Origin of the sequence: Caballeronia sp. AZ7_KS35 (genome assembly GCF_023631045.1) — a bacterium.
In the GTDB taxonomy this organism is placed as follows: Bacteria; Pseudomonadota; Gammaproteobacteria; order Burkholderiales; family Burkholderiaceae; genus Caballeronia; species Caballeronia zhejiangensis.
In genome coordinates this window covers 227,495-285,165 of record NZ_JALQDV010000038.1, presented here as the reverse complement: position 1 = coordinate 285,165, position 57,671 = coordinate 227,495, and the positions used below count along the sequence as shown (strand labels likewise).

General features: G+C 63.1%; 52 protein-coding genes and 1 pseudogene (2 of these 53 running past the window's edge). 30 read left to right on the top strand and 23 right to left on the bottom strand.

From position 1 onward, the window contains the following. Positions 1-420: the end of a hypothetical protein gene (locus NCT05_RS24020; RefSeq protein ID WP_250503326.1), read on the top strand. Its footprint begins 582 nt before the window's first position; 420 of the gene's 1,002 nt are visible here — the last part of the coding sequence; its start codon lies beyond the left edge, outside the window; the stop codon is at positions 418-420. Between the two features lie 16 nt (positions 421-436). Here NCT05_RS24020 and NCT05_RS24015 read toward each other — a convergent pair whose 3' ends face one another. From NCT05_RS24015 to NCT05_RS23975, 9 genes are all read right to left on the bottom strand, one after another. Then, positions 437-889 (bottom strand): Imm50 family immunity protein, encoded by a 453-nt coding sequence (locus tag NCT05_RS24015; RefSeq protein WP_250436771.1) that lies wholly within the window; start codon positions 887-889, stop codon positions 437-439. 19 nt (positions 890-908) lie between these two features. Further along, positions 909-1,859 (bottom strand): hypothetical protein, encoded by a 951-nt coding sequence (locus NCT05_RS24010; RefSeq protein WP_250503325.1) that lies wholly within the window; start codon positions 1,857-1,859, stop codon positions 909-911. A gap of 157 nt (positions 1,860-2,016) precedes the next feature. Next, positions 2,017-2,598, bottom strand: coding sequence for a PqiC family protein (locus NCT05_RS24005; protein ID WP_250503334.1), 582 nt, complete (start codon positions 2,596-2,598; stop codon positions 2,017-2,019). Then, positions 2,598-4,187 carry a PqiB family protein gene (locus NCT05_RS24000; protein WP_008348480.1) on the bottom strand — a complete coding sequence of 530 codons (1,590 nt, stop codon included), beginning with the start codon at positions 4,185-4,187 and terminating at the stop codon, positions 2,598-2,600. Before NCT05_RS24000 ends, NCT05_RS24005 begins: the two co-directional genes overlap by 1 nt. Further along, positions 4,184-5,470, bottom strand: coding sequence for a paraquat-inducible protein A (locus NCT05_RS23995; RefSeq protein ID WP_008348479.1), 1,287 nt, complete (start codon positions 5,468-5,470; stop codon positions 4,184-4,186). The genes NCT05_RS24000 and NCT05_RS23995 overlap by 4 nt, the downstream gene beginning before the upstream one ends. After that, positions 5,467-6,957, bottom strand: coding sequence for an efflux transporter outer membrane subunit (locus tag NCT05_RS23990; RefSeq protein ID WP_250503324.1), 1,491 nt, complete (start codon positions 6,955-6,957; stop codon positions 5,467-5,469). The genes NCT05_RS23995 and NCT05_RS23990 overlap by 4 nt, the downstream gene beginning before the upstream one ends. A gap of 1 nt (position 6,958) precedes the next feature. Further along, positions 6,959-10,171, bottom strand: a complete 3,213-nt coding sequence (locus tag NCT05_RS23985; RefSeq protein ID WP_008348476.1) for an efflux RND transporter permease subunit — start codon at positions 10,169-10,171, stop codon at positions 6,959-6,961. Between the two features lie 43 nt (positions 10,172-10,214). Next, entirely contained in the window at positions 10,215-11,477 is a 1,263-nt protein-coding gene (locus tag NCT05_RS23980; protein ID WP_008348475.1) for an efflux RND transporter periplasmic adaptor subunit, read from the bottom strand. Positions 11,478-12,013: 536 nt separating this feature from the next. Further along, complete coding sequence (locus NCT05_RS23975) at positions 12,014-13,423, bottom strand: aminotransferase-like domain-containing protein (protein WP_175981168.1); 1,410 nt, start codon at positions 13,421-13,423, stop codon at positions 12,014-12,016. Between the two features lie 280 nt (positions 13,424-13,703). Between NCT05_RS23975 and NCT05_RS23970 the strand changes: the two genes are divergently transcribed. From NCT05_RS23970 to NCT05_RS23935, 8 genes are all read left to right on the top strand, one after another. Further along, complete coding sequence (locus NCT05_RS23970) at positions 13,704-15,131, top strand: amino acid permease (protein WP_008348471.1); 1,428 nt, start codon at positions 13,704-13,706, stop codon at positions 15,129-15,131. Continuing rightward, positions 15,131-16,363, top strand: a complete 1,233-nt coding sequence (locus NCT05_RS23965; protein WP_250503333.1) for an NAD(P)/FAD-dependent oxidoreductase — start codon at positions 15,131-15,133, stop codon at positions 16,361-16,363. Before NCT05_RS23970 ends, NCT05_RS23965 begins: the two co-directional genes overlap by 1 nt. An 11-nt stretch (positions 16,364-16,374) precedes the next feature. Continuing rightward, positions 16,375-17,526 carry a branched-chain amino acid ABC transporter substrate-binding protein gene (locus tag NCT05_RS23960; RefSeq protein WP_250459892.1) on the top strand — a complete coding sequence of 384 codons (1,152 nt, stop codon included), beginning with the start codon at positions 16,375-16,377 and terminating at the stop codon, positions 17,524-17,526. After that, complete coding sequence (locus NCT05_RS23955; RefSeq protein ID WP_250503323.1) at positions 17,523-18,902, top strand: ethanolamine ammonia-lyase subunit EutB; 1,380 nt, start codon at positions 17,523-17,525, stop codon at positions 18,900-18,902. Before NCT05_RS23960 ends, NCT05_RS23955 begins: the two co-directional genes overlap by 4 nt. Next, the gene (eutC, locus tag NCT05_RS23950; RefSeq protein ID WP_250503322.1) at positions 18,902-19,669 is read left to right on the top strand and encodes an ethanolamine ammonia-lyase subunit EutC; all 768 of its coding nucleotides are present in this window, start codon (positions 18,902-18,904) and stop codon (positions 19,667-19,669) included. Before NCT05_RS23955 ends, eutC begins: the two co-directional genes overlap by 1 nt. Positions 19,670-19,796: 127 nt before the next feature. Continuing rightward, positions 19,797-20,102, top strand: coding sequence for a DUF485 domain-containing protein (locus tag NCT05_RS23945; RefSeq protein ID WP_008348462.1), 306 nt, complete (start codon positions 19,797-19,799; stop codon positions 20,100-20,102). Then, entirely contained in the window at positions 20,099-21,760 is a 1,662-nt protein-coding gene (locus NCT05_RS23940) for a cation acetate symporter (protein ID WP_008348460.1), read from the top strand. The genes NCT05_RS23945 and NCT05_RS23940 overlap by 4 nt, the downstream gene beginning before the upstream one ends. Positions 21,761-21,891: 131 nt before the next feature. After that, entirely contained in the window at positions 21,892-23,349 is a 1,458-nt protein-coding gene (locus tag NCT05_RS23935; protein ID WP_008348458.1) for an NAD-dependent succinate-semialdehyde dehydrogenase, read from the top strand. A 13-nt stretch (positions 23,350-23,362) separates the two neighbouring features. Here the strand turns inward: NCT05_RS23935 and NCT05_RS23930 are convergent, their stop codons facing one another. The 3 genes and pseudogenes from NCT05_RS23930 to NCT05_RS23920 all read right to left on the bottom strand — a co-directional run. Then, the gene (locus NCT05_RS23930) at positions 23,363-23,809 is read right to left on the bottom strand and encodes a universal stress protein (protein WP_008348456.1); all 447 of its coding nucleotides are present in this window, start codon (positions 23,807-23,809) and stop codon (positions 23,363-23,365) included. A 242-nt stretch (positions 23,810-24,051) separates the two neighbouring features. Further along, on the bottom strand, positions 24,052-26,793 hold the full coding sequence (locus tag NCT05_RS23925) for an MGH1-like glycoside hydrolase domain-containing protein (protein WP_033536231.1): 2,742 nt from the start codon (positions 26,791-26,793) through the stop codon (positions 24,052-24,054). 99 nt (positions 26,794-26,892) lie between these two features. Continuing rightward, positions 26,893-27,726: pseudogene (locus NCT05_RS23920) on the bottom strand (cation:dicarboxylate symporter family transporter); the annotation flags it as partial. A 7-nt stretch (positions 27,727-27,733) separates the two neighbouring features. On the opposite strand from NCT05_RS23920, the gene NCT05_RS23915 reads away from it, so the two are divergent. Together NCT05_RS23915 and NCT05_RS23910 are read left to right on the top strand one after the other, a co-directional pair. Beyond that, a complete protein-coding gene (locus tag NCT05_RS23915; RefSeq protein ID WP_250436752.1) occupies positions 27,734-28,174 on the top strand; it encodes a GntR family transcriptional regulator in 441 nt (146 codons plus the stop codon). 305 nt (positions 28,175-28,479) lie between these two features. Next, on the top strand, positions 28,480-29,415 hold the full coding sequence (locus tag NCT05_RS23910; RefSeq protein ID WP_250503321.1) for a LysR substrate-binding domain-containing protein: 936 nt from the start codon (positions 28,480-28,482) through the stop codon (positions 29,413-29,415). Here NCT05_RS23910 and NCT05_RS23905 read toward each other — a convergent pair. From NCT05_RS23905 to NCT05_RS23895, 3 genes are read right to left on the bottom strand one after another with little or no spacing between them, the layout of a single operon-like run. Beyond that, positions 29,412-30,590, bottom strand: coding sequence for a CaiB/BaiF CoA transferase family protein (locus tag NCT05_RS23905; protein ID WP_250503320.1), 1,179 nt, complete (start codon positions 30,588-30,590; stop codon positions 29,412-29,414). The genes NCT05_RS23910 and NCT05_RS23905 overlap by 4 nt on opposite strands. 12 nt (positions 30,591-30,602) lie before the next feature. Beyond that, entirely contained in the window at positions 30,603-31,766 is a 1,164-nt protein-coding gene (locus NCT05_RS23900; protein ID WP_250441058.1) for an acyl-CoA dehydrogenase family protein, read from the bottom strand. Positions 31,767-31,793: 27 nt separating this feature from the next. Continuing rightward, positions 31,794-32,609 carry an HTD2 family dehydratase gene (locus NCT05_RS23895; protein WP_175981154.1) on the bottom strand — a complete coding sequence of 272 codons (816 nt, stop codon included), beginning with the start codon at positions 32,607-32,609 and terminating at the stop codon, positions 31,794-31,796. Between the two features lie 213 nt (positions 32,610-32,822). On the opposite strand from NCT05_RS23895, the gene NCT05_RS23890 reads away from it, so the two are divergent. Further along, positions 32,823-33,689 carry an NmrA family NAD(P)-binding protein gene (locus tag NCT05_RS23890; protein ID WP_250503319.1) on the top strand — a complete coding sequence of 289 codons (867 nt, stop codon included), beginning with the start codon at positions 32,823-32,825 and terminating at the stop codon, positions 33,687-33,689. Here NCT05_RS23890 and NCT05_RS23885 read toward each other — a convergent pair. Continuing rightward, on the bottom strand, positions 33,680-34,801 hold the full coding sequence (locus NCT05_RS23885; RefSeq protein ID WP_175981151.1) for an MBL fold metallo-hydrolase: 1,122 nt from the start codon (positions 34,799-34,801) through the stop codon (positions 33,680-33,682). The genes NCT05_RS23890 and NCT05_RS23885 overlap by 10 nt on opposite strands. 95 nt (positions 34,802-34,896) lie before the next feature. Here NCT05_RS23885 and NCT05_RS23880 point away from each other — a divergent pair, with 95 nt between their 5' ends. From NCT05_RS23880 to NCT05_RS23870, 3 genes are all read left to right on the top strand, one after another. Further along, the gene (locus tag NCT05_RS23880; RefSeq protein WP_250436737.1) at positions 34,897-35,541 is read left to right on the top strand and encodes a TetR/AcrR family transcriptional regulator; all 645 of its coding nucleotides are present in this window, start codon (positions 34,897-34,899) and stop codon (positions 35,539-35,541) included. A gap of 164 nt (positions 35,542-35,705) precedes the next feature. Next, complete coding sequence (locus tag NCT05_RS23875; RefSeq protein ID WP_250436735.1) at positions 35,706-35,972, top strand: hypothetical protein; 267 nt, start codon at positions 35,706-35,708, stop codon at positions 35,970-35,972. Between the two features lie 117 nt (positions 35,973-36,089). Then, a complete protein-coding gene (locus tag NCT05_RS23870) occupies positions 36,090-36,650 on the top strand; it encodes a ProQ/FinO family protein (RefSeq protein WP_175981146.1) in 561 nt (186 codons plus the stop codon). Between the two features lie 171 nt (positions 36,651-36,821). On the opposite strand, the gene NCT05_RS23865 is transcribed toward NCT05_RS23870, so the two are convergent. After that, on the bottom strand, positions 36,822-37,976 hold the full coding sequence (locus NCT05_RS23865; protein WP_250503332.1) for a porin: 1,155 nt from the start codon (positions 37,974-37,976) through the stop codon (positions 36,822-36,824). Positions 37,977-38,460: 484 nt separating this feature from the next. On the opposite strand from NCT05_RS23865, the gene NCT05_RS23860 reads away from it, so the two are divergent. The 4 genes from NCT05_RS23860 (at position 38,461) to NCT05_RS23845 (ending at position 40,912) form a co-directional block, all read left to right on the top strand. After that, a complete protein-coding gene (locus tag NCT05_RS23860; protein WP_250436732.1) occupies positions 38,461-39,078 on the top strand; it encodes a hypothetical protein in 618 nt (205 codons plus the stop codon). A gap of 38 nt (positions 39,079-39,116) precedes the next feature. Then, positions 39,117-39,398 (top strand): hypothetical protein, encoded by a 282-nt coding sequence (locus NCT05_RS23855; RefSeq protein WP_250503318.1) that lies wholly within the window; start codon positions 39,117-39,119, stop codon positions 39,396-39,398. 87 nt (positions 39,399-39,485) lie between these two features. Beyond that, positions 39,486-40,346, top strand: a complete 861-nt coding sequence (locus NCT05_RS23850; RefSeq protein ID WP_008348423.1) for an oxidoreductase — start codon at positions 39,486-39,488, stop codon at positions 40,344-40,346. Positions 40,347-40,348: 2 nt separating this feature from the next. After that, positions 40,349-40,912, top strand: coding sequence for a M48 family metalloprotease (locus NCT05_RS23845; protein ID WP_033536229.1), 564 nt, complete (start codon positions 40,349-40,351; stop codon positions 40,910-40,912). Positions 40,913-41,167: 255 nt separating this feature from the next. On the opposite strand, the gene NCT05_RS23840 is transcribed toward NCT05_RS23845, so the two are convergent. After that, a complete protein-coding gene (locus NCT05_RS23840; protein WP_033536228.1) occupies positions 41,168-41,347 on the bottom strand; it encodes a hypothetical protein in 180 nt (59 codons plus the stop codon). Between the two features lie 281 nt (positions 41,348-41,628). Here NCT05_RS23840 and NCT05_RS23835 point away from each other — a divergent pair, with 281 nt between their 5' ends. From NCT05_RS23835 to NCT05_RS23820, 4 genes are read left to right on the top strand one after another with little or no spacing between them, the layout of a single operon-like run. After that, on the top strand, positions 41,629-42,408 hold the full coding sequence (locus NCT05_RS23835; RefSeq protein WP_034473154.1) for an acetoacetate decarboxylase: 780 nt from the start codon (positions 41,629-41,631) through the stop codon (positions 42,406-42,408). A 21-nt stretch (positions 42,409-42,429) separates the two neighbouring features. Continuing rightward, positions 42,430-43,212 (top strand): 3-hydroxybutyrate dehydrogenase, encoded by a 783-nt coding sequence (locus tag NCT05_RS23830; RefSeq protein ID WP_008348415.1) that lies wholly within the window; start codon positions 42,430-42,432, stop codon positions 43,210-43,212. A 15-nt stretch (positions 43,213-43,227) separates the two neighbouring features. Then, on the top strand, positions 43,228-44,484 hold the full coding sequence (locus tag NCT05_RS23825) for a DUF3734 domain-containing protein (RefSeq protein ID WP_250459914.1): 1,257 nt from the start codon (positions 43,228-43,230) through the stop codon (positions 44,482-44,484). Positions 44,485-44,543: 59 nt separating this feature from the next. Continuing rightward, positions 44,544-44,924, top strand: coding sequence for a VOC family protein (locus NCT05_RS23820; RefSeq protein ID WP_250503317.1), 381 nt, complete (start codon positions 44,544-44,546; stop codon positions 44,922-44,924). A gap of 4 nt (positions 44,925-44,928) precedes the next feature. On the opposite strand, the gene NCT05_RS23815 is transcribed toward NCT05_RS23820, so the two are convergent. Further along, complete coding sequence (locus tag NCT05_RS23815; protein ID WP_034473156.1) at positions 44,929-45,864, bottom strand: LysR family transcriptional regulator; 936 nt, start codon at positions 45,862-45,864, stop codon at positions 44,929-44,931. Positions 45,865-46,033: 169 nt separating this feature from the next. On the opposite strand from NCT05_RS23815, the gene NCT05_RS23810 reads away from it, so the two are divergent. From NCT05_RS23810 to NCT05_RS23785, 6 genes are all read left to right on the top strand, one after another. Next, the gene (locus NCT05_RS23810; RefSeq protein ID WP_284504370.1) at positions 46,034-47,401 is read left to right on the top strand and encodes a M20 family metallopeptidase; all 1,368 of its coding nucleotides are present in this window, start codon (positions 46,034-46,036) and stop codon (positions 47,399-47,401) included. 26 nt (positions 47,402-47,427) lie between these two features. Continuing rightward, complete coding sequence (locus NCT05_RS23805) at positions 47,428-48,705, top strand: MFS transporter (RefSeq protein WP_033536226.1); 1,278 nt, start codon at positions 47,428-47,430, stop codon at positions 48,703-48,705. A 234-nt stretch (positions 48,706-48,939) separates the two neighbouring features. Next, on the top strand, positions 48,940-49,248 hold the full coding sequence (locus tag NCT05_RS23800; protein WP_008348405.1) for a DUF4148 domain-containing protein: 309 nt from the start codon (positions 48,940-48,942) through the stop codon (positions 49,246-49,248). 270 nt (positions 49,249-49,518) lie between these two features. Then, positions 49,519-51,219, top strand: coding sequence for a DNA-binding protein (locus NCT05_RS23795; protein ID WP_250503315.1), 1,701 nt, complete (start codon positions 49,519-49,521; stop codon positions 51,217-51,219). 13 nt (positions 51,220-51,232) lie between these two features. Continuing rightward, on the top strand, positions 51,233-51,628 hold the full coding sequence (locus NCT05_RS23790; protein WP_008348401.1) for an SRPBCC family protein: 396 nt from the start codon (positions 51,233-51,235) through the stop codon (positions 51,626-51,628). A gap of 80 nt (positions 51,629-51,708) precedes the next feature. Next, entirely contained in the window at positions 51,709-52,944 is a 1,236-nt protein-coding gene (locus NCT05_RS23785) for an NYN domain-containing protein (RefSeq protein ID WP_250503314.1), read from the top strand. 12 nt (positions 52,945-52,956) lie between these two features. Here the strand turns inward: NCT05_RS23785 and NCT05_RS23780 are convergent, their stop codons facing one another. The 3 genes from NCT05_RS23780 to NCT05_RS23770 all read right to left on the bottom strand — a co-directional run bounded on the left by NCT05_RS23780 (position 52,957) and on the right by NCT05_RS23770 (position 55,679). Beyond that, positions 52,957-54,369, bottom strand: a complete 1,413-nt coding sequence (locus NCT05_RS23780; RefSeq protein WP_033536287.1) for an HdeD family acid-resistance protein — start codon at positions 54,367-54,369, stop codon at positions 52,957-52,959. A 151-nt stretch (positions 54,370-54,520) separates the two neighbouring features. Further along, positions 54,521-55,303: an alpha/beta hydrolase gene (locus NCT05_RS23775; RefSeq protein ID WP_175981129.1), complete on the bottom strand. Its 783-nt coding sequence runs from the start codon at positions 55,301-55,303 to the stop codon at positions 54,521-54,523. A 28-nt stretch (positions 55,304-55,331) separates the two neighbouring features. Continuing rightward, complete coding sequence (locus tag NCT05_RS23770; protein WP_250503313.1) at positions 55,332-55,679, bottom strand: DUF4148 domain-containing protein; 348 nt, start codon at positions 55,677-55,679, stop codon at positions 55,332-55,334. Between the two features lie 398 nt (positions 55,680-56,077). Here NCT05_RS23770 and NCT05_RS23765 point away from each other — a divergent pair, with 398 nt between their 5' ends. Beyond that, a complete protein-coding gene (locus NCT05_RS23765) occupies positions 56,078-56,455 on the top strand; it encodes a DUF3331 domain-containing protein (RefSeq protein ID WP_008348391.1) in 378 nt (125 codons plus the stop codon). 15 nt (positions 56,456-56,470) lie between these two features. Here the strand turns inward: NCT05_RS23765 and NCT05_RS23760 are convergent, their stop codons facing one another. Next, on the bottom strand, positions 56,471-57,671 hold the 3' portion of the coding sequence (locus tag NCT05_RS23760; RefSeq protein WP_250503312.1) for an ABC transporter substrate-binding protein. The gene runs 425 nt beyond the window's last position; 1,201 of the gene's 1,626 nt are visible here — the last part of the coding sequence; its start codon lies off the right edge, out of view — the gene reads right to left on this strand; its stop codon occupies positions 56,471-56,473.

Here is a 57,671-nt window from a genome sequence, read left to right as displayed (position 1 = left end):
CTGACCGCGCGCATGCAGATGCTCGGCCGGCGCGGCGCGGGCATGAGCGGCCTGATTGCATCGACGGATCTGGCCGGCGACGCCACGCGGCTGCAGCGCGATTTCGAGGAGAACGAAGCCGCGCTCTCGGCACTCGGCTCGCTCGCCGATTCCATCGAGATGCAGCTTCAGACCATCGTCGAATTGCTCGCCGAGCCGGCGGCGCTGATTTCCGTCACGCACCGCGAGCTGTGTCTGAATCAGATGAACCTGCTGATGGAAACGCGCTGCGACGAGCCGCACGCCGACATCGCGATTGAGCTTGCGCACTTGCCGACGCAGCCGCCGCAGACGCGCGCGGTGGAGATCGTGCGGATCGCGCGGCGCGATGTGCCGCCCGCGGGCGCGGCGTTCGATGAGGCGGCGAAGCTGGTGCTGTGAGGGGCGCAAGCCATGCTCAACGATGATATGGCTCGATCGATTCGACGATGACTTCGCGACACGTCAGCACGATGTCAAGGCCGATATTGGGGTTGAGATCGAACTTGACCAGACCATTCGATTCATCACTCAAGGTGATGTCTCTGATCCACGCCTCTCCGAGCATCGAGTTAATGTCGATGTTTGCGGCTTTTATTTCCAACAGTTTGATCGTTACCCGATAGTCGTCGGCACCGTCGGCATGGCGCGGACCGTATCGGTTATGAAGAATTGCAAGCGTAAGGTCGACCAGATCACGCTCGCAACCGGGCATCAGTGGCTCGCCGTTGTCATTCGTGTTCGACGATCTCGTTCGCTGCATGAAGAACGATTGCACTGCTGCATCGTGGAACGATGGATATTTCCCCAAGGCTTCGACAAGCAAAAAGCCATTTTTTGCCAACTCCCAGCCAAATGTTTTTTCATTCATATTCATCCTTTTCAGAAAGCTAGCGCCGGGGTATTGGCGACATCGGCAAATGGGCGGGATCACGCGATCCGTTATGGAAATTATGCCCATGCGCGTCGCCGTGGCTTTCGTGATACTGCGCGCTCAGATTTCCATTGGCATCGAAGAAGTCGGTATCGAGGCCATTCGGATTGAGGCGAAAGCCTCCCGGTTCATTTCCCGACATCTTCACGCCGCGCGCCGCGACTTCGAAACTTTCGCCGTTCATCGCATCCGGCTGATAGTCGAACGGCGGCGCGTCACCGAGCAAAGATCTGCCGGCGTTCGAATCATCGAGGCGTTCGAGCATCGAGTCGCTGCCGCTGTCGGCACGCGAGGCGCCTCGCGCAATACCGGCAATTGCACCGTCCGCCGCTTCGATGACGCTCATCCAGTTCAAGCCGCTGTCGTCATCGCTCGCGCTCGACGGAACGTCACGCACGGCACTCAGGCTTGCGCGATTTGCGACGGCTTTCAGCGACGGCCATTCTCCGTTGGCTCGTTTGAGGGCCGCGAATTCGCGCCAACCGAGAACCTCGCGCATGGCGTGCGCTCCGCTGCCCGCAGCCGACCAGCTCTGTGGCGCGTAATACCTGAAAACGCGCTGTCCACCGTGCCAATTGCGCGCAATCACAGGAATAAGCTGGCGCTCTCGGGCAGCACGACGCAGAACGCGCGTAATGCCAGCGCCGTCAACTGGCCTGTCCCAGGTTGAAACCCGCAGCGTTCGGATGATGAAGTCCACATACTCGCGAAAGTCGTGACGCGAGAGCGCGTCGCGCCGGTCGATCCGTACTCTGAACAGGCGGTCGAAGTCCTTTCGGTCTTGCTCGATCTGCTCTTGCTGTTCTTTTCTCTTTTGCTTGCGCACGTCGAACGGCAAACGCCAAGTGCGATCGACTTCCTGCACTTCGCGAGCCGGCATCAACGCGCAATGCCAGCCGCCGGTCAACGGGACGTAAAGCGCATTGCAGGAGTAGCCCCATTCGGGAAACGGCATGTCGCCTCCGTATTTCAGCAGGACTGCTGATCCTAGCGGCAGGCAGACTCGACTTTCCGGACGCGTCTCGAAAATAGCGGCGAGCGGCGGTTGCGATTACTTCAAGGAATCATTTCACACTACCCCCGATCGCCCCCGCAATATCCCTGCTCACGCTCGCGAGCGCGCGGCTGTGCGCGGCCACGAGCGCATCCCAGCCGCTTCCGCTGACCGGCTCGCGCACGAGCGAACGGCCGGTCAGCGCGTTGTCGTCGCCGAAGCGGCGCACGGACCAGTGCGCGTCGATCGCGACGGCATCGCCGGGAACGGATTCGAACTGCTGGATATCGACGCGCACGCGCCACGCGTTCGCATCCGCGATCGCGCGCGATGCAGGCGCGACCTGATCCGATGCGAGCAGCAGCGCGAGATCGCCCGCGATGGCATCCGCGATGCTGCTCTTGAGCGGCTCGCCCCAGCGCGCGTATTCGTTCAACGTGACTTCGTTGTCGGTGCTGCGCGTGACGATCTGCGGCCGGTCGACGAGATCGGGCACCGTCACCGGTCCGACGATCACCGGCCTCGATGCGACACGCGCGGTCGCCGCGGTCAGCGACGGATCGGCGCTCAAGCGATAAAAGCTCGCGCTCGGCGAGGCGCATCCGGCGAGCATCGCCATCGAAAGAACGAGAGAGACGAGTACGGGCCGCATCACTTCTTGTCCTCCGGCTTGCCGCGCAGCAACGCTTCCGGATGCTGCTGCAGATAATCCGCGAGACTGCGGAACGAGACCGCCGTGCGCGTCAGTTCGCGGATCGCTTCGGCCGTGTCCTGCTGCAGCCCGGAATCCGGCATCAGCGTGGAATGCGCGGCATCGAGCGCGGCGCGCGCCGCGGCGAGCGTCGTCGCGGCCTGCGGCACGACTTCCGTGTTGAGGCCCTGCATCAGCCGAGTAGTGCTGTCGAGCGTCTGCCGCGCGCTCGCGGTCAGCTCCTCGATCGGCAGCTTGTCGATGCGCGTCATGATGCGGTTGACCGAATCCTGCAACGAGTCGAGGCCGCTTGGCGTCGTCGGCATTTCGGGCGGCGTGCGGCTCCAGTCGATGCTCGCTTTCTTCGCAGCCGGGAAGAAGTCGATCGACACATATAACTGGCCCGTCAGCAGGCTCCCGGTGCGCAACTGCCCGCGCATGCCGCGCGCGACGAGCACGTCCGCGAGTTCCTTGCGGTCGTTCGTGAGGCGGCCGCCCTTCGGCACGTTGGCGAAGCGCGACGTGAAACGCTCCGGATACAGATTCACCTCGACCGGTATGCTGATGCGCTTCGTCACCGGATCGAAGCGCGTATAAATCGCCGACACCTCGCCGATCTGAATGCCGCGGAATTCGACCGGCGCGCCGACCGCGAGGCCGCGCACGGAACCATCGAACGCGAAGACATATTTATCGACGATGCTTTCGCGCACGCGCAGCGCATCGGCGCGTGTCGGATGCAGCGTGAACACGGTGTCGCGCGGCGCTTCCGCCCAACTGAGCGACACGGCGGGCGTCTCGAACGCGAGTCCGCCGATGAGGATCGACACGAGCGACTGCGTGTTGACCTTGAGCCCGTCGGTGCCGAGCGTCACGTCGATGCCGCCCGCCTGCCAGAAGCGCGAATCGGCGTTCACGTAACGGTCGTAGGGCGCGTTGACGAATACGTGCAGCGTGACGCCGCTGCCGTCCTTGTCGAGTTCGAACGCCGTCACCTGGCCCACTTGCAGACGGCGAAAATAAATCGGCGTGCCGACATCGACCGAGCCGAGATCGGTCGCCTTCAGGATGAACTGCCGCCCCGGCACGTCGCTCGCGAAGATCGGCGGCGTTTCGAGGCCAGTGTAATCGCGCCGGTCCTGCTTCGAGCGGCCGATGTCCATGCCGATATACGCGCCCGACAGCAGCGTACTGATGCCCGACACCGAGCCGCCCGCCACGCGCGGCCGCACGACCCAGAAGCGCGTGTCGTCGACGAGCATGTTGGTCGCGTCGCGCGTCAGCTCGGCCGTCGCGATCACGCGCGTGTAATCCTTCGACAGCGCGACCGTCTTGACGAGGCCGATGTCGACGTTCTTGAACTTGATCTTCGTCTTGCCGGCTTCGAGGCCTTCGCCGGTCTTGAAGCTGATGGTGACGGTCGGCCCTTTCTCCAGCACGGCCTGCGCCGCGAGCCAGATGCCGATCGCCACGGCGACCAGCGGCACGATCCAGACCCACGGAATGCGCCAGCGCCTCTTCGGCACGACTTCGGCATCGGGCGTGTTCATCGCGTACCTTCCCGAGTCGGCGAGAAATCCCAGATCAGGCGCGGATCGAACGACATCGCCGCGAACATCGTCAGCACGACGACCGCGCCGAACGCGATCGCCGCCGGCCCGGCCTCGATCGTCGCCATCGCGCTGAACTGCACGAGCGCGACGAGCACGGCGATCACGTAGATATCGAGCATCGACCAGCGTCCCACGAATTCGACGATACGGTAGACGCGCGCGCGAAACGCGCTCTGCTGCGTCATGCGCAGATTCGCGCTCGTGGCGAGATAACCGATGGCGAGAATCTTCAGCATCGGCACGGCGATGCTCGCGATGAACACGAGCACCGCGAGCGGCGGCGAGCCGGACGTCCACAGATACGCGACGCCGCTCATGATCGTGTCTTTCTGCGCGCCGAAGAGCGAGCTCGTGTTCATCACCGGCAGGATGTTCGCCGGGATATACAGGATCGCCGCCGAAATCAGATACGCCCAGGTTCGCGAAAGGCTCGCGGGCTTGCGCAGATGCAAATGCGCGCCGCAGCGCGGACAGCACAGATGGCCGCGGTGCTGCATGCCGCGCGTGGAAAGGCCGCAATCGTGACATACGCAGATGCCGCTTTCCGCCGCCGTGCGCCCTTTGAGCGGCGTGTCGGCGGGCATGCCGGGCGGCGCGCCTTCGACGCGCTGCCACATGGCGCGTTCATCGAACGACGATGACGCCGCGACGAGCAGCAGCATCAGCGCGGCGAGCGACCACAGCGCCGGCCCCGTCACCACCGATGCGATATGCGCGAGCTTCACGACCGCGACGAGCAAGCCGAGCATCAGCACTTCGGTCATGCCCCAGTTGCGCGCGACGCGCAGCAGGCGATACACGGTGTCGGCGCGCCACGGCCGGCGCTCCAGATAAAGCGGCAGCAGCAGCCACACCATGCCGAGCGCCTGCACGGCGGGCATCAGGATCGTCGTGAAGAAGATGAGGGCGGCGAGCGGCCACATGCCGTCGCGATAGAGCACGCGCACGGCGCCGAAGAGCGTCGTCTCGACGAGATCGCCGTTCACCGCGAGACCGACGATCGGAAACGCGTTCGAGATCAGCCACAGCACGCAGGCGGCGAGCGCGTACGCGAGCGCGCGATCGAAGCCGCGCCCGCGGCGCCGGTACAGCACGGCGCGGCAGCGGCAGCAGCGCAGCGTGCCGCCGGGCGGCACGTCGCACTCGCGCTGCATCAGATCGCATTCGTGACACGCGATCAGCGGCCGCGCGTCGCGATCCTCCGATGTGACCGTGTTCATTGCACCGTCTGCGAAGCGGGCTGGCCCGGTTTGGGCGAATCGGCGGAAGGCGTGGCCGACTGCTGTTGCGTCGTCATCTTGTCGGCTGCGACGACCCAGCCGCCGCCCATCACCTTGTAGAGCGTGACGAACGACACGAGCGCGGCGGCCTGCGTCTGCGTCGCCGACAACTGCGCGTTGAAGAGGCTGCGCTCGGCGTCGAGCACTTCGATGTAACTCGTATAACCGCCTTCGTAGCGCGCCCGCGCAAGGCGCGAGTAGGTCGCGAGCGCCGTGACCTGGCGGCCCTGCACTTCGAGCTGTTCGTGCAGTTTCTGCGAGGCGATGAGCGCGTCGTCGACTTCCTGGAACGCGACCTGGATCGCCTTCTGATACGTGAGCAGCGCCGCCTGCTGCTGCGCTTTGGCGGACTGCACCTGACCCGAGATGTTGCCCGCCGTGAAGATCGGCTGCGTGACCTGTCCCGCGAACGACCAGATGCGCGACGGCCCCGTGAACAGCGACGAGAACTGGCCGCTCGCGGTGCCGAGCAGGCCCGTCAGCGAAATCTGCGGGAAATAGAGCGCGCGCGCCGCGCCGATCAGCGCGTTCGCCGCGATCAAATCCTGTTCCGCCTGCAGCAGATCGGGCCGGCGCTCCAGCAAGTCCGAAGGCAGGCCGGCGGGGATGACGGGCGTCGCCATCTCGCCGAGCGTTCGGCCGCGCACGATCGGCCCGGGATTCGCGCCGAGCAGGATAGACAGCGCGTCTTCCTGCTGCGCGATCTGCGTTTCGAGCTGCGGAATCGTCGCGAGCGAGGCTTCGTATTCGGACTGGCTTTGCGCGAGTTCCATCTGCGAGACTTCGCCGCCTTCGAAGCGCAGCGTGAACACATGCACCGATTCGGCGCGGCTTTGCGTCGTCGCCTTCGCGATTTCGAGCTGCTTGTCGAGACTGCGCAAATTCAGATACGACGACGCCACCGACGCCACCAGCGACAGGATCGTCGCGCGCCGTCCTTCTTCGCTCGACAGCAGGTTCGCACGCGCGGCTTCGGTCAGACGCCGGGTGCGGCCGAAGAGATCGAGCTCCCACGACGCGGCGATCGACGCCTGGAAGTCGTTGTAGACCGGCCCGAAGCCGTTGAGCGGTTGCGGTCCGGCCGCCGACGCGCGCTGCCGCGAGGCCGTCGCGCCCGCCGATATCTGCGGGAACAGCAAGGAACGCGTCGTGACGAACTGGCCCATGAACTGATCGACGCGCGCCGCCGCGATCTTGACGTCCTTGTTGTTCGCGAGCGCCGTCGAGATCAGCTCGTCGAGAACCGGATCCTGAAACTGACGCCACCATTCCGAGTTCGCGGCGTCGGCGACTTCGGGCGCGGCGAAGCGGTACGTCGCCGGGGTTTCGACCGGCTGACGCGAGTAGTTCGGGCCGAGCAGGCAGCCGGACAGCGACAGCGCCGCGGCGATGCCCGAAAACGAGTGAACGAGGCTGGCGCGCCGCATGTCAGTCTCCCTTGTCCGGAGCGGACGGCGACGCGTTCGGGCCGCTTCCGCCGTGCGTCTGCTTGGCATCCGGCGCGCTCGCTTCGGCGCCTTTCTTCTTCTTCGAGCGGGAGGACATCGTTTCGAGTCCCCAGAAGAACATCGGGATGAAGAACACGGCGATGACCGTCGCGCCGAGCATCCCGCCGATCACGCCCGTGCCGATCGAATGCCGGCTGTTCGCCGATGCGCCCGTCGCGATCGCGAGCGGCACGCAGCCGAGAATGAACGCGAGTGAAGTCATCACGATCGGGCGCAGGCGCTCTTCGGCGGCGGTCATCGCGGCGTCGTAGACCGACGCGCCCGCCTCGCGATTCAGCACGGCGAACTCGAAGATGAGAATCGCGTTCTTCGCGGCGAGTGCGACGAGCATCGTCAAACCGATCTGGAAGTACACGTCGTTGTTCAGGCCGCGCAAGAGGATCGCGAGCAGCGCGCCGAAGATCGCGAACGGCACCGCCATCAGCACGCCGAACGGCAGGCTCCACTTTTCGTACTGCGCGGCGAGAATCAGGAAGACCATGATGAGGCCGAATATGAACACGAGCGCCGACGAACTGCCCGACTGTTTCGCCTCGTAAGCCTCGCCGCTCCAGCCGATGCCGTAATCGCTCGGCAAGTCCTTCGCGATGTCTTCCAGCGCCGCGATCACTTGCCCCGACGCGTAGCCCGGCGCGGCGTTCGCCGTGATCTTCACCGCGGGGAAGTTGTTGAAGCGCGTGATGAGATCGGGACCGGTCACGTACTTCGTATTGACCACGGACTTGAGCGGCACCATCTCGCCGCTCTTGCTCTTCACGAAAATCTGCGTCAGATCGTCGGGCTTCAGCCGATACTGCGGCTCCGCTTGGAGAATCACCTGCCACAGGCGGCTCGATCGATTGAACTGCGACACGTACAGCGAGCCGAACATCGTCTGCATCGCGCTGTAGACGTCCTCGACGGGCACGCCGAGCGTTTCGGCCTTGTCGCGGTCGACGTTGGCGAGCAGTTGCTGCGACGACGCGTTGAACGTGCTCGTCACGCCCGTCAGTTCCGGCCGCGCTTTCGCCTTCGCGACGAAATCGTCGACGATTCCGGCGAACTGCGCGATGGTCGCGTCGCCCTTGCTCTGAATCCACATTTCGGTGCCGCCCGTCGTGCCGAGGCCCGGAATCGACGGCGGATTCAGCGGCACGACGATGCCCTCCCGAATCTGCGAGAGATGCTTGTAAGCATCGACGAGCACGGCGCGCGCGTTCTGCGTGCGGATATTCGCCGACGTATAGCGATCCTCGAAACTCTTGAAGCCGACGAAGAACGTCGACGAATTGTTCTTGTTCTGGCTGTCGAGAATGGAGAAGCCATCGACCGTCGTGATGCTGCCGACCGCCGGCTGTTTCATGAAGTATTCGGTCACGCGGTCGGACACGGCGCCGGTGCGGTCGAGCGACGCGGCATCGGGCATGATGACGGCGCCGAGCAGATAGCCCTGATCCTCGGGCGGCAGGAACGCCGTCGGAATGTCGCGCATCATCATGACGGCGAGCGCGATCATGCCGACAAAGAGCAGCAGCGCGATCGCGAAACGCTTGATGACGAGCCGCACGAGGTGCGTGTAGCCCCGCGTCATGCGCGCGAATTGATTGTCGAACCAGCGGAAAAAGCCCTTTTTCTCGTGATGTCCCGGCTTGAGCAGCAAGGAGGCGAGGGCGGGCGACAAGGTCAGCGCGACGAGGCCCGATATCACCACCGATATCGCGATCGTGATGGCGAACTGCTTGTACATCTGCCCCGTGATGCCGGAGAGGAACGCCACCGGCACGAACACCGCGCACAGCACGAGCACGATGGCGACGACCGGCCCGGCCACTTCGTCCATCGCCTTCTTCGCGGCGGTCTTCGGATCGAGCTTGTGCACCGTCATGTTGCGCTCGACGTTCTCGATCACGACGATCGCATCGTCCACGACAATGCCGATGGCAAGCACCATGCCGAACAGCGTCAACATGTTGATGGAGAAGCCGAGCGCTTCCATGCCCATGAACGTGCCGACAATCGACACCGGCACCGCGAGCACCGGAATGAGCGTCGCGCGCAGGCTTTGCAGGAACACGAACACGACGATCACGACCAGCACGACCGCTTCGAAGAACGTATGCACCACATCGGAGATGGACGCGCGCGTGAACTCCGTCGTGTCCATCGCGATTTCGTAGTCGATGCCCTGCGGGAACGTCTTCTTCATTTCCGCGAGCGACGCGCGCACCTGCTTGGACACATCGAGCGCGTTCGCGCCAGGCTGCTGATACACCGCGAGCACCGTCGCCGATTTGCCCTGAAAGCGGCTGCGGATCGAATAGTCTTTTTGTCCGAGCTCCGCGCGTCCCACGTCTTTCAGACGCACGATCGCCGCGCCGCCCGATTGCGCGCGGATGATGATGTTCTCGAACTCGGCAGGCTCGGTGAGGCGGCCCGTCGTCGTCACCGCGAAGGACTGTTCGACGGGCGCGCCAGTCGGCGATTGCCCGAGACGGCCGACCGCGAACTGCTGGTTCTGATTGGCGACGGCGCGTTGCACGTCGGCGGCGGTGATGCCGAGCTGCGCCATGCGGTCGGGCTTGAGCCAGATGCGCATCGCGTAATCGGGCGTGCCGAAGATCGCGCTCTGGTTCGCGCCCGGAATGCGCTTCAACGCGTCGAGGACGTACACGTTCGCGTAGTTCGCGATATACGTCGCGTCATAGCGCTCGTCGGGCGAATAGATGGCGATGACCATCATGAACGCCTGCGACTTCTTCTGCACCTGCACGCCCTGCGCCGTCACCGACTGCGGCAGTTGCGGCAGCGCGAGGTTCACGCGGTTCTGCACGTCGACCTGTGCGAGTTCCGGATTCGTGCCGATCTGGAAGTACGCGTTGATCGTGAGATTGCCCGTCGACGAGCTGGACGAGCTCATGTAGATCATGTTGTCCGCGCCGTTGACCTGCTGCTCGATCGGCGCGGCGACGTTGTTCGCGACCACATCCGCGCTCGCGCCCGGATAAGTCGCGGAGATCGTGATCTGCGGCGGCGTGATGTCGGGATACTGCGCGGTGGGCAGCGCGAGCATGGTCAGCGCGCCGCCCAGCGTGATGATGATCGAAATGACCGACGCGAAAATCGGACGGTCAATGCAGAAATGTGAAATGTTCATTGGCCTCTTCCGCGCGACGTGCTTGTCGTCAGATCAAATCACTTCACTTTTCGGTCCCGCCGCTTGCGTTCTTCGCGTCTCCGAGCGACGCCTCCTGCGCGCCCGATGCCGCCGCGCCGCCCGCGGCCGGTGCGGCGACGACGCGAACCTGCGTATCCGCGCCGACGCGTATCGCGCCATCGACGATGACGCGTTCGCCCGCCTTCAGGCCGTTCGTGATGAACCAGTCGTCGCCGTGCCATTCGCCGACTTCGACGACGCGCTGATGCGGCTTCGACTGTTCGTCGAGCACCCACACGAAGTGACTCTTCGCGCCCTGCAGCACGGCGCGTTGCGGCACGAGAATCGCGTTGGGTCGCACCGCGCCCGCCACGCGCGCCTTGACGAACTGTCCCGGTCGCAACGTGCCTTGCGGATTCGCGAACACCGCGCGCACGAGGAACGTGCCCGTCTCCGTGCTGAACGCCGGATTCGTGAAGTCGATGCGACCGGTTTGCGGAAAGACGGAGCCGTCGGCCTGGATGACGGTCACATCGAACTTGTTGTCGGGCGGAAAGCGCAGTTCGCCTTTCTTGATCTGCTCGCGATAGCCCAGCAGTTCGTTCTCCGAGATGCTGAAGTTCACCCACATCGGATCGAGCTGGTAGACGTAGGTGAGCAGGCCGCCCTGCGTCGGCGTCACGTAACTGCCTTCCTGGATGCGCGCGAAACTGGACAGGCCCTTGAGCGGCGAGCGGATCGTCGTGTAGCTGAGATTCAGTTCGGCGGTCTGCACTTCGCCTTTCGCGGCGATGACGGCGGCCTCGGCGCTCTTTTCGTTGCCGATGGCGTCATCGAGATCCTTCTTGCTCAATGCGTTCATCGCGGCGAGCGGCTTCACGCGCGCGAGATTCTGCTGCGTGACGAGCAGCCGCGCCTGCTGTTGCGCGAGCGAGCCTTTGGCCGTCTGCAGCGCGGCCTCGAACGGCCGTTTGTCCATGAGGAACATGACCTGATTGGCCGAGACGAGCGCGCCTTCGGTGTACATGCGCTTTTCGAGGAAGCCGTCGACGCGCGCGCGGATTTCGACCTCGCGCGAGCTTTGCGTCTGCGCGGTGAATTCGAAGTCGACGGGCGTCGATTGCGCCGTGACAGTCACGGCGGTGACATCGACGGCGGGCTTCTGCGCTGGCGGCGCCGGCTTCTTGCACGCCGCGAGCGAGAGCGACGCGAGCGCGGCGATCGCGCCCACGCGCAGCGCGCGCATGGAGCGCGAAGGTGGAGCGAACGAGCAGCAGTCCAGTACGTGTTCCGACACGAACGCCATGGGCGCCTCCCCCGTTGGGATGGCCGATCGTTGATGAGCGAACGCGCCAACAGAGCGCCTCGCCACGACAATGCTCGCGGTGTGCGTTTAGGCGGATGCGCCCGGAAAGCGTGCGCATTTCCGGTGCGCCTGCGCCATGCGATGAAATCGCGCGGGACAGGACTTAGGGCGACGTCAGCGAGCGCGAGCCTGATGCTTGTAATGTGGCGTAGCTGCCTCCGGTTTTGACGGTCGAGTTATAGCCAGAGAGATGCTCTTGGTTCGCCACCGAGTGGCGTGACGTGCGTGACGAGTCTACTAATAGCTGAACTCGGATGAAAACGCCATAGCGTTTATCGGCATTTTGACTGAATGGTGTGGATCGGGATGCGCAGCAATTACTGAACTGGCGTGCTGAATCGGCGGGGAAGGTATGGATGGCTTAGCGAGCCGTCGGATTCATCGTGACGATAAATGCAACGCCGAACCGAAATGTCGATATCCTGACTTGGGCGCCGTGACGCCGCCGCCGTGCGCTTTCCGGCGGCGAGTCGGAATCACAAATGCCCGAACAGCGCCCGCGGCCGGTCCCTCAACGTTCCCGCCAGCATCCGCAATCCGCTGACGAGCTGATCCCGGCTTTCCGCGCACGCGAGATTCACGCGCACCCCATGCTCGATTTCCGACCGGTCGACCGCGAACGCCGACGAGGGCATCACCACGACGCCGCGCGCCTTCGCATTCGCGGCGAAATCGTCCGCGCGCCACGGCAGCGGCAGCTTCAACCACACGAACATGCACGCCGGATCCGATTGCAGGAATTCCTGCGGCAGCAACTCGCGCGCGAGATCATGCCGCGCGCGGATTTCCGCGAGCTGCGCATTCATGATGTGCTGCGCGGTGCCGTCCTCGATCCAGACGGTCGCGATCAGCATCGACAGCGGCGCGGGCATCCACGCCGTCGTACGCACGGCCTCCGCGCATAGCGCGGCGTTGTCCTGCGGGCTCAGCAGATAACCGAGCCGCAAGCCGGGCGCTAGGATCTTCGACGTCGCCGAGATGTGATACGTCAGTTCGGGGCACAGACTCGCGAGCGTCGGCAGACGCTGCGCGACGAGCGGCCCGTACACGTCGTCCTCGATGATCGCGACGCCATGCCGCCGCGCGACATCGACGAGCGCCATGCGCCGTTCCAGGCTCATCGTCGTGACCGTGGGATTCTGCAGATTCGGCACCGTGAAAATCGCCTTCGCCGGCACGCGCCTGCACACGCGCTCGACCTCGTCGATCAGCAAGCCGTCGCGGTCGCTCGGAATGCCCACGATCTCGAACTGGAAGACGGGCGCGAGCGCCTTCAGCCCGTAATACGTGAGTTGATCCGCGAGAATCACGCCGTCCGTGCCGATCAGACTGTTGAGGACCGCATACAGCCCGTGCTGCGCGCCGCTCGTCACGACGACCTGATCCGGCGTCGGCGCGAAACCCGGCGCGCTCATCCAGCGCGCACCGGCCGCGCGCGCCCATGACGGCCCCTGCGGCGGCTGATATTCCTGCAATTGCGCAAAGCGCGGATCGCGCGGCAGTTCGCCCATTGTGCGCGCGAGGCACGCGAGGAATTCGCCGGTCGCGGGCCGGTTCACCGTAAGATCGATGACCGAGCTGCCCGTGCTCGCGGGCGGCATCTCGACGCTCGGCATCGCGCCTCCCGTGACGAGCGAGCCGCGCCGCTTGCTGCCGATCACGAGGCCGCGCAGCTGCAACTCCTTGTACGCGCGCGACACCGTCGACACGTTGATGCCCAGTTCGCTCGCCAGTTGCCGCTGCGGCGGCAGACGGCTGCCCGGCGGATACATGCCGCTGCGGATTTCCTTCTCGATGGAGCTCGACACCTCGATATAGGTCGATCGCTTCGTCGTGCCGTCGGCTTCGCCGTTTGCGCTCAGCGTCTGATCCTTGTCGGAAGCCATGAATCTGTGTCTCCATACAAACATTGCTTTGTCCGCGATTTGTGCGGAAGTCTGCCGATTCTAACTCAGCGCATCACCGACGCAATGTCTGTATGAGAGCTGAAACGCCTCTGCAAGTGCCGCTCCATCCTTCACTCAGGGAAAATCCCGGGACCACACAACCACGCTTCTAATTGCACACAAAAAAATATTGTGTGATTCTAGGATCAGAGTTTGTCTGGTGCGTGTCTCATCCCGCGCTTCCCGATTCATCCGATCTTTGTCCGCAGGAGATTCCCCGATGTCCTTGCCTGAAACCTCGCAACCCAAGCTAGGCTCCGCGCTGCGTCAGCGGCACGTCACGATGATCGCGCTCGGCGGCATCATCGGCGCGGGGCTGTTCGTCGGCAGCAGCGCGACGCTCGCGACCGTCGGTCCGGCGGCGTGCGTGTCGTATCTCGTCGCCGGCATCGTGGTGCTGATGGTCATGCGCATGCTCGGCGAAATGGCGCTTGCCGTGCCCGGCGTCGGCTCGTTCACCGAATATGCGCGCATCGGCCTCGGCAACTGGGCCGGCTTCACGAGCGGCTGGCTGTACTGGTATTTCTGGGTGATCGTCGTCGCGGTCGAAGCGGTCGCCGGCGCGGCGATATTGCAGCGCTGGATACCCGCGCCGGTTTGGGTCATCGGCCTCGTGCTGCTGTCCGTGATGACCGTCATCAATCTGCTTTCGGTCAAGTCGTACGGCGAATTCGAGTTCTGGTTCGCGTCGATCAAGGTCGCGGCGATCATCGTGTTCCTCGCCATCGGCGCGGGCTATCTGCTCGGCTTCGGGCACGCGGGCAGCGCCGTGGCGCATCTCACCGGCAATCGCGGCTTCCTGCCGTTCGGCGCGATGTCCGTGTTCGCCGCCGTGCCGACCGTCATCTTCGCGGTCGGCGGCGCGGAAATCGCGACCATCGCCGCGGCCGAATCCGACGATCCCGCGAAAAGCGTCGCCGCGATGACGCGCTCGGTCATCCTGCGCGTCATCACGTTCTATGTCGGCTCGCTGTTCCTGATTGCGTGCATCGTGCCGTGGGGCAGCATCGTGACGGGCCACTCGCCGTTCGTCGCCGCGCTGGAGACGATGCGCATTCCCTACGCCGCCGACATCATGAACGCGATCGTGCTCGTCGCCGTGCTGTCCGCGCTGAACTCGGGCCTGTACGTGTCGTCGCGCATTCTGTTCCGTCTCGCCGAACGCGGCGATGCGCCGAAGTCGCTGCTCGAGCTCACGCCGAACAAGGTGCCGCGTCTCGCGGTGGTGCTGTCGAGCGTCGTCGGTTATGTGGCGATCGTCGCCGCGATCGTGTCGCCGCAGGGCGTGTTCCTGTTTCTCGTGAACGCATCGGGCGCGGTGATGCTGTTCGTCTATCTCGCAACGGCGCTGGCGCAAATCCGCATTCGCCGACGCATTCAACGCGAAGCGCCCGAGCGTCTCACGCTGAAGATGTGGCTCTTCCCGTGGCTGTCGTATGCCGTCGTGATCGCGATCGTCGGTGTGCTTGCGGCCATGGGCGCGGACCACGAACTGCGTCCGCAACTGATGGCGAGTCTCGCGAGCCTCGCGGCCGCATCGGCGGCGTACTTCTTCGCCGCGAAGCATCATCATCGTCATGAAGAGAGCGAATCGGCGACGGGCTTCCTGTCGCAAGACAATCGGCTCGCATGGAAGGGGCAGGACTGATGTCGAACGTGGCGATCATCGGCGCGGGGTTCATCGGCATGGCGAGCGCGGCCTGGCTTACGCGCGACGGTCACAGCGTGACGCTGTTCGATCCGTCGGGCGTGGCGCAGGGCGCGTCGTTCGGCAACGCGGGCACGTTCGCGCCATACGGATGCGTGCCGGTGAACAATCCGTCCGTATTCCGCGATATTCCGCGCTTTCTCTTCTCGAACGATAGTCCGTTCAGATTGCGCTGGCGTTATCTGCCGCAACTCGCGCCGTGGCTCGCGCGCTTTCTGATGAGCTCGCGACAAAAGAATTTCGAAGCGAGCGCGCAGGCGCTGGCCGCGTTGTTGTCGCGTGCGCAGGAAGGCTATGCACCCTTGCTCGACGACGATGCCTTGAAGCGCTTCGTCAAGCCGCGCGAATGCCTTTATCTGTATTCGAGCGCGGCTTCGTTCGACGCGTCGCGCGATTCGCTGGCATTGCGCGAGAGGCTGGGCGTCGGCTTCGATGTGCTCGACAGCGGCGCGATCCGCGAACTCGAACCGCAACTCGCGCCGATTTTCGCGCGCGGCGTGCTGTTTCGCGATAGCTGGCATTTCAGCGATCCGGCGGGCTTTCTTCAGGCCTTGCACGAGCGGCTCGCCGCCCGTGGCGCGCAACTCGAACGCAAGAAGGTCGACGCGATCGAGCCGGGCGTGCAGGACGTCGCGTTGCGCGTCGAGGGCGATGCGCGCCGCTTCGATCATGTCGTCGTCGCGACGGGCGCGCGTTCGCGCGAATTCGCGCAGCAATGTGGCGATCGCGTGCCGCTCGATACCGAGCGCGGCTACCACATCCGTTATGCGTCGGCATCGAACCTCATATCGCGGCCGTGCGGCTGGGCGGAGCGCGGCTTCTACATGACGCCGATGAGCGATGGCATTCGCGTCGCGGGCACCGTCGAACTCGCGGGTTTCATCGAGGAGCGCAATCGCGCGCTGCTCGATCTCGTCACCGTATCGTCGAAGCGCGCGTTGCCCGCGCTCGGCACGCCCGATCGCGAATGGCTGGGCTTTCGTCCGACGCTGCCGGACGGCGTGCCGGTCATCGGCGCATCGAAGGCGAGCGAGCGCGTCGTGTATGCGTTCGGGCATCAGCATCTTGGCTTGACGCTCGCGGGCGTGAGCGGACGCATCGTCGCCGATCTCATCGCGCGACGTTCGCCGCCACTCGATCTCGCGAGTTATCGCGCGTCGCGTTTTCACTGAGGAGCATGAACATGAATCGCCGTATCTTTCTTTCGGGCGTGACCGCGGGCGTGCTTGCCGCGTACATGCCGATGTCGTGGGCCGCCGATCCCGAGGTCGTGAAGATCGCGTTCGTCGGACCGTTGACCGGGCCGGTTGCGCGCGTCGGCAAGGACTTGCAGTACGGCGCGCAACTCGCGATCGACGAAGAGAACGCGAAGCATCCCATCGTCGGCGGCAAGCCCGTCAAGTTCGAACTGGAGGTGTACGACGATCAGGCCGATCCGCGCGTCGCGATTCAGGTCGCGCAGAAAGCGGTGGATAGCGGCATCGTCGGCGTGATCGGGCATTACAACTCGGGATGCAGCATTCCGGCATCGACCGTCTATCACCAGGCGAATGTCGCGATGATCACGCCCGGCTCGACGAATCCGCAACTCACGAAACAGGGCTTCAAGAACGTGTTCCGCACGATGGGCCACGATGGCGTGGGCGGCGTGGTGGCGGGGCGCTTCGTCGTCGAGCAGATGAAGCCGAAGCGCATCGGCATCATCGACGATCGCACGGCGTTCGGGCAAGGTCTCGCCGATGCCTTCGAGAAGGGCGTGAAGGAAGCCAACGGCAAGGTCGTCGCGCGCGAATACACGAACGACAAGGCCGTCGATTTCCGCGCGATTCTCACGACGATGAAGAGCCAGAACGTCGATCTGATCTTCTTCGGCGGACTCGATGAACAAGGCGCGATGCTCGTCAAGCAGATGCGCTCGCTCGGCATGACGACGCAGCTCTTCGGCGCGGGCGCACTGAAGAGCAACGCGTTCCTGCAGATCGCGGGCACATCGGGCAACGGCACGCAGGACCTCGAGCCCGGTCCCGCGCTCGACAAGCTGCCTTCCGCGCAGGAGTTCGGCAAGCGCTACAAGGCACGCTTCAATCAGGATGTCGAACTATATGCGCCATTCGCCTACGATGCCGCGCTCGCGATGATCAAGGCCATTCACGATGCGAACTCGCTCGATCGCGGCAAGATCGTGGAAGCGCTCGCGAAGGTCAACGTCACCGGCGTGACCGGCAAGATTTCGTTCGATCCATATGGCGATCTCATCAAGCCTCCATACACGCTCTTTCAGGTCGAGCAAGGGCAATGGAAGAGTTTGAGGACGGTCGGCGGAAGCGGCGTATGAGCTTCAGCGAAACCGTAGGCGTTCGGACGTATCGTTTCGACGATCTCAAGACGCTATTGGCGAAAGCGAGTTCGCGACGTTCCGGCGACGAACTCGCGGGCATCGCCGCCGCGACGGAAGAAGAGCGCGCGGCGGCGAAGTTGGCGCTGTCGAGGGTGCCGTTGCGCGCGTTCATCGAAGAAGCGTTGATTCCGTATGAGGACGATGAAGTGACGCGCCTCATCATCGATGAACATTCGCGGGAGGCGTTCGCCGTCGTGTCGCATCTGACGGTCGGCGAGTTCCGCGAATGGCTGCTCGCCGATACGACCGATACCGCCGCGCTCGTCGCCGTATCGCAAGGGTTGACGCCCGAGATGGTCGCGGCCGTATCGAAGCTGATGCGCAATCAGGATCTCATTCTCGCGGCGAAGAAACGTCCGGTCGTCACGCGTTTCAGGAATACCGTGGGATTGCCGGGGCACATGTCGGTGCGCCTGCAGCCGAATCATCCGACCGACGATGTGCAAGGCATCGCCGCTTCGATGATCGATGGCCTCATGTACGGCTGCGGCGACGCGATGATCGGCATCAATCCCGCATCCGACTCGCCGCAGGCCATCGGCAAATTGCTCGCGATGATGGATGCGTTCCGCGAACGCTACGACGTGCCGACGCAAACCTGCGTGCTGACACACGTGACCAACACGCTTGCGGCGATCGAACACGGCGCACCGGTCGATCTCGTGTTCCAGTCGATCGCGGGCACGCAAAAGGCGAATGCGTCGTTCGGCATCTCGCTCGCGTTGTTGCAGGAAGCGTATGAAGCGGCTTTGTCGCTGAAGCGCGGGACGGTCGGCGAGAACCTGATGTACTTCGAGACGGGACAGGGCAGCGCGTTGTCGGCGAACGCGCATCATGGCGTCGATCAGCAGACTTGCGAAGCGCGCGCCCATGCGGTCGCGCGCAAGTTCGATCCGTTTCTCGTGAATACCGTGGTCGGCTTCATCGGTCCGGAATACCTCTACGACGGCAAGCAGATCACTCGCGCCGGACTCGAAGATCATTTCTGCGCGAAGCTGCTCGGCGTGCCGATGGGTTGCGACATCTGCTACACGAATCACGCCGAAGCCGATCAGGACGACATGGACAATCTGCTTACGCTGCTCGGCGCGGCCAACGTGAACTTCATCATGGGCGTGCCCGGCGCAGACGATGTCATGCTGAACTATCAGAGCACGTCGTTTCATGACGCGCTGTATGTGCGCGACGTGCTCGGTCTGAAACGCGCGCCGGAGTTCGAAGCGTGGCTGCGCGCGATTCAGATCACGAATGCGCGCGGCATGCTTCAGACGCGCGCCGAGTGGCCCGCCCTGAACGACTGGATGAGGGCGTGATGAGCGTCAGCCAGAATCCGTGGAAAGCGCTGCGCCGTTTCACCGATGCGCGCATCGCGCTGGGACGCGCGGGCAACAGCGTGCCGACCGCGCCGCTGCTCGCGTTCAATCTCGCGCATGCGCAGGCGCGCGATGCGGTGCATCGGCCGCTCGATGTCTCGTCGTTGCTGGGAGAACTGGCTTCGAAGCGATTCGCATGTGCTTCGGTATGCAGCGCCGCTTCGGCACGCGATGTTTATCTCCGTCGTCCGGATCTTGGCCGCATGCTGAGCGACGACAGCGCCGCGCGTCTCGCGACCCACGCGACGGACGCGGATGTCGTGTTCGTCATCGCCGATGGACTGTCGTCGAAAGCAGCGGCGACGCACGCGATACCGCTCATCGAAAGAACGATCGCGCGGCTCGACGGATGGCGCATCGGTCCGGTCGTCGTCGCGACTCAGGCGCGCGTCGCGCTCGGCGATTGCATCGGCGCGATATTGAGGGCGCGCATCGTCGCGGTGCTGATCGGTGAGAGGCCGGGGCTCAGTTCGCCCGCGAGCCTCGGCGTGTATGTGACTTACGATCCCGTGCAGGGCCGCAGCGATGCGGAGCGCAACTGCATATCGAACGTGCGTCCTGAAGGACTTGCTTACGACGCGGCCGCGTTCAAGCTCGCGTGGCTGCTGAACGAAGCGCGCACGCGCAAGCTGACGGGCGTGAGCCTCAAAGACGACAGCGCGACGACGCTGCCCGGGCGAACGATGGATCGCCTATCGGGTGCATAGCAATGGACGATGCTTCGCGTAAACCCCGTCGAAAGAAAACGCTTCACGTAAGAAACGGGTAAGCGGACGCTTTTACCTTAGTCTCCAGCGCATCGTAAACGAGGCATTCATGCAGGAGACGACGGAAATGGATCTGAAGATCGTAGAGAAAATAAAGTCGAGCGCCGCTTACGGCGAACTGGTGCGAAAGCGCTCGAAGCTCGGCTGGACGCTGACGGCACTCGTGCTGGTCGTCTATTACGGCTATGTGCTGCTCATCGCATTCAACAAGGATCTGCTCGCCGCGAAGATGGGCGCGGGCGTCATGACATGGGGCATGCCGATCGGCCTGTTCGTGATCGTGTTCACGGTCGTCATCACGGGGCTGTATGTGCGCCACGCCAACAGCACGTACGACGAACTCACCGACAAGATCAAGCGGGAGGCCGCATGAAGCCGCAACGCATCGTCACGGCGGGCGCGCTTTTCGCGGCGTCCGCGAGTTCATTTGCAGCAGGCGGCGATCTCGGTCAGGCGGTCAAGCAGGCGACCAACTGGACCGCGATCTGCATGTTCATCGCGTTCGTGATCGCGACGCTCTTCATCACCAAATGGGCCGCGAAGAAGACGCGTTCCGCGGCCGAGTTCTACACGGCGGGCGGCGGCATCACGGGCTTTCAGAACGGTCTTGCGATCGCGGGCGACTTCATGTCGGCGGCGTCGTTTCTCGGCATTTCGGCGGCGGTTTATAGCAATGGCTATGACGGGCTGATCTATTCGATCGGCTTTCTCGTCGGCTGGCCGATCATCACGTTCCTGATGGCGGAGCGTCTGCGCAATCTCGGCCGCTTCACATTCGCCGATGTCGCCGCGTATCGCTTCAAGCAGACGCCGATTCGCGCGTTCGCTGCATCGGGCACGCTCGTGGTCGTCGCGTTCTATCTGATCGCGCAGATGGTCGGCGCGGGACAGCTCATCAAGCTGCTGTTCGGGCTCGAATACTGGATCGCGGTCGTGATCGTCGGCGCGCTGATGATGGTGTACGTGCTCTTCGGCGGCATGACCGCGACGACGTGGGTGCAGATCATCAAGGCGTGTTTGCTGCTTGCGGGTGCATCGTTCATGGCGTTCATGGTGCTGTGGCAATTCCACTTCAGCCCCGAGGCGCTCTTCGCGAAGGCCGTCGACGTGCACGAGAAGAAGGCGTCGATCATGGGTCCGGGCAACTTCATCAAGGATCCGATTTCGGCGATCTCGTTCGGCATCGCGCTCATGTTCGGTACGGCCGGTCTGCCGCATATCCTGATGCGTTTCTTCACCGTGCCCAACGCGAAGGAAGCGCGCAAGTCGGTGTTCTGGGCGACGACGTGGATCGGCTACTTCTACATACTCACGTTCATCATCGGCTTCGGCGCGATCGTGCTGGTGAGCACCAATCCGATGTTCAAGGATGCGGGCGGCAAGCTGCTCGGCGGCACGAACATGGCGGCGGTGCATCTCGCGAGCGCGGTCGGCGGCAACGTGTTCCTCGGCTTCATCTCGGCAGTTGCGTTTGCAACTATCCTCGCAGTGGTGGCGGGCCTGACGCTCGCGGGTGCATCGGCGGTGTCGCACGATCTCTATGCGACCGTGTTCAAGAAGGGCAAGGCGTCCAGCAAGAGCGAACTGAAGGTGTCGCGCATCACGACGATCGTGCTCGGCATCGTCGCGGTCGTGCTCGGCATCGTGTTCGAGAAGCAGAACATCGCGTTCATGGTGTCGCTCGCGTTCGCGGTCGCGGCGTCCGCCAACTTTCCGGTGCTCTTCATGTCGGTCCTGTGGCGCGGCTGCACGACGCGCGGCGCGGCAATCGGCGGCTTTCTCGGCCTGCTTTCGGCGGTCGTGATGACGGTCCTGTCCAAAGCCGTATGGGTCGATGTGTTCCACTACGCGGATGCGCCGTTCCCGTATGCATCGCCTGCGCTGTTCTCGATGGCGATCGGTTTCATCGGCATCTGGCTCTTCTCCGTAACCGATCAATCGGCGCGTGCGCGTGTCGATAAAGCAGGCTTCGAAGCGCAGACCGTGCGCTCCGAAACGGGCATCGGCGCGGTGGAGGGCGCGAGCCATTGATGTGATGTTGAGTGAGCGGCGCGCGCAGTATTCGTATACCCGGGATGCCGCGCGCGTCCGAATGGCGAGTGGAAAATGCGTTAAGCTCGATGCACCTGATTGCACGAAGCGCCAACGCATTGGAGCGAGCCATGGAACTGCAGTGCCCCAGTCTTTTCGAACAATCGGCGTATATCGGCGGCGCGTGGATCGACAATACTTCGCTGCCGCGCGTGTCTGTCATCAATCCATCCACTAAAGAAATCATCGGCTCGGTGCCGCAGGTCACGGACGAGCAGGTGACGGAGGCCATCCAGTGCGCGCACGCGGCGCTGCAGGACTGGCGCAGCTGGAGCAGTCGCGAGCGCGCGTCGGTGCTGAGAGAGTGGGCGCGCCTCGTCGAACATCATCGCGACGATCTCGCCATCATCCTCTGCCGCGAACAAGGCAAGCCGCTGCACGAAGCGCGCTCCGAAATCACGCAGGCCGCGAATTATCTCGACTGGTTCGCCGAGGAAGCGCGCCGCATTTACGGCGACAACATTCCCGCGCCGCGACGCAATCAACGCATACGTGTGCTGCATCAGCCGATTGGCGTGTGCGGCGCGATCACGTCATGGACCTTTCCTTCGTCGATGGTTGCACGACGCGTCGGCGCTGCGCTCGCGGCGGGCTGCACGGTCATCCATCACCCCGATCCGCAGACGCCATTCTCCGCGCTCGCGCTGTGCGTGCTCGGCGAGAACGCGGGCTTGCCGCGCGGCGTGCTCTCCGTGTTGACGGGCGAGGGCGAACCGGTTCGCAGCACGCTGCTTGCGAGCCCCGACGTGAGGAAAGTATCGTTCACCGGTTCCATCGAGGAAGGCAAGCGGCTGATGACTTTATGCGCGCCTACCGTGAAGAAGATGTCGCTCGAACTGGGGGCGAACTGTCCGTTTATCGTGTTCGACGACGCGGACATCGACCTCGCCGTGAAGGGCGCGCTCGATGCGCGGTTTCGTCATTCGGGCCAGGCGGCGATGTGCGCGAACCGCTTCTTCGTGCATGAGGACGTGTACGAGACTTTCGTCGCCAAGCTCGTGTCCAAGGTCGCGTTGCTGAAAGTGAGCGACGGGCTGGACGAGGGCGCGCAGATCGGCCCGCTTATCGGCGATGCGGCGGTGACGCGCATCGAAAGTCTCGTCGACGAAGCGGTCAGGCTCGGCGCGAAGATCGCAGCGGGCGGCTCACGCGTCGCGCCGGGATCGAACTTCTTCAGGCCGACGGTGCTGACGAACGTCGATCCGTCGATGAGCGTATGCGGCGACGAAGTGCTCGGCCCGATTGCCAGCGTGCTGCCGTTCAGGGACGAGGACGACGTCGTCACGCTCGCGAACGATACGCGCACGGGGCTCGCGGCGTACTTCTATACCGCCGATATCAGCCGCGCATTCCGCGTCATGGAAGCGCTCGAATGCGGCGTCGTCGGCGTGAATGACAGCCTCGTGTTCAACGAAGTTGCGCCCTTCGGCGGGATCAAGGAATCGGGCATGGGGCGCGAAGGGGCATCCTCGGGAGTCGAGGAGTATCTCGAAGCGAAGTATGTCTGTTTCGGGAATCTGGAGCGGTAGGACGGCGGACGCATCACTCCGGCGGCCTCACCACCAGAATCGGCAAATGACTATGTGTAAGCACTTTCTGCGTTTCACTCCCGAGCAATAGCCCGCGAATTCCGCCGTGCCCATGCGACGCCATCACGATGAGATCGCAGTGCCGCGCTTTCGCCGTATCGAGAATCGCCTCATACGGATGCGCTCCCGTCGGCGCTTCCGTATCGCAAGCGACGCCGGCCTGCGCGGCGATACTTCGCAGATTCTCGAGATATTGCCGCGCGCGGGCCTGATCCGCGGCGTGCGCCTCATCCTGACTCGCGCCGACCATCTCGGCGCTATAAACGGTCATATGAAATGGCCGCACCATATAAAGACCGGTGATGCGCGCACTGTTCTCTTTGGCGAGCGAGACCGCCATGCGGACAGCCGCTTCGGAGAGCGCGGACCCGTCAGTGGGAACCAGCAGATGGTTGAACATGATGACGTCCTCCGGTTCTCTGGGGACATGAAAGAAACACGCGAACCGACGATTCAAGTATAGGCGAGCGCCAGAATTCCAGCGCGAAAATCAGATCCACGAGAATGTTTTCATCGTCCGCATCCGCATGGTACAAACGTTCCGGCGGTACCCCGCGCACGAGAAAAATGTGTCGTCGAAAGCGACGGACAGGCGGCTTCTGTTTCGGCACCTACGCATTCGAAGTCGATTGCTTCATGACGCTAGCGTCCCATCTCGGCGCTCGCTTCTTCATGCAGACGCACGGCCATGACGGGCGCTTCCGGCCCCACGTGCGATAACTTCATCAGACGCGGTTGCAGCAGCAGCGCAACGAGCCCGCTCCATCCAGTCTGATGCGACGCACCGACACCGCGCCCGTTGTCGCCATGAAAGTACTCGTGAAAGAGAATGAGATCCTGCGAGCGCGGATCGGCTTGCAGCATCGGATACGCGGCCATCACAGGACGCTTGCCTTCTTCGTCTTTCAAAAAGAGCATGCTGATGCGCCGTGAGAGATCGTCGGCGATTTCGTTCAGCGAATGAAACTTGCCCGATCCCGTCGGATGCTCGACGCGAAAATCATCGCCGTAGTAGCGATGAAACTCGTAGAGCGATTCGATCAACAAGTAATTGACCGGCATCCAGATCGGCCCGCGCCAGTTCGAATTGCCGCCGAATACGCGCGAATCCGATTCCGCGGGCAAGTACCGGATGCAGACGTTCACGCCATCATGATCGAACACATAAGGCTTGTCGCAATGCACGCGGGATAACGCGCGTACGCCATAGTCCGACAGGAACTCCGCTTGATCGAGCGTGCGGCGCAACAGCGCTTTCATGCGATGTCCGCGCAAGAGCGAAAGCAAAGTCGTGTTGCCTTTGCCAGGCTCGGTCCAGCGCGATACGAGCTTCGCAAGGTTCGGCCGATGATCGAGAAACCATACGAGGCGTTCACGCAGTCCGGGCAAGTCGCCGTACACGCTTTCCTCGAGCACATGAACGGCGAAGAGCGGAATCAGTCCGACGATCGATCGAATGCGCATGGGCACGCGCGCGCCGTTCGGCAGATGCAGTACGTCGTAGAAGAATTCGTCGCTGCCGTCCCATAGGCCGGTATTGCAGACTTCGCCGCAGCTCACGGCTTCCGCGATATACAGGAAGTGCTCGAAGAACTTCACCGCGATCTCGACATATGATTCGTTCGTCATCGCGAGTTCGAGGCCGATCTGCATGAGGTCGAGCGCGTAGGATGCCATCCATGCGGTGCCGTCGGCCTGATCGATACGTCCGCCGGTCGGCAGCGGCTGCGAGCGATCGAAGATGCCGATGTTGTCGAGGCCGAGAAATCCGCCCTGAAAGATATTGCGGTCGTCGGCGTCCTTGCGGTTGACCCACCACGCGAAGTTGAGCAGCAGCTTGTGGAACATGACCTCGAGGAACGCGTGATCGCCGATGCCGGTCATCTCGCGATCGAGCTCGAACACGCGCCATGTCGCCCATGCGTGAACGGGTGGGTTCGCATCGCCGAATGCCCATTCATAAGCGGGCAATTGCCCGTTCGGATGCATGTAGCGTTCTTTCACGAGCAACAGCAATTGCTTCTTCGCGAAGTCGGGATCGATCGTCGCGAACGCGACCGCATGGAACGCAAGGTCCCACGATGCGTACCACGGATACTCCCACTTGTCCGGCATCGATACGATGTCGCCGTTGCACATGTGCCGCCAGTCAGCATTGCGGCCATGCCGCCGTTCTTTCGGCGGCGTGGGCTGGCCCGGATCGCCGTCGTGCCAGCGCGTGACGTCGAACTGATAATACTGCTTCGTCCATAGCATGCCGGCGAGCGCCTGGCGTTGCACGAGACGCGCGTCGGCATCGTCGATATCGTGTTGCAGCGTCGCATAGAACTCGTCGGCTTCCGCTTCGCGACGCGCGAAAAGCTGGGCCAGGTCGAGCGGCGGATCGTTCGAAACCGATGCCGGGCGCCAGCGCAAGTACATCACGGAACTTTCATGCGGTGAGAGTTGCAGATGCACATGCGCGGCGCAACGCGTGCCGCGATCGCGGCGTATCGCCTGTTCGTCGCCTTCGACGAGATAGTCGTTGAAGCCATCCTTGAACGGCCCCGCGCCTTCGATGCCGTATATGCGACGAACGTTCGTCTCGTTCTCGCAGAAAATCCATTCGACCGGCGCCTGCGCAGAAGCCGTGACATCCATCTCGCCATGCGACGGATTGTGCGCGATGACGCGGGCACCTTCGCGCGCATCGTGTTCGAGCTTCAGCGACGGCTTGCCCCATTTGCTCGACCACGCCCACCGGTTGCGCGCCCAGAATTGCGGCAAGAGATGAAGCGTCGCGGCTTCGTCCGCGCGATTCTCGACGGTCACGCGCATCACGATGTCATCGGGCGCGTGCTTCGCGTATTCGACATAGACATCGAAGTAACGGTCGCAATCGAATACGCCCGTGTCGGGCAGTTCGTATTCGGGCTGATCGGGACCGCGCCGTTTGTTCTCGTCGATGAGTTGCTGATACGGATACGCATCGTGCGGATACTTGTACAGCATCTTCATGTACGAATGCGTCGGCGTGCCGTCGAGATAGAAGTACAGTTCCTTTACGTCTTCGCCGTGATTGCCTTGCTCGTTCGTGAGACCGAAAAGCCGCTCCTTGATGATCGGATCGCGGCCGTTCCACAACGCGAGCGACACGCACCAGTCGAGCGGGTCGTTGCCGAATCCCGCGATACCGTCCTCCCCCCATCGATACATGCGGCTGCGCGCATGGTCGTGCGGAAAGTAGTCCCACGCCGTGCCGTATTCGCTGTAATCCTCGCGAACGGTGCCCCATTGACGCTCGCTCAGATACGGGCCCCAGCGGCGCCACCGGTCGAGCCCGGCGCCATGCAGACGGGAGCCTTCCTTCGTTTGCAGCAGATGGATTGCGCGTAGCGGTGGCATGCGACCTCCGTTGCGGTTGCTCATCCAGCACGTTCGATGCGCGGTTTTCCGATGATAAGCGAAGTGAAAAAAAGCGCGGCGATTGCCGCGCTGCGAGAATCATCGCGCCGTTTTTAGCGGGATACCGTCCGGATGACGATTCGCGTCGTTCATGTCTTCGGGGAGAAGATTGCCGTCCGCGAGCCGCCGGTCTGCTTCGGCGATCTCCGGATAGCGCTCCGGATAAAGATGCCGTTCGCTGACGGCCGCATCGAACGTGCGCGACCACTTCGCGATGACGACCGTCGCAAGGCTGTTGCCGATGGTGTTGCACGTCGCGATTGCCATCGACATGAAGCGGTACACGCCAAAGATCAACGCGAGTCCTTCGACGGGAAGGATGCCCGTCGACGTGACGGTCGCTGCAAACACCACGAACGATCCGCCGGAAACCGTGGCTGCGCCTTTGGACGTCAGCAGCATCAGCAGCAGAATGCCGATCTGATGTTCCAGCGTGATCTGCACGCCATAACCATGCGCGATGAACATGACGCCCATCGACATGAAGATCGACGTGCCATCGAGATTGAACGCATAGCCTGTGGGCAGCACGAGTCCGACCGTCTGCTTCGCGCAGCCGAGCCGTTCGAGCTTGATCAGAAGACGCGGCAGTGCGCTTTCCGACGACGCAGTACCGAGCACGATGAAGATCTCGTCTCTGATGTAGCGCAGAAAGCGCCACAGGCTGAAGCCCGCGAGCTTCGCGATGATGCCCATGACGACGACGATGAAGAGTACGACCACCGCATAGAAACTCACGACGAGCTGCGCCAGCGCGATCAGCACTGCCGTGCCGTTGCTGCCCACCGAATACGCGACCGCGCCGAACGTGCCGAGCGGCGCGAGCTTCATCACGAGGTTGATGAACGAGAACAGCACTTCCGAAACGAGATCGCGCGTCGTGCAGTCGACGCAGCACATCGAAACCTCCGCGAAGCTCGCGAAGACGCTGCGCTGCGCACAGGGCACACCGTGGCTGCGCATATCGAGCGTGCGTATCGACGGCGACAAGGACAGTCCGCCCGTTGGCTGGACCGATGTGTATATCGATCCGGAATACGAGGACGTCGCGCAAGCCGCGAAGGAGAACCCGGATACGCTCATCAGCGCGCTGATCGAAGCGCGTTACGGACGCTGCATCGACGAGATTCAGCAGGACGTGCGTGCCATTGCCGTATCGGCGGAGATGGCGAGACGCCTGCGCGTCGAGGCGGGAACGGCGGCGCTGGAAATCGTGCGCCGCTATCTCGACGCGAGCGGCGCGACGTTCGAGATATCGGTGACGGTGCATCCCGCAGAGCGCTTTTCGGTGTCGATGCGTCTCAAGCGATCGCCGGGCTAAAATCGTCGCGGGCGTGCTATCGAAGTTATCCGGCGTGCGTTTCCGAATAACGCAGAAGGAGGACGCCATGGGCAAGAACAGGGCGGCTACGCAAGCCATGAGCTTTAATCGGCTTGCGCGATAGCGGGCATCGGAAGCCGGCACAAACAGCACGCTCGTGTCGAGCTGCATCGAACCGAACGGACCGGGGCATTGATGCGCCCTGAGCGAAGCGAATCGATTCGTATGACGATGCGAGCTATAGAATAGGCCACCGGCGCCAGACGCTCACGAGCGCGCCCTGACTTCGATCCTCGCACCCTCATATGGATGTTCGCCAGCTTCGCTACTTCGTCAGCATCGTCGATTACGGCAGTCTCGGCAAAGCAGCGGAAAAGCTCTACGTGGCACAGCCTTCGCTCAGCCAGCAAATGGCGCGGCTCGAAGAGGAACTCGGCGTCACGCTCCTTCTGCGCAGCAATCATGGCGTCACCCCCACGGCCGAGGGCGACGCGCTCTATCGGCATGCACGCGTCGTGCTGCGGCAAATGGAGCAGCTCAAGCAGGAAGTGACGAAGGGCGCGGGCGCGGAATCCGGCACCGTGGCGGTCGGCCTGCCGACGACGATGGCATCCGTTCTCGCCGTGCCCCTGTTCGAGCGCATTCAGGACCGGTATCCCGGCATACGCCTGCAGTTCTTCGAAAGCATGAGCGGCTATCTGAACGAGTTGCTTGCCAATGGCCGGCTCGACCTCGCGATTCTGTTTCGTGAATCGGATACACCCGGCATCACCGCGTTGCCCGTGCTCGACGAAACGCTTTATCTTGCGGGCGAGCCGGGCGGCGGCATCTCGCCGCGCGCATCGACATGTCCGCTTGCGAAGCTCGCGGGCGTGAAACTCGTCGCGCCCGGCGCATCGAATGGCTTGCGCTTGCTGATCGAGCGCACGTTCGCGAGCGAGAAAGTCGAGCTGAACATCGTTGCGGATATCGACTCGTTGCCATCGCTTTTGCTTATCGCGCATTCGGGCAGAGCCTGCACGATTCTGCCTTCGTCCGCGATCGTGCAATGGAACGAGGCGTTGCTGCCGAAAATGCGCAGAATCGTCGATCCGATCATCAGGCGCCCGGCCAGCATTTGCTGGCCCAACGATGCGCCGATGAACTCAGCGACCGTCGCCGTGCGCGCGACGTTGATCGAGTTGATCGCCGAGCACATTGACCGCGATCGCTGGCAAGGCGTGACGATGCGACGAACCTAGATCGCCTTCGCCGCGCGCAAGCGTTCGATGGCTTCGCTATTCAGCCCCAGTTCGCGCAACACGGATTCCGTGTGCTCGCCGAGCGCGGGCACGGCGTCCATGCGCGGTTCATCGGCGCTGAAGCGTCCCGGCGGATAGAGCGCGGGAATCTTGCCGGCGGGCGTATCGACCTGTGTCCAACGATTGCGCGCTTCGAGCTGTTCATGCTTCCAGACATCGTGCATGTCGTTCATCCGCGCATTCGCGATGCCCGCTTCTTCAAGCCGTTCGATGACCTGTGCGGCCGTCAATGAGGCGAATGCATCGACGATGAGGCGCATCAACTCGTCGCGATGCTGCGCGCGAAGGCTGTTTGCACAGAAGCGCTCGTCGCGCTGAAGCTCGGGCATACGAAGAACGATTTCGCAAAACTTCTTCCACTCGCGCTCGTTTTGCAGGCCAAGCATGACGGTCTTGCCATCGCCTGCGGGGAAAGGGCCGTAAGGGAAGATCGTCGCGTGCGATGCGCCCGCCTTGCGCGGCGGCGTCTGACCGTCGATCGCGTAATAGAGCGGATAGCCCATCCATTCGACCATGCTTTCGAACATCGAAATGTCGATGCGTTTGCCGCGCCCGGTGCGTCCGCGTTCGATGAGCGCCGCGAGTATGTTCGTGTAGCCATACATGCCGGCGGCGATATCTGCGATCGAGCAGCCTGCTTTCGCCGGTGCGCCTTCCGAACCCGTGATGCTCAGAAAACCCGCTTCGCTTTGAATCAGCAAGTCATACGCTTTCTTGTCGCGCATCGGGCCATCGGAACCATAGCCGGAGATATCGCACACGATGAGCCGCGGATAGCGCTCCTTCAACGCGTCGTAATCGAGGCCGAGCCGTTGCGTCGCGCCGGGCGCGAGATTCTGCACGAATACATCGGCATCGGCGAGCAGCTTGTGCACGACATCGAGTGCTCCAGGATGCTTGACGTCGAGCGTCACGCTTTCTTTCGAGCGGTTCGTCCACACGAAATGCGATGCGAGTCCCGACACACGTTCGTCATAGTTGCGAGCGAAATCACCTGTGCCTGGACGCTCGATCTTGATGACGCGCGCGCCGAGATCGGCGAGCTGACGCGTGCAGAAGGGCGCTGCAATTGCATGCTCGAACGTGACGACCTTGATGCCTTGCAGCGGGCGCATGACCGGCCTCCTTCAGAACGAACGCGGCAGGCCGAGGATATGCTCGGCGACGTAAGAGAGAATCAGGTTGGTCGAAATCGGCGCGACCTGATACAGACGCGTCTCGCGGAATTTGCGTTCGACATCGTATTCCGCCGCGAAGCCAAAGCCGCCGTGAAATTGCAGACAGGCGTTGGCCGCTTCCCATGATGCATCGGCGGCGAGCAGCTTCGCCATGTTCGCCTGCGCGCCGCAAGGCTTGTGCGCGTCGAAGCGTTCGCATGCCTTGAAGCGCATCAGGTTCGCGGCTTCGACATTGACGTACGCGCGCGCAATCGGAAACTGCACGCCCTGATTCTGCCCGATGGGACGCCCGAACACGATTCGATCGTTCACATACTGCGTGACCTTGTCGATGAACCAGTAGCCATCGCCGATGCATTCCGCCGCGATCAGCGTGCGTTCGGCGTTTAGCCCATCGAGTATGTACTTGAAACCCATGCCTTCTTCGCCGATGAGATTCTCGGCAGGAATCTCCAGATTGTCGAAGAAGAGCTCGTTGGTTTCGTGATTCACCATGTTGAGGATCGGCTGCACCGTGAGGCCATTGCCGATTGCTTCACGCAAATCGACGATGAAGATCGACATGCCTTCGCTCTTCTTCTTCACGTCCGCGATCGGCGTCGTGCGCGCGAGCAGAATCATCAGATCCGAATGCTGCACGCGCGAGATCCACACCTTCTGGCCGTTTATCGCATAACGATCGCCTTTTCTTTCCGCGGTCGTTTTGATCTTTGTCGTGTCGGTGCCGGTGGTCGGTTCGGTCACGCCCATCGATTGCAGACGCAACTCGCCCGATGCGATCTTCGGCAAGTAGCGTTTCTTCTGTTCCGTCGAGCCGTGACGCAACAACGTGCCCATGTTATACATCTGCCCATGACACGCGCCCGAATTGCCGCCCGAGCGATTGATCTCTTCCATGATGACGGACGCTTCGGTAAGCCCCAGACCCGAGCCGCCGTATTCCTGCGGAATCAATGCGGCGAGCCAGCCCGCTTTCGTGAGGGCATCGACGAATGCTTCGGGATAACCGCGTGCTTCGTCGATCTTGCGAAAGTATTCGCCGGTGAACTGGCCGCAGAGATCGCGCACGGCCTCACGAATGTCCTGATAAGCGTCGGATGTCGATTCGATCATGATGTGCCTGCGGATGTGTGGAGATCGTCAGCCGAGCGTGGCGCGCGCCGTCATGCCGAGCCAGCCTTCGTGATCCTTCGACCAGAGTTCGACAGTCCTGCCATCCGCCGATGGCTGCCCGCACAGATGCAGCGTATTGCCCGCGAAACACGGGCGCTGCGCCTTGAATGCGAAGTCGATGACGGTCGCGTCGGGCAACTCGCGGCGCAGCAGGTCCATTAATAAGGTGGCAATGAGCGGCCCATGCACGACAAGTCCCGGATAACCTTCGACTTGCGTCACATAAGGCTTGTCGTAGTGAATGCGATGCGCGTTGAAGGTGAGCGCCGAATAGCGCAGCAGCAATGTCTCGTCAGGAACGAGGTCGCGTTGCCATTGCGCATCGCGAGGCGCGGCGACCGGAGCGGGCGCGGGCGCACCGGGCGCTGCCGGCTCGCGATACACGATGTCGTGCTCTTCCTCGATCGCGGTCGCATCGCCGCGGTAAATGCGATGCCTGACTGTCACGAAGCCGAGCTTGCCGGTGCGTCCTTGCTTCTCGCTGACATTGAGAATCGTCGATTCGCGCGTAATGCGTTCACCGACGATCACCGGCGCGGGGAAGCGCAGGCGTCCGCCGGCCCACATGCGGCGCGGCAAACCGAGATCGGGCAGAAAGCCGCCTTTCTTCGGATGACCGTCTTCCGCGATGAGCGACTGTTTTGCAATGGGCCGGAAGAAGATCCAGTGCCACAACGGCGGAAGGGCATCGCCTTCATGCGGGGCGGCATCGTGATCGAGTGTGGCCGCGAGGGCCGCGACGGATGTGGGCGCAACGATATCGACGGCGCGCTCTGTTTTCATTGTGTCGTCTCCATTGCCGGGCGGGGCCGGTGAATTACGACTTTAGAGAAATATCGCGCGGGGCGGAAATATCGCTTTCATGTGCCGGGCATAGGTTCAACCTATGACGTGGTGTCATCAATCTCATGACGCGCGGGCCATTTTTCTCCGCGATGCAGCGCCATAACATTCGATCCGTCGAAGTCAAACGCATCACGAGAAAGGAGCCGGATCATGTATGTCGTCACGGGAATCACAGGACAAGTCGGCGGTGCGCTCGCAAACGCGCTGCTGAAAGCGGGCAAGCCCGTACGCGCCGTCGTGCGCGATGAGAGGAAGGGCGCGGTTTGGTCGGCGCGCGGCTGCGAACTCGCACGCGCCACGATGACCGATGCCGATGCGCTCGCTCGCGCCTTCGAAGGCGCGCAAGCCGTGTTCATTCTGCCGCCGTCGGAATTCGATCCCGAGCCGGGTTTTCCGGAAGCGCGCGAAGTCATCGATGCGATCGTCGCGGCCATCGCGCGTGCCAGGCCGCGCCGGATCGTGTGCCTGTCGACGATCGGCGCGCAAGCCGCTCAAATCAATCTTCTGACGCAGCGCACGCTGCTCGAAGAAGCGCTTCGCAAGCAGCCTGTTCCCGTCACGTTTCTGCGGCCGGGCTGGTTCATGGAGAACTGCGCATGGGATGTCGATTCGGCGCGCAACGAAGGCATCGTGCATTCGTTTCTGCAGCCGCTCGATCGCGCGATTCCGATGACCGCCACCGACGACATCGGCGAACTCGCCGCGAAGCTCATGCAGGAAACATGGACGGGCATGCGCGTCGTCGAACTGGAAGGACCGCAACGCACGAGCCCGAACGATATCGCCGCTGCGTTTTCATCCGTGCTCGGCAAGCCGGTGCGCGCGCAGGCAGTGCAACGCGAGACGTGGGAAGGACTGTTCGCGAGTCAAGGCATGAAGCATCCGATGCCGCGCATTCAGATGCTCGATGGCTTCAACGACGGATGGATCGACTTCGAAGGGCGTAGCGAAGATATCGTCAAAGGCAAGACGCCCATCGTCGATGTGATCCGCAAGCTCGCCGGACGTCAATCGTGAACGCCCTCGGCCCGCGACGCGCACATCCGCCACGATGACGCCGGCTTCGGCGCATCGACGGTATCACGCCACCAGCGCTCGCCGCGATGCGGCGCTTCGAGATCGAGCCGCTCGCCCATGCGCGGTGTCGCCACCGCGACGCCTCGCGCGAGCGCCAGGCCCGTCACGCGCTCGAAAGGTTCTTGCCACGGATGCATCGCGAGATCGAACGTGCCGTTGTGAATCGGCACGAGCCAGCGTCCGCGCAAGTCGATGTGCGCCTGCACCGTCTCCTCGGGCTGCATGTGCACGTACGGCCATTGCGGATCGTATGCGCCGGTCTCGATCAGCGTGACGTCGAACGGGCCGAGGCGCTCGCCGATGGTCCCGAAGCCGTCGAAATAGCCGGTGTCGCCGCTGAAGAACACGCGCACGTCATCGTCGACGATGACCCACGACGCCCACAGCGTGCTGTTGCCATCGAAGAGACTGCGGCCGGAGAAGTGCTGCGCGGGCGTGGCGGTGAACGTCAGGCCGTCGATCTGCGCGCTTTGCCACCAGTCGAGCTGACGCACTTTTGCGGCATCGATGCCCCATTCGATCAAACGATCGCCGACGCCCAGCGGCGTGAGAAAGATCGCTGTCGTCGAGGCAAGCGCAAGCACGGTTTCGCGATCGAGATGATCGTAGTGATCGTGCGACAGGACCACGCCGCGCAACGGCGGCAGATCGCCAAGCGCGATGGGCGGCGCGTGAAAGCGCTTCGGCCCGACGTTCTTGAACGGCGACGCGCGCTCGCCGAACACCGGGTCCGTCAGCCAGTATTCGCCGCGCAGCTTGAGTAGCATCGTCGAATGGCCGAGGCGGAAAAGGCTGCGGTCGGGCGCGGCATCCAGATCGGCGCGGGTGAGGGTATCGACGGTCGGCGCTTGCGTCGGCACTGTGTTGCGCGGTTTGTGGAGCAGCATGTTCCACATGATGCGCAGCGTCTTGCCGAAGCCTTCGACAGGACGCGGCTTCACATTGCGAAAGCGCTCGCCGTCATGTTGCGGCGATGCGCTCGACAACGCGCGTCCGCGCTTTGCTGCGGCGAAACCCAGGGCACGGCTGATGCGATCGGCGAACGAAGTCATGAACGTGAAGGGACGTGAGCCCGAAGCGGAAAGTAGACTGCACAGTGTAGTTTAATTTTGAGAGAAAAGTAGACCGATCGGTGTAAAATGTGGGGATGGATTCAAGCGACATCAACGACATTCCCCAGCGTCTGACTGACCGGAAGCGCGCCGCGATCGTGAACGCGGCCGTTGCGGAGTTCATCGCCGCGGGCTACGACGCCACCAGCATGGACCGCATCGCCGCGCGCGCGGGCGTTTCCAAACGCACGGTCTATAACCACTTCGAGAGCAAGGAGGCGCTGTTCGCCGCGATCCTGCATCGGCTATGGGATACGAGCGAGACCGGCGATGCGGTGGCTTATAGCGCGAGCGAACCGTTGCGCGCGCAATTGCTCGCGATGCTCACGCGCAAGCTGCGCCTCATGAACGATGAGGCGTTTCTGTCGCTCGCACGCGTGGCGATCGCGGCGGGCATTCACTCGCCCGAGCGCGCGCGGGATATGGTGGCGCGCATCGGCGAACGCGAGGAAGACGTGACGGCCTGGATTCGCAAAGCCGCCGCCGATGGCCGGCTCGCAGTCACCGACCCTGTTTTCGCAGGGCAGCAACTGCATGGCATCGTCAAGGGTTTCGCGTTCTGGCCGCAAGTGACGATGGGCCAGCCGCCGTTATCGAAGAGCGAGCAAAAGAAAGTGGCCGAAGCCGCCGCCGACATGTTTCTCGCACGCTACGAACGCGCTGCGCCCGAACACGGGTGACGCAGCATCCGCGAAGAAGCCGAACGTTCATGCGCGAACCCGAATAAGCAGATTTCGCCGCGATTAAGGTATAGGGTCTAAAAGTGCGCGGATTCTTGCGCACGGCGTTCACCTGGCGGTTTTTATCGTCGGGCAGCGGTAAGCCTTCGTCGAAGGAGAAAGTCATGAAGACCGTCCTCGTTACGACCACGCTCGTGGCCGCGTTTTCCCTCGTCACCCTCACTCAGGCGCAAGAGCCGAGCGATACCCTGCAGTCCATCCCCGCACCCGTTCAGCAGAACGCGCAGGGCGCCGCGTCGTCCGGCGACACGGCCTATGGCGGCGTGGCACCGGGGCAGAGCAGGAGCGGGAGAACAGCGAACTGGACCGGCGGCACGCAGAGCAATTGCAGTCCGCGACCGTTCTGCAACGTCTATTCGGGCGGGCAGTAAGCGCGACGCTGAGAGGGCGGTTTTTTCGGACCGATGCTCGCCCGAAAAAGCCGCCCGCAACGAGGCCGTCACCGGAGGCTGTTAAAATCGCGATACGTTTTCTACGGGCACGATGTGATGGGCTTCGAACAACTCGCCGGACTGAAAGAGCAACTCGCAAAACAGGCTGCTGCCAGCAACGCAGCGAAGAAGAAGGCGCCGCGCGTGCGGCGTCCCGCGCCGGCGGGCGCGAAGGCGGCGGCTCCGTCCAAACCCGCGGCGGCCGCGTCCAGGCCTGCCGCGGCGCCATCGAAGCCGGTTGATCCTGTCGTGCATACCATCGGTAAGCTGCAGAAGCGTTTTCCGCTCGCATTTCCGAAGAATCCCGCGCCTAAGGTTCCGCTGAAGGTCGGCATTTTCGAAGATCTGATGAAACACGCGGAAGAACTCGGACTCAACGAGAAAGAACTGCGTGCGGCGATCAAGGTCTGGTGCCGCGGCAACCGTTACTGGACCGCGCTCGTGCAAGGTGCGCCGCGAGTCGATCTGACTGGCGCGCAAGCGGGCGAAGTATCGTCGGCGGATGCGGAACGCGCCGTTTATCTGGAAACGAATCGACTGGCGCGCTCGGCGTCGGCGTCGGCTTCGGCCACCGCTTCCGCTCCGAAAGCCGCAGAGTCCGCGGAATCCGCCAAGTAACGCGAGACGCGACACCGCGCGCAGTTCGCATCGCGCGCGGGTTTCCCTTTTCCTTTCGCGCTAGTCCAAAAGTTCGTTATGGCGTGGCCCGAATGCTTCGCTATCCGAATCATAAAGGGCGCAAAAAACGCGACGCCTTTCAGCGTCGCGTTTCTTCGAATCAACCTTCGATCAGAACCGGTGACGCAGACCGACGCGCGTCACGAACTGCGTGTTCGCGCCCGCACTGCCGATGAACGACGCCGACGAGCCGATCTCCGCTTGCACCGGCGTGCCGTTGTTGCTGCCCGACGCCTTCTGATACGCGCCGCTCGCATAAACATCGGTGCGCTTCGACAGCGCGTAGTCGACCACGGCGTTGATCTGATGCCACTTGCCTTCGAGGTTGCCGCCGAGATCGGAGAACGTGTAGCCGAGGCCCGCGTTCAGCGCCGGCGTGAACGCGTACTTGCCGCCGATTTCAAAGTTGTTCAGGTTCGACGATGCAGCCGTGATCGGCTCGAAGCGCGTATGCGTCCAATTCGCCCAGATCGTCGCGGCGGCGATCGTGTAACGCGCGCCGATACCGTACGTTTCCAGATCGCGCAGCCCTTGCGTGTTCACGTTCGCGATGCTCACGCTGAACGCCGGCGTCGCCCCATTCGGATAGCGGATGTTCGTGTACGCCGCGCCGATGCCGAACGGGCCTTGCGCATAGTTCAAACCGAAGCTGTACGCGCTTGAGGCGCCTTGCACGGCAGACGTGCCCGTTCCCGTCGTGGGCGAACCCGCGAAGTTCGTCGAGTTCGAGAAGCCATACATCGCGCCGAACGTCACGCCGTGGAAATTGGCGCTGCTGAACTTGACCGCGTTGTTGATGCGGCTCGACGTCAGCTGATCCAGATCGTTGATGTGATACGCGTAATTTCCGGCGGCCGTCTGGCTGCCCATCGTGTAGTTGCTGCCGAGATAGTCGGTCGAGAACGAGTATTGACGGCCGAAGGTCAGCGAGCCGAAATCGGTCTTCGCCAGACCGACATACGCCTGACGGCCGAACAACGCGCCGCCCTGCCCGAGCGTGCCGTCGCCGCTGTTGAAGCCGCTTTCGAGCACGAAGATCGCCTTGAGACCGCCGCCCAGATCTTCCGTGCCGCGCAGGCCCCAGCGGCTACCCGACGCGACGCCGTCGCCGTACTTCACTAGGCTGTCGTGGCCGCTCGCGGTCGCGACTTTATTCGCATAGGTGATGCCCGCATCGATGATCCCGTATAGCGTGACGCTGCTTTGCGCGTGTGCCGCGATGCCGAACATGCCGAGAACGGCCGCCGCTACGATGTGCTTCTTCATTCTTCTTTCTTCCTTGGTGTTGTCCGCGTGAAGCGGATGCCGCTCGACGCGGCCCGGTTCAGGAATCGCCGCCACGCATTCGTTGAGCGCGAGCGCGGCCATCCCGGCTTCGCGAAGGAATTTCGCAAAGGTCGAGTGCTTCGTGATGGGTAGGGCACTTCGTCAGACGAAACGAGCGATGTCCCGTTGCAAGAACGCAGGCAAGTCGCGTTGCCTCGGCACCTTCGGCCGGCGACTGACGCTATAGCCGGTGGAATATAGCGCGTCGTCAGGTATCGGTAAATTCCGCGAAGCGCCTTGTAGCGTTTCTTCCACAGCAGCGTCACGAGCGGCACCCGATTCTCCATGCACCGTCTGCAACTAACGGTCCATCCCGCCGCACCACGGCCTGCGAACAGGCGCGCGCATTGCAACGCAGGGCAGGCGATCATGCAAGCAACGCGGGTGTGTCTTTAGATCGAACTCAAAAAACAAGGGAGACGGTATGACCGAGCAAAAACACCATGACGCCTGCCGAGCGGGCGTCGCGTTCATCGACGCGCAATTGACCGCGCTCCATGCCTACGCAAGCCTGCTGTCCGACTGGATCGAGCGCGGCGCGCCGCCGCCGGACTTCGCGAAGGCGCAGCCCCTACTTGCGCGCAAGCGCTCGCATCCGGAAGCGCACGCGCACAGCGAGGACGGCACGCCCACCAAAAGCCCGCCGCCGGAAGACGCGCGGTCGTGGCCATCGTTCGATACGGCCGATGCGCGCATCGCGTTCGCGCTGACCGTGCCTTGCTCGAATGCGATCCTCGCGGTCGCCGAATACTTCGATATCCATCGCTTGTCGGCGTCGCGCGCGCCCGAAGTGCAGTTTTTGATGCGTCTGCGCGATGCGGCCGTGAACGGCAATACGTTCAGCCTCGCCGGCGACGACTACATGCCGCACGCTGCTTACGCCGGCTTGATCGTCGATCACTCGCTCGACGGAACGTTGCTCTTCAGCGATGGTGTGAAGCCGGGTTTCATCGAATTCGGCGATACGGTCGGCCTATTGCGCTATCTGACGAAGCTGTTGAGGAGCATGCAAACCGCGATCAGCGCGGGCGATGCGGGATGAAGCATCCACGAACATGATCGGGCGCGAAGTTTGCGCGTATGACGGCGACACCAACCGGTCATACGAACATGGACGAATCGCTGAAACGCCTGCGGGAAAGAATCGCGAAGCAGATCGCCGAGCGCGGGGCCACGCTCGTCTCGATGCGTGAAAGCGCGACGCTCGCGCGCACGAATCACGATCGTGAACGCATTCTTCTGACGCTTGCCGTGCTCGACGAAGAGCTCGCCGGATGGAAAAAGATCGCGGCGCGTGTCGAGCAGGCGGTTCTGTTCGAGCCGCGGAATCATCGCGCCATTCGCATGCCGGCAATGCGATAAGTCACTGCCGTTCGACGAGGAGCCCGCAAGCACGCGCGTTGAAATTGCTTCAACATGTAGCGAGATCCGCTTACATGGAGAACCGCAATGACAGCTTCGAAAGGCAGCCACGATACGCCCGTCTGGTTCATCACCGGATGTTCGACCGGCTTCGGCCGCGAACTCGCTTCCGCCGTGATCGACAAGGGCTGGCGCGCTGTCGTGGCCGCGCGCAATCCGGATAGCGTCGGCGATCTCGTCGAGCGTGGCGAAGGACGAGCGATCGCCGTGCGTCTCGACGTCACGCGTGCCGATGAAATCAAGTCTGCAATCGCCGATGCCTACGCCGCCTTCGATCATATCGACGTGCTCGTGAACAACGCGGGCTTCGGCTATCTCTCGGCTGTCGAAGAGGGCGAGGAAGACGAAGTGCGCGCGATGTTCGAAGCGAACTTCTTCGGCGCGGCCGCGATGATCCGAGCCGTATTGCCGCGTATGCGCGAGCGCCGCTCGGGACATGTCGTCAACATCACATCCGTGGGCGGGCTGGTCGGCAATCCGGGCAGCGGGTATTACGCCGCGACGAAGTTCGCGCTCGAAGGTCTCGGCGAAGCGCTCGGACGCGAAACGGAAGGGCTCGGCATCAAGGTGACGGCGGTCGAGCCCGGCCCGTTTCGCACGGACTGGGCGGGCCGCTCGCTGAAGCAGACGCGCAATCCGATCGACGATTACGCGCAGACTTCGGGCACGCGGCGCGCGGCGATCGCGGAGCGAAGCGGCAAGCAGCCGGGCGATCCGGCGCGCGCGGCGCAGGTCATCATCGAAGCGGTCACATCGCCGGAGCCGCCGGGACATCTCGTGCTCGGCGGCCCCGGACTCGAACTCGTGCGCAACAAGCTCGCGAAGCTCAACGCCGATATCGACGCATGGCAGGCGCGCAGCCAGTGGGCCGATAACCCGGTGCAGTGATCATGAAGCGGCTCGCCGCGCAGGAACAGCGCATCCTCTCGCTCGTCGCCGACGATGCCGCTCTTCTGCACGTTGCAACGCCGCGCGTGCGCTTCGTGAATACGTCGAACGGACCGTGCTACGAAGCCTTGTTCAATCGCATCGAACTTGATCGCGCCACGCTCGCGTTGCCGGAGCCGTTGCTTCGTATCGTCGTGGCGCACGAAGTCGGGCACGCGACGCAACGCAAGACGATGCTGCTCGATTTCGCATGGACCGTGCTTTCAGTGATGATGCTGTTATCGGTACCGTGCATCGTCTTCGCGATTTCATCGGAAGATGATCTCTGGCGCATCACCTTTCCCGGTATCGGCTTCGCGTTCACTTTGTTCGTCTGTCTGAAGATTTGGAGCGTGCGCGCCGCAAAACGCGCCGCCGCCTTCGAACTCGATGCGGATGCGAAAGCCGCCGCGCTTTGCGGCCCGGCATTGGCCCTGGCTGCGCTCGAAGCAATGGCGGCGCGCGGACATGTCGATGCAGCGCGCCTCGATGCGATGCGTGCGCGCCTCGTGTCGACGTCGCAATAGTTGCCGCGCGTAATGCCTCGATGGATAGCGTCGGGCTGGCGCTCGCGAAGCATCTCGTCGAATTGCATGGCGGCGCGATTTCCGTCGAAAACGAAGGTCCGGGATCATCTCGTGAAGCCGGTCGATGGCGATGTGCTGGAACGCGTGCTGAATCTCGTGGCGCAACGAATCGAAGCGGCCTGACAAGACGCGTCATCCAATGAAAAGGCACGGGCGTCCTTAACGGACGCCCGTGCCTTTATGAGCCGTGCCGTCTTATTGCGTCTGCGAAGCGGGCGGTGTCGCCGACTTCTTGTGATGATGCTTCTGGCCTTTCTTTTTATAGGCGGGCCGCGGCTTGTTGTCGGGATACTCCGCGGCCGCGAACGACAGCGTCGGCGCGGCAAACGCCGCCAGCACCAGAAGCACGAGAGATTTCTTCAAGGACGTTTTCATCGGGGACTCGCTTGGAGGAGATGGCCTTAGAAAGATGAATCGACATGCGCTTGAGAGACGCGCGGCATCGCCCGGTTCCTCGTCGTGCCGACGCCGCTGAGGCAACAGTATATTGCACAAAAAAAGGCAATTCATCAGTGGGCGGGCATAAGGCGTTGAAGCAGCGGGATTTTTGTCGATTCGCACTGCTTTCATAAACGCCGATCCGCTGCCTGCCGTCCGCGACAAATGTCATCAACTGCATCTACTATCGTGCCTGTTCTCAACTCAGGGACGATCCAGTGAAAGAAGACGACATCCGCAGGAATGCGTTCGCCATGCCTGTGCTCAATCCCGCTTATCCGCGTCCGCCGTTCCGCTTTCTCAATCGCGAGTACTTCATCATTTCCTACGAGACCGATCCCGACGCGCTGCGCGCCGTGGTTCCGGAGCCGCTCGAAGTGGATAACGGTCTCGTACATTACGAATTCATTCGCATGCCGGATTCATCCGGTTTCGGCGATTACACCGAAAGCGGCCAGGTGATTTCCGTCATCGATCCGGATGGCAAGAAGGGCAGCTATACGCATGCAATGTATCTCGACGACGAAGGTCCGATCGCGGGCGGCCGCGAAATCTGGGGCTTTCCGAAGAAGCTCGCGTCGCCGCGTCTTGGCGTCGATGGCAAGGACACGCTGCTCGGCACGCTCGACTACGGCACGCAACGCATCGCGACGGGCACGATGGGCTACAAGTATCGTCCGCTCGATCTCGAAGCCGAACGCAGGAAGCTCGCGGATACGCCGAACTATCTGCTGAAAGTGCTGCCGCATGTCGACGGCACTGCGCGCGTGTGCGAACTCGTGCGCTTCTTTCTGCGCGACGTGAGCGTGATCGGTGCATGGGAAGGTCCGGCCGCGCTCGAACTGCACGCTCATGCGCTCGCGCCGGTCGCTGATTTGCCGGTGCGCAAGGTCGTCGGCGCGCGGCATGTCATCGCGAATCTCACGCTCGATATCGGCGAAGTCGCATACGACTATCTCGCGCCGCCCGATGAACTCAAGCTCGCGGTCAACCAATAACAACGGCAAAGGAGTATTCACATGGCACTGCAAGGAAAAGTCGCGCTCGTGACGGGCGCTGCGAGCGGCATCGGCGAACAGACGGCGCGCAAGCTCGCGACCGATGGCGCGGCGGTCGTCATCGCCGATCTGAATCTCGCGAATGCGCAGAAGGTTGCGGACAGCATCGTCGAAGCGGGCGGCAAGGCGATCGCCGTGTCGATGGACGTGACGAGCGAAGATGCCGTGAACGCGGGCATCGAAGAAACGGTGGCGAAGCTCGGCGGTATCGACGTGCTGGTATCGAACGCGGGCATTCAGATCGTCGCGCCGATCGAAGAGTATGCATACGCCGACTGGAAGAAGATGCTCGCGATCCATCTCGACGGCGCGTTTCTCACGACGAAAGCCGCGATCAGACATATGTACGCGTCGGGCAAGGGCGGCTCGATCATCTACATGGGATCGGTGCATTCGCATGAAGCGTCCAAGCTGAAGTCGGCCTATGTGACGGCCAAGCATGGCTTGCTCGGGCTCGCGCGCGTCGTCGCGAAGGAAGGCGGTCCGCGCGGCGTGCGCGCGAATGTCGTGTGTCCCGGTTTCGTGCGCACGCCGCTCGTCGAAAAGCAGATTCCCGAGCAGGCGAAGGCGCTCGGCATTTCGGAAGAAGAAGTCGTGAAGAACGTGATGTTGAAGGAAACGGTCGATGGCGAATTCACCACGGTCGCCGATGTCGCGAACACCGTCGCGTTCCTCGCGGGCTTCGAATCGAATGCGCTGACCGGGCAATCGGTCGTCGTGAGTCACGGCTGGTTCATGCAATAACGACAAGGAGAATCCATGCGCCGCAGTCAACGCAACACACTCACGCAGGCGAATCACGTCGCGCTGCCCGACTACGATGACGTTTGCCTCGTGCTGCAAGGCGGCGGCGCGCTGGGTTCGTATCAGGCCGGCGTGTTCGAAGGGCTCGCCGAAGTGGGCGTGGATCCCACATGGACCTCGGGCATTTCGATCGGCGCGTTGAATACCGCGATCATCGCGGGCAACGCGCCCGAGAATCGCGTGGCCGCGCTGCGCGGGTTCTGGAACACGATCTGCCAGCCCGCGGATCTCGTCGGGCATGTGGGCGCGTTCATGCCCGCCGCGTTCGGCTTCGCGAATATCGGCCGCAAGTTTTCGAGCATGTGGGCCGCGGCGCGCGCGCTCACCGAAGGGCAGAAGGGCTTCTTCTCGCCGCGCGTGCATTTGCCTTTGACGCATGCGAAGAGCAGACGCCCAAGCGACGTGAGCTTTTACGATACGTCCGCGTTGCGCGCGACGCTGCTGCAGTTCGCCGATTTCGACCGCATCAACGATGGCGCGATGCGTGTATCGGTGGGCGCGGTGAACGTACGCACGGGCAATCTCGTCTACTTCGACAACACGAAGATGCGGCTCGAGCCCGAGCACTTCATGGCATCGGGTGCGTTGCCGCCGGGCTTTCCGGCTGTGGAGATCGACGGCGAGTTCTACTGGGACGGCGGGCTCGTATCGAATACGCCGTTGACGGAGATCATCCGCGAAAGTCAGCACAAGGACACGCTCGTGTTTCAGGTGGACCTGTGGAGCGCGCGCGGCACGTTGCCCGGCGATTTTCTCGATGTCAGCGAGCGCACGAAAGACATTCAGTATTCGAGCAGAACGCGCGCCATCACCGATTTCGTTTCGCATAACCAGAAGCATGCGCGACTCATCAAGGAGTTGCTGGAGCATGTTCCGGAAAAGACGCGCCGCTCGCATCCGCTGCTGCGCGAGGCGCAGAAGGTCGCGGATGGCGGCGCGGTGAACGTCGTGCATCTCATCTACAAGAACAAGTTTTTCGAAGGGCACTACAAGGATTACGAGTTCAGCAACGATACGATGGACGAGCACTGGGCGAGCGGTCTGGAAGACATTCGCCGTTCGTTCGGACATCCGGACTGGTTCGAGGTGCCGAGTCACGATCTCGGCTTCGTGACGCATGACGTGCATCGTTACGAACCCGCGCCGCAGGCGACCGCTGACATGCCGAAGGCGGCGGCGAACAAACTGGATGACGTGGTCGAAGGCGTTTGAAGCGTTGCGGCGTTTGAATTACTCTGGTTAGCCTCGTCACAACGCCTGCGAGGCAAGCCATGCCCGACTGGAAACCCGCGACTTACACGTCCGTCAGTCCCTATCTCGTCTGCGCAAACGCGCCGGCGATCATCGCATTCCTCGAACGTGTCTTCGATGCACAACTGCTGCGCCGCTTCGATCGTCCAGATGGCACGCTGATGCACGCCGAATTGCGTATCGACGATAGCGTCGTGATGATCGGCGGCGGCGCGACCGATCAGCAATCGCAGGGTCCGCACATCCACGTCTACGTGCGCGATGCGCAAGCCGTCTACGATCGCGCGCTCCGGCACGGCGCGCAAAGCGTGCAGGCGCCCGCGCGCAAACGCGACGACGACGACTTTCGCGGCGGCTTTCGCGATGCCGCCGGAACGACGTGGTGGGTCGCGACGCAATGACGGGTCAGCGCTTTTTTCGCTTCGCGCGCGCGGCCGGCGCACCGAGACTTTCGCGCAACGCATCGGTCAGCGTCTTGAGAAACTGATCGACGGCAGGCGGCAGACGCCGCTCGCGCATCACCGTGACCTGCAGCAGGCGCTCGTTGAGCAAAGGCTCGTCGATGGGCGTCGCGACGAGCGTCGGCGGGCCCGGATCGCCTTCGAGCGCGACCGCGCTGCCGAGCGTGATCGCGCCGGTGAGCGCGGCGAAATGATGCATCGCGCTCGAGTTGTTGCTCGTCAGAACCGGCTCGAGATGCACGCCGCGCGCCGAGCAGCACCAGTCGATCAGCTGGCGCACCGTCGTGCCGCGATCGAGCACGGCGGTCGGGTACTGAAGCACGTCATCGAGCGTGATGCTCGCCTTGCCCGCCAGCGGATGCGTCGGTGGCAGCAGCGCGCAGACCGGCGCCTTCACGCTGTATTCGACGCTCAGCGCGGTAGATGTCGATGTCGAGAACGCAAGGCCTACATCGACTTCGCCGCTCGCCACCCAATGCTCGACCTGTCCCGGCGTACCCGAACGCATCACGAAACGCGTGCCCGGATGCGCGCGATAGTGCGACGCCATCACGCTCGGCAAAAAGCAGCGCGTGAAACCCTCCGTGCAGCCGATACGCACGATCCCGAGCCCGAGCGCATGCATCTCCGATATCTCCGCGAGCACCGCGTCGCCGTCCATGAGCGCGCGGCGCGCGTGCTGCACGAGCAATTCGCCCGCTTCCGTCAGGATCATGCCGCGCGGCATGCGCTCGAATAGCGGCGTGCCCGCCTGTTCCTCCAGCTTCGCGATCTGCCGGCTGATCGCCGACACCGCGACGTGAAGCTGTTCCGATGCCGCCGCCAGCGAACCCGAGCGCGCGACTTCTACGAAGTATTTGAGAGCGATGCCATGCAGCACGATGCCTTCCCTGAGCGTTGCCTTTTTGGCAATGCTAGTCGCAAATTTTGAAATTGTCGCGAATTTTTGGCGTTTCTAGACTGGCCGGAATGAGTAGCCACAATTGCCCGGAGACGTCGTGAAAGAACATCAAGAAAGTCGTGAAGCCGCCATCGCCATCGCTTGCAAGATGTTCGATTCGGGCGCGTTCTTCGCGGACCTGCAGCGCCGCGTCGCGTTTCGCACCGAGAGCCAGAACGGGCGGAATCCCGCGCTGAACGCGTATCTCACCGATGAGATCAGCGACACGCTCGCGCGCCTCGGTTTTACGGCGCGCGTCGTCGACAATCCGGTCGCGGGCGGCCCGCCGTTTTTGATCGCCGAACGCCACGAATCCGACGACTTGCCGACGGTGCTGACCTACGGTCATGGCGACGTCGTGCGCGGCTACGACGAGCAATGGCGCGCGGGCCTGAAGCCGTGGGAGATCGTCGTCGACGAAGACCGCTGGTACGGCCGCGGCACCGCCGACAACAAAGGCCAGCATTCGGTCAATTTCGCGGCGCTCGCCGCGGTGTTGCAGGCGCGCGCAGGCAGGCTCGGCTACAACGTCAAGGTGATCTTCGAAACGGGCGAGGAGGTCGGCTCGCCGGGTCTCGATGAAGTCTGCGCCGCGCACAAGAATGCGCTCGCGGCGGATGTATTCATCGCGTCGGACGGGCCGCGCGTATCCGCCGAACGTCCGACGCTCTTTCTCGGCTCGCGCGGCGGCGTGCCGTTCGAACTGACGGTGAACCTCCGCGAAGGCGGACATCACTCCGGCAACTGGGGCGGCGTGCTGCGCAATCCGGCCGTCGTGCTGTCGCATGCGATCGCGAGTCTCGTCGACCGCAACGGCAGCATCGTCGTCGAAGGATTGCGGCCGCCGCCGATTTCCGATGCGGTGCGCGAAGCCCTCGCCGATATCGAACTGGGCCGCGACGAAAGCTCACCCGAGATCGATCCCACGTGGGGCGAGCCGGGCCTGACGCCGACCGAACGCGTGATCGGCTGGAACGCGCTCGAAGTGCTCGCGATGAAATCCGGCAACGCCGATGCACCCGTCAACGCGATTCCGCCGTTCGCGAAAGCGGTGTGCCAGTTGCGCTTCGTCGTCGGAACGGATTGGCAGAACCTGCAGACGCATCTCGAACGTCACTTCGCGCAGCACGGCTTCACCGAAGTGACCGTCAAGGCGACGCGCGGCACGCCCGCGACGCGCCTCGATCTCGACGATCCGTGGGTTCACTGGGCACTCGATTCGATGCGCGCGACGACCGGCAAGAAGCCCGCGCTGTTGCCGAACCTGGGCGGCACGGTGCCCAACGATGTCTTCGCGAAGACACTCGGCCTGCCGACGCTCTGGGTGCCGCATTCGTATCCCGCGTGCAACCAGCACGCGCCGAACGAACACGTGCTCGGCTCCGTCATGCGCGAATCGCTCGGCGTGATGGCGGGCCTCTGGTGGGACCTCGGCGAGATGGGCGCGGCGATCGTCGCCACGCGCGACGCGCATTGATCGAACGCCACTAATGACACGCTGACATCATGAACAAAAAGCCCCTGAGCCTGACGCAAATCGTGCTCGCGACTTCGGTCGGCAACGCGCTCGAATGGTTCGATATCGCGATCTATGCGTTTTTCGCGGTGTATATCGCGAAGAACTTCTTCCCGGCCGCGAACGAGACGGCGTCGATGCTGCTCACGTTCGGCTCGTTCGGCGCGTCGTATCTGGTGCGGCCGATAGGCGGCATGGTGCTCGGCGCATACGCGGACAAGCGCGGGCGCAAGGCTGCGTTGATGATGTCGGTCGGGCTGATGATGATCGGCACGGCGATCATCGCGGTGATTCCGCCGTATGCGTCGATCGGATTGATCGCGCCCGCGGGGGTGTTCATCGCGCGCCTGATCCAGGGCTTTTCGGCGGGCGGCGAGTTCGGGCCGTCGACGGCCATGCTGATCGAGCACGCGCCGGATCGGCGTGGCCTGCTCGCGAGCTGGCAATTCGCGACGCAGGGGCTCGCGACCTTGCTCGCGTCGATTTTCGGCTTCGCGCTCGCCAAGCTGATGCCCGCCGCCGAGCTTGCCGCATGGGGCTGGCGCATTCCGTTCTTCTTCGGCTTGCTGATCGGACCGGCGGGTCTTTTCCTGCGCCGCTATCTCGAAGACGCGGCCGATTACACCGAAGCCGAGCACACGTCGACGCCCGTGCGCGATGTATTCACGCAGCAAAAGGCGCTGCTGCTCATCTCGATCGGCGCGCTGACGGTATCGACGGCGGTGAACTATCTGCTGCAATACGTGCCGACGTTCGCGATCCGCGAACTGCATCTCGATGCATCGACGGGTTTCGCCGCGAGCACCGTCGCGGGCCTGATGCTGACGCTGGTGACGCCTTTCGCGGGGCATCTCTCGGACAGGATCGGCCGCGTGAAGCAGATGTCGACGGCGGCGCTCCTGCTCTTCGTGACGGGCTATCCGGCGTTCGCGTATGTCGTTTCGCATGTGTCGGTGGCGTCGCTGTTCGCGCTCGTCGCGTGGCTCGCGCTGCTCAAGGCGATCTATTTCGGCGCGCTGCCGGCGTTGATGTCGGAGATCTTTCCCGTGTCGACGCGCGCGACGGGCATGTCGATCGGCTACAACATCGGCGTGACGGTGTTCGGCGGCTTCACGCCCGCGATCATCATCTGGCTCCTGAGCGCGACGGGCAGCAAGGCCGCGCCGAGCTTCTACATGATGTTCACGGCGGTGATCAGTCTCGCGGCGCTCGCGGCGGTGAGCCGCGGCAAGGTGCAGATGCGAGCGGCGAGCGCGGCCGCCTGAGTCCGCTTCTCTTTTTGATACGAACGCGCCGATTGCCGATGACATCGACAATCGGCGTTTCGCTTTGTATCGCACTGTATCCGCACCGAATCCCGACACACGGCGTTTCATAATCCGCTTTTCGCGAAACAAGCCAGATACGTCCGCGAGTTCAAATACCTCCAAGCCGAACGATTCGCAACACACGGCGAATCGCCAAGACGGCCTTCCATCAAAATTCACTGGAGGTAAATCATGAAAGTCATCCAATCGCTGATCGTCGCCGCTGCCGTCGCGCTTCCGGTTCTTTCGTTCGCTCAGTCGAATCAGCCGATCACCCGCGCCGAAGTGCGTGCGCAACTCGTCGAGCTGGAAAAGGCGGGCTACGACCCGGCAAGCGATCAGACGCAATATCCGCAAAACATCCAGGCCGCGCAAGCGCGCGTGGACGCCGCGAAGGGCCTGACGGCTTACGGCGCGCCGGCGAACGGCAACGTCGCGTCGGGCACGCGTTCGGCGGATACGGATGTCATCGGACTCGGCCCGGTTTTCGCGAAGCCGTAATCGCACCGATTTAACGAATTAGAAAGCCCGGACGAAATTGCTCGTCCGGGCTCGACGCGTTTCTGTCAATAACGTATTACGCCACGGTTTCAAGGTCCCGCAGACGATACACTCTCGCTACAAAATCCTATTTTCGACGGCATGCGACGTGCTTCGATTGGTCGAGCGCGGAAAATGGGTATCATCCATCTCCGCCCCGCGCGGATTTAGCCGAACGTAACAATGTATCGCAGTGTTTTGAGTGCGACGCCACTGATTTTCGAGGCGCTTATGCCCACAGACGTAGACAACATCACCGACGAGCAAATCGCGTCGATCGCCGATCGACTGACCGAAGAAGGTCGCAAGGTTTCTCCCTTGACGGTTTGGGCGGAGGCCGGAAACGGCTCCGTCGTCGCCATCGCGGCCGGCCTGCAGCGCTGGCGCGAGGCGCGGTCCCCGGACATGCCGCAGCAGCAGGCGCCGACCGGACTGCCCGACGACCTTGCCGAGACGCTCGTGAATGTCGCGCGGCGGCTTTGGACCGTCTCGCGCGACGAAACCGAGCGGATGTCCGGACAGCGGCTGTCCGCCGTGAGCCAGCGGCTCACGACCGCGCTTGCGGAGCGCGACGAGGCGCTCGCCGAATTCCAGAGGACCGGCGACGAGGCCGCGAAGAACCGCCAGCAAATGATGGAAATGCTGAGCGCATTGCGGGCGTCCGAGGAATCGGTCGTGCGACTGCGCGAAGAGGCCGATGCAGCCACGATACGCGCGCAGACCGCCGAGACGCGCATCGAGGAAGCGGCGCAGCGCGCGTCGGCGGAGCGGGCCCAATTGGAAACCGTGAACGCATCGCTCGAAGAAGAGCGGCGGGCGAAAGAAGCGCTGAACGCGGCGCTGGCGGCCAAGGACGAGGACATCGCGCGCATCGCGCAAGAGCGCGATCAGGCACGCGAGCAGCAGGCGAATCTGCATGCGTCGCTTGCGGGCAAGGACGAGGAGCTTGCGCGCATCGTTGAGGAGCGCAATCAGGCACGGCAGCAGCACGAGCAATTGAGCGCGTCGCTTGCGGGCAAGGATGAAGAACTCGCGCGTATCGCGGAAGAGCGCGATCAGGCGCGTCAGCAGCACGAGCAGTTGAGCGCGTCGCTTGCGGCCAAGGATGAAGAACTCGCGCGCATCGCCGAGGAGCGCGATCAGGCGCGTCAGCAGCATGAAGCGCTTGGCCTCGTATCGCAGGAAAAATCGGCGGAAGCCGAGCGCCTGTTGCAGGACCTCAACGCGGCGCATACGCGCGCGCAGGCCGCCGAAGCGCAGGCGAGCGAAAACCTCGCCCGCATCGCCGCGCTGGAAGCGGAACTGAACGACGCGCGCAGCGCACTGGCAGCGGAGCGCGAAAGCGCGGCTGCGCGCGGCGCGGAAGTTTCTGCGCAGCGGGAACATGCCGAGCGCATCGGCGCCGAGCTGGACGAAGCCCGCAAGCAGGTCAGCGCGCTGATGGAAGAAAAGGCCGAGCAGGGCGCGGAACTCGCGCGCGTATCGAACGATGTCAACGCGTTGCGCGAACGCGCCGAAGCCGCCGAGAGAAACGCGACCGATCTCGCGAAGCGTCTCGTCGAAAAGGAGCAGGGCGACGAGTCCGAGCTGGCATCGCTGCAGCGTCAGGTGGCGGCGCAGGCGAAGGCGCATTCGAAGGCCTACGACGACCTTCGCGCCAATGCCGAGCAGTGGGTCACGTACGCGAAGGACCTGCGCCAGCGCCTCGACGTGGCGAACGAGAAGATCCTTTTCATCGATGCCCGCAGCACCGGCGAGGTCGCGCTGATGCGGCGGCTCGCGGTCGAACTGGAGCGCCTGAAGCCCGATCACGAGCTCGTGTTCCGCGAGGCGCAGCAGAAGCTGATCGGCGACAAGATGGCGCAACAGCTCGCGCAGAAGGGCTATCGCTACGATCCGGCCACGGCGGTGATGTCGAAGATCGAAACGTGACATCGGCGTGACGATGCATACGCGGACCCTCACCGTCACCGTCGATCGCGACTGGCGCGAGCTTTACGACGCGATCTGGCGTCCGGAAGTCTTCCCGACGTGGGCGTCCGGACTGGCGCAGTCGACGCTCGAAGACATGGGCGATCACTGGCGCGCACGCGGTCCGGCAGGCGAAGTGACGATCCGCTTCACCGAGCACAACGCGTTCGGAATCATGGATCATCGCGTCGGTCTGCCGGATGGCGGCGAGGTCTACGTTCCGTTGCGCGTGTATCAGAACGGCGCGGGCGCCGATATCGCGCTCACGCTGTTCCGCCAGCCCGGCATGTCCGATGACACATTCGCCGCCGACGCCGACTGGGTCCGCCGCGATCTCGCCGCGCTTGCGGCCCGTTACGGCAAGCGCTGATTTTCGCGTATCCCTTCCAGTCAACGCCGGCAAGCTATCATGTGGTCATTCCAAACATGCCGCACGGGCTGGAGAACCATATGGCTGGACCTCAGGAAAGCGTCAGCATGGCGTTGTTCTGCGACTTCGAGAACGTCGCGCTCGGCGTTCGCGATGCGAAGTACGAAAAATTCGATATCAGACCCGTGCTCGAACGCCTGCTGCTGAAGGGAAGCATCGTCGTCAAAAAGGCTTATTGCGACTGGGACCGCTACAAGGGCTTCAAATCGGCGATGCACGAGGCCAGCTTCGAGATGATCGAGATTCCGCACGTGCGTCAGTCCGGCAAGAATTCCGCCGATATCCGTCTCGTCGTCGATGCACTCGATCTCTGCTACACGAAAGCGCACGTCGATACGTTCGTCATCATCAGCGGCGATTCGGACTTCTCGCCGCTCGTGTCGAAACTGCGTGAGAACGCGAAGAAAGTCATCGGCGTGGGCGTGAAGCAATCGACGTCGGATCTGCTCGTCGCGAACTGCGACGAGTTCATCTTCTACGACGACCTCGTGCGCGAGCAGCAACGCGCCATCGCCAAGCGCGAACAGCGCGATGCGAAGCGCGCGTCCGACGAAGAGCGGCAACCGAAGCAGGAGATGGAATCGCGCAAGTCGCACGCGATCGCGATTACCGTCGAGACCTTCGAGGCGCTCGCATCGGAACGCGGCGAGAGCGGCAAGATCTGGGCATCGGTGCTGAAGAGCGCCATCAAGCGCCGCAAGCCGGGTTTCAGCGAGACGCAATACGGCTTTCGCGCGTTCGGCAATCTGCTCGACGAAGCGCAATCTCGCGGTCTGCTTGAAGTCGGCCGCGACGATAAATCCGGCGCGTTCGTGTTTCGTTCTGCTCACACGGCTCAGGTCGCGCCGATGGACGTGAGACCGAGCGAGCCGCCAGCGGTCGCGCCCGCTAAAGAACACGAGGGAGCGGCGAACGGCCGGCGCAAGGAGAAACGCGGCGGGAGAAAGTCTGCACGCGTGGCGGCGCCCGAACCTGTGTTCGTCGTCGAAGAAGCGCCGGCGCCCGTCGAGGTCGAAACGCCCGAGCCGTCGCAGGAACACGCGCCCACTCCCGAGCCTGCACCGAAAAAGCCCGCCGCGCCGCGCCGGTCGCGCAAGACCGCGGCGAAACGAAGCGCCGCCGCCGACGTGCCGCATGAAAGCGCCGCGCCCGTCGCCGAGCCCGATGCCGAAGCGAAGGCGGAGAAGCCATCGCGCAAGCCGTCAGCGCGGGGCAACCGCTCGCGCAAGACTGCCGACAAGCCGGTCGAATCGTGATGCCACGGCGCGTCAGCCGGTACGCTGCTCCGCCGTCGCCGACGCATCTTGCTCTTGAACGCGCACGGCGGCGTGCTCTTCGGCGCGCCAGCGCTGCCGCGAGCGATACATCGTCGCGACCGCGATGCGCGCCATCTTCACCCAGCCCGAGTGACGCGGGTCCGCGAGCATGCTGAGCGCGCGCGCATAGTCGAGCGTGAGGCCGGGCGTCCAGGCCATCGTCGCAGCGCGTTTGCGAACTTGCGCGGCGACCCACAACTCGGGCGTCGTCATGATACGCACGAGCGGCTTCCATCCGCCGCCTTTGCCCCACACGCGCGCCGACGCGCCTTCGATCGCCGCTTCCAGCGCCCGCGCCACGGAACTCGAACAGTTGCGGTACGTGAGGTTGTACGTCGTGTCGCGCCGATACTCCTGCCAGAAGCGCGCGAGCCGCGCCGGATCGTAATTGCGGATACGCACCTGCTGCGTCGACGGACACCACGCCTTCGATTCCGTTTCGTAGTCCGGCTGAAAGAGGCCGGGCACGTCGTTCTCGCGCGTCGCGCGCAAGGTGCGTGAGAATTCGTCCGGCGACCGGTCGATTTCGACCGCCGGATAGAGGCTGATGTACACGCCCTCGGGCGTCTCCAGCGCCGCATGGCCGGTCGAGATCGTGCCGTTCCTGTCGACGGCGGCGATATAGCGATCGATGATCAATTGCCTGCGCGGTTGCGACTTCGCCGTGCCGACGGGCGTCCACACATGCACCGTCAGCGCGGCTTCGCCGGGCGCGGGCGGGCCGTCCCAGACCGCGCCTGCGAACGATGGCGCGGCGGGCTTCGCGTCGTCGTGAGCGGAGTGGGTTGCACCGTCATCGACGGCGGGATTCGCCGCCATGCGCCGCACGCGCGCTGCGAGCAGGATCATGTTCCAGCCGCCGAAGAAAAGCCCGAACGCGACGCAATACGCGACCGTGCCCGCATAGTGATCCGGATACGGCTGATAGAAGAAGATCGCGATGGCGATCTCGAGCACGCCGCCCGCCATCGCGATACGCCATTTGCGAAAGCGGACCACGCGCGCGGAAATGATCTGGAGCGCGCCATCGACGAGAAAAAGCGTGCCGAAGATGAGCGACAGCACGAAATTGCCGTGCTCGCCGCCGAACAGCACGAGCAGCGCCGAGAGGCAGAAAGTCGCGCCCTTCACGTAGCGCAGCTTGCGCTGGCCGCCCATGCCGGTCCACGCGACGGCCAGCGTGGCGAGGCCTTCGAGCAGCATCAGCAGCACGAAGGGGACGATGGGAAAGTACAGGGAACCGTCGAGCGCGTCGATGAAGATGACGCCGCCGAGCGCGATGCTGAGCAGGCCGAGCGTCATCACCGAGCGCCAGCGCGTGCGCAGATAGTCGACGCCGAGAAGAATCATCACGAGCCGAACCATCGCTTCCTCCGTCTGGTCATTCGACGCCTCGTGCGCGACACGCGCGGCCACACACTATATAAGCCATGGACGGCGGATACGGCAAGAAGCGCAAACCCCAGACGAATGCGCGCGGCGTCATGCGTGCTGCACGACGCCGCGCGATTTTCACCTACTGCACCGCATGCTTCGCGGCATCTTCGATCACGGCCGCGACCTGCTGCGGCTTCGATTCGTACACGGAATGGCTCGCGCCCGGAATGACCGTGATGTGACTGTGCGCGCGTTCGTAGTACCAGCGTTCGAGATCCGGATTGATGATCTTGTCGCCGCCCGCCACGATGCCCCAACTCGGTTTCGTCGTCCACGCCGCGGCGGAGAGCGGCGTCGTGAAGACTTGCGCCGCAGTCAGGATCTGCGAGCGCGATTCGAACGTCGCTTGCCTGAGCGGAAGATCGGCGGCGAAGTCTTTCGGGAAGACGGCGGGATTCAGATACGTGTAGCCGTCCGCGGTCTTTTCGACGGCGTTCGTCTGCTTCGCGAGGAAGCTCGGCGTCTTCTTGCCGAGCGCGCCTTCGTCCTCGCCGACGTTCGGCGCATGCGCCGCGACATAGACGAGCCCGGCGACGTTCGGATGCACGCCCGCTTCCGTGATGACCGACCCGCCGTAACTATGACCGACGAGAATCGTCGGACCGTTCTGCAGGTCGAGCACGCGCTTGGTCGCGGCGACGTCCGCGTCGAGCGAGGTGAGTGGCTCCTGCACCATCGTGACGTGATAGCCGTCGCGCGTCAGGATGTCGTAGACCGGCTTCCATCCCGAGCCGTCGACCCATGCGCCATGCACGAGGACGATGTTCTTGATCGGCGCATGCGTTTGCGCGGATACATTCGCCGATGCCAACACGCCAGCCGATAACGCCAGTGCCGACGCGACTTGCAAAATTCGCTTCATGAAAGACTCCGCTAGTGCGAACGATGGATCAGCTGCCGAAGAACGGCTGGCAGAAGTCGGCCGGACCGACGCACGCGTTGTTCATCGCGGCATGCTTCGACGCGCTCGCTGCCGATGCGCTCGTGCCGGTCCGTACGCCGCCATACGCTTGCGATGCGTCGGTGTGTTGCGCGGCGATTTTGCCTTCCGCTGCCTGAATGTCCGCGGGGTAATACGGATCGCTCGCAATCGCGGGGTTATAGCCGGCTTGCTCGACGGCGACGAGATCGGCGCGGACTTGAGCGCGCGTAACGGGGCTGTTCGATTGCGCGAATGCGATCGCGGGCGCGGCGAGCGTGGCGACAACGAGAGAGAGGCTGACGAGGTACTTGTTCATGATCGACTCCAAGGTGGATTGAGTGATGCGATTGATCGGGTATCCGAAATAATGGATGTTCTTCGGTTTCCCTCGATAAGGCCGTTGGTCTGCGTTCGCGTTTCGACCTTGACGACACTGTATCGGCCACGGAACGGCTCGACTACACCTACGAAGGAGCGTGCGTGCACCAACCTTCTATGCATCGATTAAACGTTCGCGTGGCGTGCGCGCCGTGAATCCAGCCGTCTGTCTGATGCGCTCATACGAAGGTGTTAGTTTTCGCGGGCGCAGCCGCCGCGCGCATTAAACCTTGATATAGGCCGGCGCAACCATCGGGCAGTTGGCGCGCGATTTCGGTTTCATTACCTTGGAGTGGCGATGCCGATTCCACGCATTTCTTCGACAAGGAGCCGAACATGGCTGAAGCTGCACTCGCCCTCGATCCGTGGGCGCGAACGATCTTCCTGCTGACATCGTTGAGTGATGGCGCGAGCTTCGAAGCGCCTTCGCCGAGGCGTCCTTTCGCGCAAGGCGGCGATCAACGCGTCGCGGTAAAGCTGATCGAGCGGCCATCGAGCACGACGGCGACGATCGAATGGCGCGACTCGACGCGCTGCTGTTATGGCGATCAGGTGTGGCGTGCGATGCGCGCGCGCACCGTCGGCGTATGCGCGATGAGCGGCGTCGAGATTCGTCGCGGCGATCGTGTTTATGCGCCGAATCCGCGTCCGGTTCCGGGCAATGCGGGCGCGATGATTCTCGCGTCGGTGCTCGATGAGCTGACACCGTCCTGAACTCGTCAGACGAAATCAGTCGATGCCGACGCCCCAGAAACGCGTCATGCCGAATCGATCGATCCTGAAGCCCGTCACATTGCGCGCGACCGGCTGATAAACGGTCGCGTGCGCAATCGGCGTGAACGGAACCTGTTCCTTGAAGATTCTCTGCGCTTGCTGATAGCGCGCGGTGCGTGCATCGATATCGAGCGTGGCCCGCGCTTCCTTGATGAGATCGTCGTAGGGCTTGTAGCACCACTTCGCGAAGTTGCCGCCCTTCACGGCGTCGCAGCCGAGGAGCACGCCGAGCCAGTCGTCCGGATCGCCATAATTGCCGCTCCATCCGATGAGTAGCGCGTCATGCTCGCCGGCGCGCGCACGGCGTACGTACTCGCCCATTTCGTACGTGACGATCTCCGCCTGCACGCCGATCTTCGCCCAGTCCGCCTGAATCATCTCCGCCATGAGCCGCGCGTTCGGGTTGTACGCGCGTTGCACCGGCATCGCCCATAGCCTGAGTTTGAGTCCGTTCGCGTGACCCGCTTGCGCGAGCAACGCTTTCGCGCGTGCCGGATCGTACGGCGCGTCGCGAATGCCGAAGTCGTAGCCCCATTGCATCGGCGGCATCGGATTGGTTGCGGCGCGCGCGGTGCCTTGATAGACGGCGTCGAGTATCGCGTGCTTGTCGATCGACATGTCGAGCGCGCGGCGCACGGTCACGTCGTCGAGCGGCGCTCTGGACGTGTTGTAGGCGAGATAGCCCAGATTGAAGCCCGGCTGATTCACGTCTTGCAGGCGCGCGTCTTTCCTGATCGACGCGATGTCGGCGGGACGCGGATAGCTCATCACCTGACATTCGCCCTGCCTGAGCTTTTGCAGGCGCACCATCGGATCGGTGGTGATCGCGAACGTCAGCGATTTCAGCCGGACGATGTTCGCCTTCCAGTATTGCGTGTTGCCCGCGAAGCGGATCGTCGCGTCTTTCGCGTAGTCGATAAACACGAAAGGACCGGTGCCGACCGGATGCCAGTTGATGTCGCTCGCGCGGCCCGCGGCGAGCAGCTTGTCGGCGTATTCGCGCGAGAGTATCGACGCGAAGGGCATCGCCATTTTCTGCAGGAAAGGCGCATCGATTCGTGCGAGCGTGAAGCGCACCGTATAGGGATCGGGCGCGTCGATGCGCTCGATGTTCGTCGCGAGACCGAGGTCGCGGAAATACGGAAACGACACGGGA

Coding starts and splice junctions, on each gene's coding strand:
- NCT05_RS24015 (WP_250436771.1), bottom strand. CDS start 889: ATGAATGAAAAAACATTTGGCTGGGAGTTGGCAAAAAATGGCTTTTTG.
- NCT05_RS24005 (WP_250503334.1), bottom strand. CDS start 2,598: ATGCGGCCCGTACTCGTCTCTCTCGTTCTTTCGATGGCGATGCTCGCC.
- NCT05_RS24000 (WP_008348480.1), bottom strand. CDS start 4,187: ATGAACACGCCCGATGCCGAAGTCGTGCCGAAGAGGCGCTGGCGCATT.
- NCT05_RS23995 (WP_008348479.1), bottom strand. CDS start 5,470: ATGAACACGGTCACATCGGAGGATCGCGACGCGCGGCCGCTGATCGCG.
- NCT05_RS23990 (WP_250503324.1), bottom strand. CDS start 6,957: ATGCGGCGCGCCAGCCTCGTTCACTCGTTTTCGGGCATCGCCGCGGCG.
- NCT05_RS23985 (WP_008348476.1), bottom strand. CDS start 10,171: ATGAACATTTCACATTTCTGCATTGACCGTCCGATTTTCGCGTCGGTC.
- NCT05_RS23980 (WP_008348475.1), bottom strand. CDS start 11,477: ATGGCGTTCGTGTCGGAACACGTACTGGACTGCTGCTCGTTCGCTCCA.
- NCT05_RS23975 (WP_175981168.1), bottom strand. CDS start 13,423: ATGGCTTCCGACAAGGATCAGACGCTGAGCGCAAACGGCGAAGCCGAC.
- NCT05_RS23970 (WP_008348471.1), top strand. CDS start 13,704: ATGTCCTTGCCTGAAACCTCGCAACCCAAGCTAGGCTCCGCGCTGCGT.
- NCT05_RS23965 (WP_250503333.1), top strand. CDS start 15,131: ATGTCGAACGTGGCGATCATCGGCGCGGGGTTCATCGGCATGGCGAGC.
- NCT05_RS23960 (WP_250459892.1), top strand. CDS start 16,375: ATGAATCGCCGTATCTTTCTTTCGGGCGTGACCGCGGGCGTGCTTGCC.
- NCT05_RS23955 (WP_250503323.1), top strand. CDS start 17,523: ATGAGCTTCAGCGAAACCGTAGGCGTTCGGACGTATCGTTTCGACGAT.
- eutC (WP_250503322.1), top strand. CDS start 18,902: ATGAGCGTCAGCCAGAATCCGTGGAAAGCGCTGCGCCGTTTCACCGAT.
- NCT05_RS23945 (WP_008348462.1), top strand. CDS start 19,797: ATGGATCTGAAGATCGTAGAGAAAATAAAGTCGAGCGCCGCTTACGGC.
- NCT05_RS23940 (WP_008348460.1), top strand. CDS start 20,099: ATGAAGCCGCAACGCATCGTCACGGCGGGCGCGCTTTTCGCGGCGTCC.
- NCT05_RS23935 (WP_008348458.1), top strand. CDS start 21,892: ATGGAACTGCAGTGCCCCAGTCTTTTCGAACAATCGGCGTATATCGGC.
- NCT05_RS23930 (WP_008348456.1), bottom strand. CDS start 23,809: ATGTTCAACCATCTGCTGGTTCCCACTGACGGGTCCGCGCTCTCCGAA.
- NCT05_RS23925 (WP_033536231.1), bottom strand. CDS start 26,793: ATGCCACCGCTACGCGCAATCCATCTGCTGCAAACGAAGGAAGGCTCC.
- NCT05_RS23910 (WP_250503321.1), top strand. CDS start 28,480: ATGGATGTTCGCCAGCTTCGCTACTTCGTCAGCATCGTCGATTACGGC.
- NCT05_RS23905 (WP_250503320.1), bottom strand. CDS start 30,590: ATGCGCCCGCTGCAAGGCATCAAGGTCGTCACGTTCGAGCATGCAATT.
- NCT05_RS23900 (WP_250441058.1), bottom strand. CDS start 31,766: ATGATCGAATCGACATCCGACGCTTATCAGGACATTCGTGAGGCCGTG.
- NCT05_RS23895 (WP_175981154.1), bottom strand. CDS start 32,609: ATGAAAACAGAGCGCGCCGTCGATATCGTTGCGCCCACATCCGTCGCG.
- NCT05_RS23890 (WP_250503319.1), top strand. CDS start 32,823: ATGTATGTCGTCACGGGAATCACAGGACAAGTCGGCGGTGCGCTCGCA.
- NCT05_RS23885 (WP_175981151.1), bottom strand. CDS start 34,801: ATGACTTCGTTCGCCGATCGCATCAGCCGTGCCCTGGGTTTCGCCGCA.
- NCT05_RS23880 (WP_250436737.1), top strand. CDS start 34,897: ATGGATTCAAGCGACATCAACGACATTCCCCAGCGTCTGACTGACCGG.
- NCT05_RS23875 (WP_250436735.1), top strand. CDS start 35,706: ATGAAGACCGTCCTCGTTACGACCACGCTCGTGGCCGCGTTTTCCCTC.
- NCT05_RS23870 (WP_175981146.1), top strand. CDS start 36,090: ATGGGCTTCGAACAACTCGCCGGACTGAAAGAGCAACTCGCAAAACAG.
- NCT05_RS23865 (WP_250503332.1), bottom strand. CDS start 37,976: ATGAAGAAGCACATCGTAGCGGCGGCCGTTCTCGGCATGTTCGGCATC.
- NCT05_RS23860 (WP_250436732.1), top strand. CDS start 38,461: ATGACCGAGCAAAAACACCATGACGCCTGCCGAGCGGGCGTCGCGTTC.
- NCT05_RS23855 (WP_250503318.1), top strand. CDS start 39,117: ATGACGGCGACACCAACCGGTCATACGAACATGGACGAATCGCTGAAA.
- NCT05_RS23850 (WP_008348423.1), top strand. CDS start 39,486: ATGACAGCTTCGAAAGGCAGCCACGATACGCCCGTCTGGTTCATCACC.
- NCT05_RS23845 (WP_033536229.1), top strand. CDS start 40,349: ATGAAGCGGCTCGCCGCGCAGGAACAGCGCATCCTCTCGCTCGTCGCC.
- NCT05_RS23840 (WP_033536228.1), bottom strand. CDS start 41,347: ATGAAAACGTCCTTGAAGAAATCTCTCGTGCTTCTGGTGCTGGCGGCG.
- NCT05_RS23830 (WP_008348415.1), top strand. CDS start 42,430: ATGGCACTGCAAGGAAAAGTCGCGCTCGTGACGGGCGCTGCGAGCGGC.
- NCT05_RS23825 (WP_250459914.1), top strand. CDS start 43,228: ATGCGCCGCAGTCAACGCAACACACTCACGCAGGCGAATCACGTCGCG.
- NCT05_RS23820 (WP_250503317.1), top strand. CDS start 44,544: ATGCCCGACTGGAAACCCGCGACTTACACGTCCGTCAGTCCCTATCTC.
- NCT05_RS23810 (WP_284504370.1), top strand. CDS start 46,034: ATGTTCGATTCGGGCGCGTTCTTCGCGGACCTGCAGCGCCGCGTCGCG.
- NCT05_RS23800 (WP_008348405.1), top strand. CDS start 48,940: ATGAAAGTCATCCAATCGCTGATCGTCGCCGCTGCCGTCGCGCTTCCG.
- NCT05_RS23795 (WP_250503315.1), top strand. CDS start 49,519: ATGCCCACAGACGTAGACAACATCACCGACGAGCAAATCGCGTCGATC.
- NCT05_RS23790 (WP_008348401.1), top strand. CDS start 51,233: ATGCATACGCGGACCCTCACCGTCACCGTCGATCGCGACTGGCGCGAG.
- NCT05_RS23785 (WP_250503314.1), top strand. CDS start 51,709: ATGGCTGGACCTCAGGAAAGCGTCAGCATGGCGTTGTTCTGCGACTTC.
- NCT05_RS23780 (WP_033536287.1), bottom strand. CDS start 54,369: ATGGTTCGGCTCGTGATGATTCTTCTCGGCGTCGACTATCTGCGCACG.
- NCT05_RS23775 (WP_175981129.1), bottom strand. CDS start 55,303: ATGAAGCGAATTTTGCAAGTCGCGTCGGCACTGGCGTTATCGGCTGGC.
- NCT05_RS23770 (WP_250503313.1), bottom strand. CDS start 55,679: ATGAACAAGTACCTCGTCAGCCTCTCTCTCGTTGTCGCCACGCTCGCC.
- NCT05_RS23765 (WP_008348391.1), top strand. CDS start 56,078: ATGGCTGAAGCTGCACTCGCCCTCGATCCGTGGGCGCGAACGATCTTC.